Below are 42,713 nucleotides of genomic sequence, written 5' to 3'. Positions count from 1 at the left end.
GCGCGGCGTTGTTTCTGTTTACTGGTGCCGGTGACCGCGATGACCGCTTTCTCGATACGCCGCGCGAACTGGCCGGGAGTGTCGGTGTGCGCGTGTGGCAGGACCCGTGCCGTGACCTTCTGCAGTTCGGTGTTGGTGAGGTCGGTGGTGTGCTCGGTGAACAGGTCCAGCTTGTGCGCGGTCATTCCGCGGTAGGGGTCTCCGTCGGGGTCGAGACTGGCGACCGCTACGGCGTAGTGGCGGGTGTAGTAGCTGGCGGTGGCGAGCTGGTTTTTCGCGGTACCGGTGCTGATGTGTGTGGCGGTGGCGAGTTCGGCGGCGGCGAGGTCAATGTTCTGCAGCCACGTGTCGGACCCGATGTCGGGGCAGTCGACCCGCGCATGCCGGCGACTGCTGCCGGGCACGGCGGAGGGGTCGATGAGTTGGTAGTCGGCGGTACTGAGCAGGATGCTGCGCAGGGCGAGCTTCTCGCGGTAGAGGAGTGCTTCGGCGTGTTCGATGTCGACCAGTTGGGTGAGGGTCGCCGTGAACGTCTCGGCTTTCGTGACCGGTCCTATCGGCGGGAGCGGTAGGTCCGCCGGAGCTTGTGTCGTGGGCGGGGCCGTCTCGCCGGTTGCGGCGGGTGTCGAGGGCAGGTCGAGGCGTGGTCGTGTCCGTTCCGCCTGAACCTTATTCCTCGTACGCATGTGCTATATCGTATCGCGCCGGGGTGCGTTACCGCAAGGCCTGAGCGGGTCTTCTTTCCTTGTATATCAGCGTATTTTGCCGCGAATGGCCGGGCTATTTGTCACGGATGACGGGGTACGACGCCACCGTAAGCGGGGTCGGTCAGTCCTTCTTGGTGGAGCGTACGACGCCCTCTTGCACTGCCGAGGCGATGAGCCGGCCATCTTGCGACCACAGCTGGCCGGTGCAGAACCCGCGGTTGCCGGAGGCCGACGGCGACGTGGATCGGTAGAGAATCCACTCGTCGGCGCGGAATGCCCGGTGGAACCACATCGCGTGGTCCAGGCTCGCCCCCACCACTTCGCCACGCGCCCACGAGACGCCGTGCGGGCTCATCGCAGAGTCGAGCAGCGTCATGTCGCTGGCATAGGTCAGGGCGCAGATGTGCATCAGCCGGTCGTCGGGCAACTTCCCATCGGCCTTGATCCAGATGGTGTTGTACGGCTCGCCCGGTCCGGTCCGGGCAAACGGGGGCGTCGAGACGTAGCGCATGTCGATCGGCCGCGGGAGGTCGACCTGCGGTGGCTTGAAGGTGCCGGCGTACGGCGCCATGAGTTCCTTGAACCGCGGCAGCGACTCCGGATCCGGTACGTCGGGCATCGGGTCACCGTGCTCGAACACCGCCTTCTCCTGAAGCTGGAACTGTGCCGACAGCGTGAAGATCACCTTGCCGTGCTGGATCCCCTCGACGTGGCGCGTCGTGAACGATCGCCCGTCCCGAACCCGGTCGACCTGGTAGATGATCGGCACCTCTGGATCCCCGGGGCGCAGGAAGTAGGAGTGCAGCGAGTGCACGTTGCGGTCCTCGGCGACGGTGCGCCCGGCAGCGATGAGTGCCTGGCCGGCAACCTGGCCGCCGAATACCCGTTGCATCGTCAACTGCGGGCTCTTGCCACGAAACAGATCGAGCTCAAGTTGCTCGAGATCAAGCAGTCGGACGAGCCCGTCGACGGCAGACTGGCCTTCCTCACCGGGCTTAGCAGGATGCCGAAGCGCGGGCCCAGTGTCACCAGTCAGGCTCACGGGTTTCCTCCAATGGGTTGTACGAGATGTGAACACCCCATTATCGGGTACGCGGCATCAGCCGCTGGTCGCGCCCTCGCCGAGCCGGTGGACGCGAATGAGGTTCGTCGAGCCCTGCGTTCCCGGTGGGCTGCCCGCGACGATGACGACTAGGTCGCCCGGTTGCCGAGTGCCGAGTTGAATAAGCGCCGCATCGACCTGCGCGATCATGGCGTCCGTCGTCGTCACCTGCGGGACGATGTACGTCGTCACCCCCCACGTCAGCGCCAACTGGTTACGCACCGCGATGTTCGGGGTGAAGGCGACTAGCGGCAGGTCTGTGTGGTGGCGCGCAAGGCGGCGTACGGTGTCTCCGCTCGTGGTGAATGCGACCAACGCCTTGGCGCCGAGCGCCTCGCCCACCTCTTTGGCCGACAGCGCGATGACGCCGGACCGCGTGCGCGGCTCGTGCTCGAGCGGCGGTACCCGGGTGCTGGCACTCTCGACCGCGTCGATGATGCGGGCCATCGTGCGTACCGCTTCCACGGCGTGCTTGCCGACGCTCGTCTCACCGGAGAGCATCACCGCGTCGGCGCCGTCCAAGATCGCGTTCGCGACATCGGAGGCCTCGGCGCGGGTAGGCCTCGAGTGCGTGATCATCGACTCGAGCATCTGCGTCGCCACGATGACCGGGCGGGCCTTCTCGCGGGCGGTCTGGATGGCGCGCTTCTGCACGAGCGGGACTTCTTCGAGCGGCATTTCCACGCCGAGATCGCCGCGCGCGACCATCACGCCGTCGAAGGCCTGAACGATCGCATCCAGCTCCGCGATCGCCTCCGGCTTCTCCAGCTTCGCGATCACCGGCACGCTCACGTTAGCGGCGGACATGATGTCGCGCACCAGATCGACGTCGCTGGCCCGGCGTACGAACGACAACGCCACCATGTCGACGCCAAGCTCCAACGCGAACCGCAGGTCGTCGGCGTCCTTGTCCGACAGCGTCGGGATACTGACGTTGACGTGCGGTAGAGACAGCCCTTTGTGATCGCTGACGACGCCGCCCTCACGCACCACGACCTGGACGTCGTTTCCGGACACCCGGGCCACCTCGACCGCGACGTTGCCATCGTCGATGAGCAACCGGTCACCGGGGCGCACGTCCTGCGCGAGCTGCTCGTACGTCGTGCCGACCCGGTCGTGCGTGCCGACCACGTCGTCAGTGGTGATCACGACCCGCTCCCCGGTCTCCCAGCGCACCGGGCCGTCCGCGAAGGTGCCGAGCCGGATCTTCGGGCCCTGCAGGTCGGCCAGTACGCCGATCGGCCGGCCACACTCACCCGCTGCCCGGCGTACGGCGGCGTAGCTCGCGCGGTGGTCGGCATAGGTGCCGTGGCTGAAGTTGAGACGCGCCACGTCCATCCCGGCGAGTGCCAGGGCTTTGAGGTCACGGTACGACGATGTCGCCGGGCCGAGTGTGCAGACGATCTTCGCGCGGCGAGTCATATCCCCAGCCTAGCCACGCCGCCAGGTCGGAATCGGGTCACCGCCTCAAAAAGTCTTGATCCAGAGGTTGACCGCGTAGTCCACGTCGAGCCCGGCGTGTTCGGCGATGATCTGCGCGGCCAGCGCCGGGGCGAACTCGATGCGTACGACGGACTCGAAGTCGGTACGCCGCGAGAAGCGCCAGCCCATGTCGATCGACTGGCGGGCCCATCCGCGGCTGGAGAAGAAGGTCTCGACCGCGCGCACGTCGTACTGCGGCCAGGCCCGCCGAAACCAGCCGCCGAAGGTGGACCGGCTCGCGTCGTTGTCGATGATGAACGCCGTACCGCCGCGGCGCATCACCCGATCGAGCTCGATCAGGCCGGGCTCACAGCCCGGGCCGAAGAAATATGCCCACCGTGCGTGCGCGACGTCCACCGAGGAGTTCGGCACCGGCAACTGCTGCGCGGTGCCGGCCCGCACATCGACGTTCGCCAGTCCGGCATTACGCACCCGCCGTCGTGCACCGGCGACCAGCGGCGGATGCGGCTCAACGCCGATCACCTGCCGCGCGGACCCGGCAAACGTCGGCAGATAAAAGCCCGTGCCGCAACCGATGTCAAGCACGGCCTGTGCGGTCCAGTCATGCCCGGCGCGCAGTTGCCGCAGCAGCCGGCCATCGGGATCCACGGCGTGGTTTTCGATCTCGTAGACCGCCGGAGAGTCCCAAATATTGGGCGACCTGATGACGGCGCTCATGAGCTCTACTTGTCGGGTGGGTCAGTCGGATCGGGTGGGTCGGGCGGCGGATCGGGCGCCGTATCCGCTGTCGCGTCGGGCCCCTCAGAGGCATCCTGGCCCGCCGCGTCGAGGCTGTCGTTGTCGGTGGCGGGAGTCTGCACGACGGGCGCTCTGCCGTCGACGTACGCCGACGTCTCACGCGGGCCCTTGCGCACGAAAAACACGACCAGCCCGGCGAGGCCGACGATGAGCGCCGTCCACACGTTGAGCCGCTGCCCCAGAATGATCTCGGCCTGGTCGGTGCGCAACTTCTCCACACCTAGCCGGCCGAGGCAGTAGAGCGCGACGTACAGCGCGAACACCCGGCCGCGGCCGAGCTTGTACTTCTTGTCCAGCCACAACAGCACACAGCCGACGGCGACGTCCCAGATCAGCTCGTAGAGAAACGTGGGCTGGTAGTAGCCCTTGACGATCGGGTTTCCGGCGGCATCGCGGATCGCCTCGCCTTTGGTGAGGTCGTAGTCGTAGATCTCGAGCTTCCACGGCAGGTTGGTGGCGCCGCCGTACAGCTCGTTGTTGAAATAGTTGCCGATCCGGCCGATCCCCTGCGCAATCACGATGCCCGGCGCCATCGCGTCGGCGACGACGGCCATCCGAAGCTTCGCCTTGCGGGCGCCGATGTAGGCACCGACCGCGCCGAGCGCGATCGCGCCCCAGATCCCGAGTCCGCCGTTCCACACCTTGAAGATGTCGATCAGGTGGCCGTTCTTGCCGAAGTAAGGCTCGGGTGTCGTGAAGATGTGGTAGAGCCGGCCGCCGATCAAACCGAAAGGCACGGCCCACACCGCGAGGTCGAGAATCTCCCCGGGCGCACCGCCGCGGGCCACCAGCCGCCTGCCGCTGAGCCAGATCGCGAAGATTACGCCGGTGAGGATGCAGATGGCGTACATCTGAATCTTGATCGGCCCGAGGTGGATCGCGCCGACCGTCGGACTCGGGATGGACGCAAGTGACGTCGCCAGCATGGTGTGCATCAGCGGCCGGTCGCCTTGCTGAGGTCGGCCGCGAACGCCCCGGCCGCGTGCGCCGGGTGGGCCGGATCGGACGCGACGGCACTGACCAGAGCCGATCCGACGATCACGGCATCGGCGTACGCGCCCACCTCACGAACGTGCTCCGGCGTACGTACGCCGAGTCCCACGCCGACAGGTAGGTCCGTGAACTCCTTGGTACGCCGGACAAGTTCCGCCGCCCCGGCACCAACGGTGTCACGAGCACCAGTGACGCCCATCGTGGACGCGGCGTACACAAACCCGCGACAGTTCTCGACGGTCATCTTGAGCCGGTCCGGCCGCGACGACGGCGCGACGAGGAAGATCCGGTCGAGCCCGTGCGCATCACTCGCGGCTATCCATTCGGCAGCCTCATCCGGAATCAGGTCCGGTGTGATGATCCCCTGTCCCCCGGCCGACGCGAGGTCGCGCGCGAACCGGTCGACGCCGTACCGCACAATCGGCGCCCAGTAGGACATGATGACCGCGACACCACCGGCGTCGGAGACTTCAGAGACAATCCGCAGCACGTCGACGATCTTGGTGCCGTCGGCCAGCGCCTGATCGGCCGCAGCCTGGACAGTCGGCCCGTCTATCACCGGGTCGGAGTACGGCAGCCCGATCTCAACGATGTCGCAGCCGTTGTCGATGAGCGCATTGAAGCAGTCCGCGGAGTTGGCTCTCGACGGGTACCCGGCCGGCAGGTAACCAACCAGTGCGGCACGGTTGTCGCTGCGGGCGGCCTCGAAGACCGCGTCAACCTTGCTCACGTAGTCCTGCTGACGCCGATGACATCGAACCATTTGCCCGCCGTCGCGACGTCTTTGTCCCCACGACCGGAGAGGTTGACGAGGATGACCGCGTCCGGACCGAGCTGAGAGGCCACCAGCGGGATGCCGGCGAGCGCGTGGGAGGACTCGATCGCCGGGATAATCCCTTCGGTACGGCACAGTAGAGCGAATGCGTCCATCGCCTCGGCGTCACTGATCGGCAGGTAGCGGGCCCGGCCGGTCTCCTTCAGGAAGGCGTGCTCGGGGCCGACTCCCGGGTAGTCAAGACCGGCCGAGATCGAATGCGACTCAAGCGTCTGGCCGTCCTCGTCCTGCAGCACGTAGGTCCGCGCGCCGTGCAGTACGCCGACGTCACCACGAGTCAGTGTGGCGGCGTGCCGCTCGGTGTTGACGCCGTCGCCGGCGGCCTCCAAGCCGTAGAGCTCGACCCCGGCATCGGCGATGAACGCCTTGAAGATCCCGATCGCGTTAGAACCGCCGCCGACACAGGCCAGTACGGCGTCGGGCAGTTTGCCGAGCAGGTCGAGACACTGTGCGCGCGCCTCGTCACCAATGACGGCCGCGAAGTCGCGGACCATGGCCGGGAATGGGTGCGGTCCGCCGACCGAGCCGATGACGTAATGGGTGGTCTCGACGCTGGCCACCCAGTCGCGGAATGCCTCGTTCATCGCATCTTTGAGGGTGCGCGAGCCGGATCGGACGGCGACTACTTCGGCCCCGAGCAGCCGCATCCGCGCGACGTTGAGTGATTGCCGCTCGGTGTCGACTTCGCCCATGTAGACGGTGCAGTCGAGGCCCATGAGCGCCGCGGCGGTCGCGGTCGCGACGCCATGTTGACCGGCTCCGGTCTCGGCGATGACTCGCGTCTTGCCCATCCGCTTGGTCAGAAGCGCCTGGCCGAGGACGTTGTTGATCTTGTGTGCGCCGGTGTGGTTGAGATCTTCGCGTTTGAGCAGGACGCGTACGCCGAGCTCGGCAGAAAGCCGCTTAGCTTCGTACAGCAGGCTCGGGCGGCCGGCGTACGTGCGCAGCAGCGAGCGGAACTCATCGACGAACTCGGGATCGGCAATCGCCTTGCGGTAGTTGTCGTCGAGCTCCTCGGTCGCCGCGATCAAGGCCTCAGGGATGAACCGCCCACCGAACTGTCCGTAATAACCGGCGGCGTTGGGCTCACCGGGCAGCGGAGCCGACCATTCGGGGCTGTGCTGGTCGCTCACCGGCACGTCCCTGGTGTCGCGGGGTGCTGTCCTGCAGTTACCAATGCCGACACGGCGGCCTTGGGGTCTCCGGAGGTGACCAGGCCCTGTCCGACCAGTACCGCGTCGGCGCCGGCGCCGGCGTACGAGATCAGGTCGTGCGGGCCGCGTACGCCCGACTCGGCGACCTTGACGACGTTGCTGGGCAGCCCGGGCGCGATACGTTCGAACATCGACCGGTCGACCTCGAGCGTCTTGAGGTTGCGCGCGTTGATACCGATCAACGACGCACCGGCCTGCAGAGCGCGGTCGGCCTCGGATTCGTCGTGCACTTCGACCAGTGCGGTCATGCCAAGCGACTCGACGCGCTCCAGCAAGCCGACGAGCACCTGCTGCTCGAGCGCCGCAACGATGAGAAGCACCAGGTCGGCGCCGTACGCCCGGGCCTCGTGCACTTGGTACGACGAGACAACAAAGTCCTTACGCAGCACGGGAATCGACACCGCTTTGCGCACCGCGGTGAGATCGGCAAGCGACCCGCCGAAGCGACGTTCTTCAGTGAGCACGCTGATCGCGCGCGCCCCGCCGGCCTCATAGTCGGCGGCCAGTAAGGCCGGATCGCCGATCTCGGCGAGCGCACCCGCCGACGGGCTTGCACGCTTCACTTCTGCGATGACCGCGACACCATCACGACGAAAGGCAGCCATGGCATCCAGTGCGGGTGCAATGTCCTGCGCGCGCGCCTTCAACTCGGCGAGAGGAGCCACCTGCTGACGGTTGGCGACGTCTTCGCGAACCCCCGAGATGATCTCGTCAAGCACGTTCACTCGTGGTCCCTTCAGAGGCGAGTGTCCGGCGCTGATTAACAACGCGCGCGGTCACCGGATTTCGGTATAAACAACAGTAGCCACGCCGAATTCGACTCGCGCAACCACCCTGATGTGCAACCACGGCGTGCGCCCGGTTGCCTGGCATGATCGGATAGGTACATGAGCCAAGATTGGTCGGTGCTGGCCAGCACGAGCGCGGACGTCTCAGTCAAGCTGGTCGGACGGGACGAGTTGTACGCCGACGTGGAGCTGTTCAACGGCAGCACGTGTGTGGGCACCGCAACGGTCACCAAGGTTCGCGACGGCGTCGCCGCGATCTCCTGGGTCGCCGACCCGTCGGTGTCCATCGGCGGGTACGCCGGGGCGCTGCGCGCGTTGATCAGGCGGGCCCTCGACAACCAGGGGTTCAGCCGGGTCGAGACCTCCGTGCCGGCCGACGACCCACGCGCGGTCAGTATCGCCATGCGCACCGGCATCCGGCGCGAGGGAATCGCCCGGCAGTCGATCCGGCGCGATACCGAACTTGTCGATGCGGCGATTTTCGCCGCTGTGGCAGGCGATCCGGCCACCGATACCCCGGCTGGCTACACGCATATGCTCGACTCGGTCTTGCCCAAGAAACGGCTGATCTCGCACGTGGTGATGAGTGACCGGGACGGCCGGATCCTGCTGTGCAAGACGACGTTCAAACGAGACTGGGAACTACCCGGCGGGATCGTGGAGCCGGGTGAAAACCCGGTCGATGCCGCGCAACGGGAAGTCCTCGAGGAGATCGGGGTCGACATCGAGATCGGCCGGCTCCTGGTGCTCGACTGGCTGCCGCCGTACCTCGGATGGGGCGATGCAATCGAGCTGCTGTACGACGGCGGCGAGTACGACGCGGCGTACCTCGACACGCTCGTCTATGACTTGCGCGAGATCACCGGCGCGCGCTGGTGCACGCCCGACGAGGCCGCCGAGCTGGTTTCGCCGCTCAACGCCCGCCGCCTCGGGCTGGTGGCACCGCGTAAACCCGATGCCACCCTTCACCTGCGCGACGGCGTCCCGACGTAACTGCTCGCCCTTCAAGCCAGCAACCACGACAAGCAGCGGTCGAGTCCGAGTGGTCCCCTGATCGTACAGCTGTGCCATTTAACAGGAAGAATTCGCCAGCGGCGCTGCGAAACGTCACATGTGTGGAGTTGCGAAATCCGAGGTGGTGACCTGCGCTAGGTCGGGTCGATGCCTTGGTCGAGCGAGTTCCACGCGTCGCGATGGTTCACCGGCTCCGAACCTTGCGGCGCCTCGCGATCGGCCGGCTTGCCCGCTGCGGACGGAGCTTCGTACTTGCTGCCCATCTTCGACCACGACGGACCTCGAACCGCTATCGCGACTCCGACGACGATGGCGATCAGCGCACCGACCAGGGCCAGCCATGGTGGGTACGCCGCCGGGGTTCCGTGTCCGCTCTCAACGCTGGTTCCGGTGCTGCGGACGTCGGCGAGGACCGATGCCGGCGTACCGGTCAGGAACGGTACGACGAGTACCACGGCCACGATGCCGCAGACGGTGACGAGCGCGCCGACGAGTCGGCGTCCCATCCGCCGGGTCGCCGCCACCGCGACCACCGCCGCGAGCAACACGATTGCGACCGCCGTCAAGCCGGGCAGTACGCCACTTCCGGTCGCCGACTTCAGGCCACTCGGTAGCGGCGCCGGCTGAGGTACGGCGACGAGCACCCACTCCTGGCTGGTGGCGAAGAAGATCAGGCCGGCGGCAACTATCAGTCCCGCCAGGCAGATCGAGTAGAGACGCTTCACCGTGCGACGGATTCCGACACCGCTGGTCGAAGCCGCTCAGCGGTAGCAATAGCGGTCAGCGCGGCACGGGCCTTGTTTTCGCTTTCCTGCTGCTCAAGGTGAGGTATGGAGTCGGCGACTATTCCGCCCGCCGCCTGCACGTGTGCGACGCCGTCCTTCACCAGAGCGGTACGAATGCAGATGGCCATGTCGATGTCGCCGGCCGCGGACAGATAACCGACCGAGCCGCCGTAGATCCCCCGGCGTACTGGCTCGAGCTCGTCGATGAGCTGCATCGCACGGACCTTTGGCGCGCCGGTCAGCGTGCCCGCCGGAAAACACGACAGCAGCACGTCGAACGCGTCCTTGTCCGCTGCCACTTCGCCGACGACGGTGGAGACGATATGCCATACGTGGCTGTATTTCTCGACCGCGCCGAGCTCGGTGACATGCACGCTGCCCGGGTGACAGACCCGACCGAGGTCGTTGCGTGCAAGGTCGACCAGCATCACGTGTTCGGCGCGTTCCTTGGGGTCGTTGACGAGCTCGTCGGCGAGCTCTTGGTCGCGTTCGGGGGTCTCGCCGCGACGACGAGTGCCGGCGATCGGGTGCAGGACGGCCTCGTCGCCGGTCACCGTGACCAACGCCTCGGGACTGCAGCCGACGATGTCGAAACCGTCCACGCGCAGGAAGTACATGTACGGCGACGGGTTGAGCAGTCTCAGGATCCGGTAGATGTCGATGGCATCGGCGTTGGTCTGCACCTGGAACCGCTGACTCACCTGCACCTGGAATACGTCGCCCTCGACGATCGCGTCCAAGGCCTTGCGCACGGCGGGCTGAAAGTCGCCGCTCGGCGTGCGCGACTGCGGGGTCGGCGTCGGACCGTCCGAGACGATCTCCACCGGAGCCGGCGAAGGTTTGGCCAGGTCGATTGTCATGGCGTCGATTCGTGCGAGCGCGTCGTCGTACGCCGCATCGATCTCGGCCGCGCTCATGTCTGTATCGACGAACTCGGTCGCGACCAGCGTGACGGTGCCATCGTGATGGTCGACGACGGCTACGTCGCTGACCAGCAGCATGGACAGCACCGGGATCCCCAGGTCGTCGACGGCCCGGTGACCGATCGGCTCGATCATCGCGGCCACGTCGTACCCGAGGTAGCCGACCAGCCCGCCAGCGACCGCCGGCAGCGCGTCGTCCTTAGGACTGCGCAGCGCGTGCCATGACTGGCGAAGCACGTCGAGCACCGGACCCTCAGTGGGCAGGCCTCGCGGGACATCGCCGGTCCACACGGCCTGCCCGCCACGCTCGCTCAGCGTCGCCGGGGCACGCACTCCGACGAAGGAGTAGCGCGACCAGGAGTGTCCGCGTTCGGCCGACTCCAGCAGAAACGTGCCGGTGCCGCCGGCAAGCTTGCGATAGACGCCGACGGGAGTCTCGCCATCGGCAAGCAGCGTCTTGCTGACTGGTACGACCCGATGTGTGCGCACCTTGGCCGCGAACTCCTCGCGACTGGGCGTGATCGTGCCAAGTGTGCTCATTTAGCGCCCTCGGCAGCGTTGTCGAGTGCGGTGGTCGTTACGGCAAGCGCGCGCCCGTCAAAGCAGGTTGCCGTGCCGGTGTGGCATGCGGCGCCGACCTGGTCGACCTGGACGAGTACGACGTCACCGTCGCAGTCCAGTGACACGGACTTGACGTGCTGGATGTGCCCGGAGGTATCGCCCTTCACCCAGTATTCCTGCCGACTGCGCGACCAGTACGTCGCGCGGCCCGTTGTCAGCGTGCGATGCAGTGCCTCGTCGTCCATCCAGCCGACCATGAGCACCGCCTTGGTGTCGTGCTGCTGCACGACGGCGGCGACCAGCCCGGCATCGTCGCGCTTGAGCGCGGCGCGGATCTGGGGGTCGAGATTGGACTGTTCTACGGAAACTCGGGCTGACATACCCTCTATCATCCCCTGCCGGTCAGTAGCCGGCAGACGAGACCGCCTTCTTGTGCTGCAGCCACTGAGTGACCGCGCCGCCGGATGACAGGCTGAACACCAGAGCCGGGCCAATCAGCCCAATAATCGTGACGACGATGACCGTTCCGATGCCGTTGCCGTTGCTCGAGATCAGTGACCAGATCAGGAAGACGACAACCGCGAGCGCGGTCACGGCGGCGCCAAGTTTGATGGTCATGCCGTTGCTGCCACTGAGTAACTGGATCCCGCCGACAAACATGATGATCGCGCCCGCCAGTAGCAAGATCGAGGAGATCCATGCGAAGGCGACGTCGCCGCCGCTCAGCCCCGAGTCGCTGACGGCGGCCGAGCCGATCAGGAAGATCGCGCCCCACAGTCCGTAGATAACGCCGAGCACGATCGCGACGATCGCAGCGCCGGTGGCGACCCCTGGGCGCTGCGGGCCCGATGGGCCGCCGTAACCGGGCTGGTAGCCGACCGGATACACCGGCTGGCCCGGGTAGCCCTGCTGGCCATAACCCTGCTGACCGTATGCCGGCTGCTGACCCTGCGACTGTCCGTAGCCCGGCTGACCATACGCCTGCGGCTGCCCGTAGTCCTGCTGGCCATACGCCGGCTGCTGTCCTTGCGGCTGTCCATAGTCGGGTTGGCCATACGCCGGCTGCTGACCGTAGGCCTGGGTCTGGTCTTGCCCGTAACCCTGCGGCGTACCTTGCTCCCCCGTCGCCGGCGGCGGGGTGTAGCCAGCCGGGTTCTCGCCAGCGGGGTTGTTGCCCGTCGGGTTATTGCCCGCGGGGTTGCTGCCGAACTGCTCTGAGCCGGTGTTCGGGCCACTGCCAGGAGTCGTCATGAGAGTTCTTTCGTGTGAGAACGAGATGAGTAACTGATTCAGAAGTGTACTGGTGATGCCGGGATTTACACATAACCGGCGGCTTTGAATGCCTTCTTAGCCAACATCCACTTCGAGACCGACGAGCTAAGACTCAGACCGAGCACGACCGCGGGCATGATGGAGCCCACGACCGCGGAGACCGTGATGACCGTCCCTGCGCCGGTCTGGACCGACAGGGCCCAGATGGCGAGAACCCAGATCGCGATGATCGCGGCCACGGCGCCGAGCCGCAAAACGATGCCGTTGTTACCGGACAGCATCTGAATCGCACCGACAAACAGCGAGACCGATGCGATTACGCCAAGGATGCCGCAGATCCACGCGATCGCTAGAAATCCTTTCGTGTTGTCCGCGCCCGAGTCCGACGCTGCGGCGGCCCCGATGAGCAGCGCCGCGGCGTACCCAAACGATCCGACGCCGAGCACGATTCCGCAGACGCCCGCCCCGGTCGCGACACCGGGACGCTGTGGCGGCCGTGGACCCACCGGCCCGTATCCGCCCGGGTACTGGTAGCCGTACGCCGGTGCCGGGGCGCCCTGGTAGGGCGCGGCGGGATAGCCGCCCTGCTGATAACCGCCTTGTTGGTAACCACCCTGTTGGTAACCACCCTGTGGCTGCGCGGGATATTGACCGCTGGTCGGCGGTCCCTGGTACTGACCGCTATTCGGGTCTTGGGGCGAGGTCATAGAGGCTCCTACCGGTTTGAATATCGACTACAGACTTACCGACGTACGACGATGCCTTGTCGTGCCATCGAATCCTTGACTTCTGAGATTGTCATCTGGCCGAAATGAAACACGCTCGCGGCCAACACCGCGTCCGCACCCGCCTTCACCGCGGGCGCGAAGTGCTCGACTCTGCCCGCGCCGCCGCTGGCGATCACCGGAATCTGGACGCTGGCCCGCATCGCACTGATCAGTTCAAGGTCAAAGCCGGCCTCGGTACCATCCCGGTCCATCGAGTTGAGCAGGATCTCCCCCGCCCCGCGTTCGGCGACCTCGTGGCCCCACGCGAGGGCGTCGAGACCGGCCGAGCGACGCCCGCCGTGGGTCGTCACACCAAACCCGGACGGCTGGCCCGGTTCGCGGCGTACGTCCAGCGAGCAGACAAGCACCTGCGCGCCGAAGGTCTGCGCGATCTCGCCGATCAGCTCCGGTCGGCTGATGGCCGCGGTATTGACACCGACCTTGTCCGCACCCGCCCGCAACAGCCGATCGACGTCCTGCGCGGTACGTACGCCGCCACCCACCGTCAGCGGGATGAACACCGACTCGGCGGTGCGGCGTACGACGTCGTACGTCGTGTCCCGCGAGTCCGACGAAGCGGTGATGTCGAGAAACGTCAGTTCGTCGGCACCCTGCGCGTCGTACGCCGCGGCGAGCTCCACCGGATCGCCCGCGTCGCGCAGGTTTTCGAAGTTGACGCCCTTCACTACGCGCCCACGGTCGACGTCGAGACACGGGATCACCCGCGTTGCCAGGGTCATCTCGGCCGCCTCAGCGACCGACGCCGGCGACCGCGGCGAGCGCCTCGGGCAGGGTGAAGTTTCCTTCGTAGAGTGCCGTGCCGACGATCGCGCCCTCGACTCCTTCACCGGTGAGACCCGCGATCTGCACAAGGTCGTCGATGGTGGTGACACCACCGCTGGCGACGACCGGGGCGTCGGTCTTGGCGCAGACCCGACGAAGCAGATCGACGTTGGGCCCGCGCAGCATGCCGTCTTTGAGTACGTCTGTGACGACGTACCGGCCGCAGCCGTCCGCCTCAAGCCGTTCGAATACCTCCCACAGATCCCCTCCGTCGCGGGTCCAGCCGCGTGCGGCCAGCGTGTCGCCGCGCACGTCAAGACCAATCGCGACCTTGTCGCCGTGCTCGCCGATGATCTTCGAGCACCACTGCGGATTTTCCAGCGCGGCCGTGCCGATATTGACTCGCGTGCAACCGGTCGCAAGCGCCGCCTCAAGCGACTCGTCATCGCGGATGCCACCTGACAGCTCGACCTTGATGTCCAGCGCGCCGACGACGCGGGCAATGAGCTCGCGGTTGTGGCCACGGCCGAACGCCGCATCGAGATCGACCAGGTGCAGCCATTCGGCGCCGTCACGCTGCCAGCCCTCGGCGGCCGCTAACGGTTCGCCGTACGTCTTACCGGAACCGGCTTCGCCACGGACCAGCTGAACGGCGCGGCCATCGACGATGTCCACCGCGGGAAGCAGTTCCAGGCGCGGCGGTATCGCTTGTGCAGCAGGAATATTTGAGTCAGTCATCTACAACGTGTCCATCCAGTTAGCAAGGAGTGCGGCACCGGCATCCGCGGACTTCTCCGGGTGAAATTGGGTGACACTCAGCGCGCCGTGCTCGGCGGCGGCGACGAAAGGCTCGCCGTACGTCGTCGTGGACACGATCGTGTCGGGTCCGGCGCTGAGCGCCGCAAACGAGTGCACGAAGTAGAAGCGCGACTGTGGGTCAATCCCCTTGAACAGCGAGGATCGGGGGGACGCTTCGACGGTGTTCCAGCCCATGTGCGGCAGGATGTCCGCGGTGAGTTGGACGATCTGTCCGCTCAGTACCCCGACGCCGTCCCGGCGTACACCGTGCTCGTCGCCGCTCTCGAACATCACCTGTGCGCCGACGCATATGCCCAGCACTGGCGCGGCTACGCCCAGCCGATCACGGACGATCTGGTCGCCACCGGCGTCGATGAGGCCGTCCATGCATGCCGCGAACGCGCCAACGCCCGGTACGACGAGACCGTCGGCTCGCATCGCCGCGGAGCGATCTCGAGTGAGCTCGACGCGCGCGCCGACCCGTTCGAGCGCGCGCTGCGCGGAGCGGACGTTGCCGAACCCGTAGTCAAAGAGCACGACCGACTTTTGTGCGGTCATCTATCCGGCCTGCCACAGGATCCCGCCGGCGAGAGCCAGCAGCGCGGCCAGGCCGAGCACAACAGCGACGACGCGGTGCTCACGCATCTGCCATGCACCGCCGGCGAGAATCCCCGCAAGACCCATCAGGCCAATCACGACGATCCAGGTCATCGTGCTTTGATTACCCGCCGCAAGTACGGCGCTCACAGCACTCCCTTAGTGCTGGGGACTCCGCTGGCGCGCGGGTCTATATCGACTGCCGCGCGCAGCGCCCGGGCCAGCGCTTTGTACTGCGCTTCCACGATATGGTGCGGATCGCGCCCCGAGATGACCGTCACGTGCAGGCAGATCCGGGCGTGGAATGCGAGCGTCTCGAACACGTGCCGCGTCAACGATCCGGCGTACAACGCTCCGGTGCCACCGATCGCGGCGTATTCCTGGCCCTCGGGTTCGCCGGTGTGCACGCAGTAGGGCCGGCCCGATACGTCGACGACGCACTGCACAAGCGCCTCGTCCAACGGCACCATCGCATCGCCGAACCGGCGGATGCCGCTCTTGTCGCCGAGCGCCTGACCGAGCGCCTCGCCGAGCACAATAGCGGTGTCCTCGACGGTGTGGTGCCCGTCGATGTGGATGTCGCCGCTGCTCTTGACCTCAAGGTCGATCAGTGAGTGCTTGGAGAACGCGGTCAGCATGTGGTCGTAGAAGCCGACTCCGGTGGCGATATCGCTGACACCCGTACCGTCGAGGTTGAGTTCGACCAGCACACTGCTCTCACTCGTCGTACGGTCAATGCGGGCGGTGCGGCTCATGCGATCTCCTTGTTGACGGGTTGTCTCGCAGTTGGCGGATTGTCGCGCAAATGGTCACGCAGTGCATCGAGAAACGCGGTCGTCTCCGCCTCGGTGCCGGCGCTGACCCGAAGGTGGTGGGCTATCCCTATGTCTCGCACGAGTATGCCGTGGTCGAGCAGCGCCTGCCAGGTCGCGCCCGCGTCGGCGAGTCCGCCGAACATCACGAAGTTGGAGTCGCTGGGCACCGGCAGCAGGCCGAAATCGGCAAGCGTGCGCACGATCCGGTCGCGCTGCCCCTTGATCGCATCCACCGTCGACAGCAGCAGATCCGCATGTCCGAGGGCCGCTATGGCGGCGGCCTGGGTCAGGGAGGAGAGGTGATACGGCAACCGCACAAGACGCATGGCTTCGGTGATCTCCGGGTCGGCGGCGAGATAGCCGACCCGGGCACCGGCAAAGGCGAACGCCTTGCTCATCGTGCGGCTCACGATTAGTCGCGGGTTGTCCGGCAGCAGCCCTAGTGCGCTCGGCGTACCTTCGCGCGCGAACTCTGCATATGCCTCGTCGACCACCACGATTCCTCGGGTCGCGCCGAGGACTGCCTCGACGACATCGCGCGACATCGACGTACCCGTGGGATTGTTGGGCGAGCAAAGGAACACGACATCAGGGTCGTGCTCGGCGATCTGCGCTAGCGCGTCGGCCGCCTGCAGGTCAAACTGCTCGTCGCGTCGGCCGCGGATCCAACCGGTCCCGGTCGAGATCGAGATCAGCTCGTGCATCGAGTACGACGGCACGAAGCCGAGCGCACGGCGACCCGGGCCGCCGAAGGCCTGCAAGATGTGCTGGATGACCTCGTTGGAGCCGTTCGCCGCCCACAGCTGCGCGACGTCCAGCTGCACGCCGGCCTGCGTCGCGAGGTAGCCGCTCAGCGCGCCACGCAGCCGGGTGAACTCGCGATCGGGGTAGCGATTGAGGTCCTTGACTTCGGCAGCCAGCGCCGCAGTCACCGACTGCGCGACCGCATCCGGTAGCTCGTAGGAGTTTTCGTTGGTATTGAGGCGGACCGGCACGTCGAGCTGCGGGGCGCCGTACGCCGTCAGCTCGCGGAACTCCGGCCGCAGAAGGGAGCGTACGACCTCCCGCGACTGCGCGCTCATCGCTGGCCGGGGCGCGGTTCTTCGAACCGCAGTCGCACGGCCGCGCCGTGTGCCGGAAGGTCCTCCGCGTTGGCGAGTGCTTGCACGTGCCCGGCGACCTCCTGCAGCGCATCACGGTCGTACTCCACGATGTGCACGCCGCGCAGGAACGACTGCACGGACAGGCCCGACGAGTGCCGCGCACACCCGCCCGTGGGCAGCACATGGTTGGACCCGGCGCAGTAGTCGCCCAGCGACACCGGTGACCAGGCACCGACGAAGATGCATCCGGCGTTACGCACCCGCGCCGCGACGCCGGGCGAGTCGGCGGTCTGGATCTCGAGATGTTCGGCGGCGTACGCGTCGACGACCTGCAGACCCTGCTCAATGTCGTCGACCAGGACGACGCCGGACTGCTCGCCGGCCAGGGCCGTGCCGATGCGCTCGATGTGTTTGGTGGCCTCGATCTGGACGCGTAGTTCGGCATCCACGGCGGCGGCCAGCTTGTCGCTGCTTGTGACGAGCACCGACGCGGCGAGCGGGTCGTGCTCTGCCTGGCTGATCAGGTCGGCCGCGACGTGGACCGGATCGGCGGTGTCGTCGGCCAGGATCGCGATCTCGGTCGGCCCGGCCTCGGAGTCAATGCCGACCAGTCCGCGCAGTTGGCGCTTCGCCGCGGTGACATAGATGTTGCCAGGTCCGGTGACCAGGTCGACCGGCTCGTTTTCGGCGGTGCCGTAGGCAAACATGGCGATCGCCTGGGCGCCGCCGACGGCGTACACCTCGTCGACGTCGAGCAATGCGCACGCGGCGAGGATGGTTGGGTGCGGCAGGCCGCCAAATGCTTTTTGTGGTGGCGAGGTAACCGCGATCGAACCGACGCCGGCCGTCTGAGCGGGCACGACGTTCATCACGACGCTCGAGGGGTAGACCGCGAGTCCACCGGGCACATAGAGGCCGACCCGCCCGACCGGCATCCACTTCTCGGTCACGGTGCCGCCGGGTACGACGTTGGTGGTGACATCGGTTCGGCGTTGGTCGGCGTGCACCTTGCGGGCCCGCGCGATCGACTCTTCGAGCGCCGCGCGCACCTGTGGGTCGAGCGCTTGGAGTGCTTCGGTGCAGCGTTCGTGCGGCACCCGGATCGAGTCGAGCTCGACCCCGTCAAGGCGTGCGGTGATCTCCTTGACCGCCTGGACGCCGCGCACCCGGATATCTTCGAGGATGGGGCGCACCGATTCGAGCGCCCGGTCGACGTCGATGTCCGCCCGCGGCACTACTTGGCGTAGCTGGACGGTCGACAAGTGCTGGCCGCGAAGGTCGATCGTGCGCAGCACATCCTGCTGGGTCGAGTTTGTAGTCACCCAGTCAGGGTACGTCGCGGGACAGCGCGAAATAGGTCACACCTAGGCTGTAGCAATGGACCGGACGCTCCCCCTCTTTCCCCTGGAAGCGATCCTCTATCCCGGCACGCTTATGCCGCTGCGAATCTTCCAGCCGCGATACGTCCAGCTCCTTGAGGATTTGCAGCGAGTGCCTGGCAGCGAGTTCGGCGTCATCGGACTGCGCAGCGGCTCGAGCGCCGACCTAACCGTCCGCCCCGACACCTACGACGTGGGCTGCACCGCGACGGTGCGGATGATGCGGCGCGAGGAGGCAGGCGCGAGCGACACGTTCGCCGTCACGGTGCTGGGCCGTGAACGGTTCCGGCTGCTGGGGCTGGTGGACCAAGGTACGCCGTACGTCTGCGGCAAGGTGGAGCCGTTCGAAGACGAGCCGGCCGACCCCGCGACGCTGGACGACGTGGAGTCACTGGCCTCGGAAAATCTGGTGCTGTTTGCGAAGTATGTGCGCGGGGTGGCCGATATCCGCGGCCGGACCACGATTCCGGTGACCGAGGCCAACCTGCCCTCGGACGCGCCGTCCTTGTCATGGCTGATGGCCTCTGCCATCAAGCTGTCGCGGGCCGAGCAGCAAAAGGTCCTGGAAATCCCGAGCGACGCGTTGCGGCTGGCGCGACAACGCCGCCTGCTCACCCGCGAGCTGGCGCTGATCAGTCGCCTTGGGGCACTTCCGGTCGGTCCGGGCGATCTCCCGTCGCGGTCCGGTCAGAACTAACCGCGATCGGTGACAAAATACCGCTCATCCGTCGCGACCGCAGCCCACACCTGTGCTGTTTGGCAGCGATATCTCGTCACCGGCGCTGCCGAACCATACATTTGTAAGGTACGAAGTCATGGGCGGTGCGGTAGCGGTGCATTGCTAGCCGGCGTCGCGCCGCCGACGGCGTTTTCTTGGGCGGCGTTGAACTGAGCGATCTCGGCGCGGCGCCACAGCCCGTCGTAGCCGGAGAACATCGCCAGCACGACGTACAGCAGCGCTGCGATCACTGCGGGAAGCAGGATCATCGCCACCGAATGCAGTCGCTGGTCGATCGAGAAGACCGCGCCGAGCGTCTTGAGGTCGGTCGCGCTCGGTTTACTGGTCACCATGATCCCGACCAGCCACGCGACAAACCCGGCGAGCACTGAGCCGCCCACCGTCGTCATCAGCGCCACCAGTCCGCGCCGCGGTCCCCAACCCCATAGCCAGACGGTCAGCACAAGCGTGAGGGTCAGCAGCATCAGAAACAGTACGACGTCCCCGCCGACCTGCCACTCGGCGTTGAGATCGACGTACGCGTAACCGCCTTTAACAGTCTGAAAACGCTCGCGCGGCGCCCATAGCGCCCACGCGACGCCGGCGACGATACCGCCGAGCACGTAGAGACCGATCGCCAGCGCGAGCCGACGACCGTTTCGGCTGAGGTCGGCGCGCAGGTCAGCCACGATCTGGCCGAAGAACGACGGCTTCGCGGGACCGAGTGCGCTCTGCGGAACGGATGCACTCGGCGAGACGGGTATTTCTGGCGGCGTGGGCACAGTCATGGTCTTATCACCCTGCCACGGACCACCACAGCGGTCGGCGCCCGCCATGCTCCCGGCTCTTTGATCGGGTCGTCGGACAGCACGACGCACCGCGCGACCTGCCCTTCGCGGATAAACCCGAGCGAGCGGTCCATCCCGGCGCTTTGCGCGGCGCGGTCGGTGGCCGCACGCAACGCTCCCCACCTGCCGAGTCCGGCTTGCGCCAGCCGATCGAGCTCGCGCGGGTCGACACCAGAAACCGTCCCGGAGTTGCCAAGATCGGTGCCATATACCAGTGGTACGCCCGCCTCGACCATGGCCGCCGCGTTGTGCAGCGCCGGCCGGCCAATGCCGCCGGAGAAGAATGTCTGAAGGGTGGAGCTCACTCGGATGTCCGCGTCGGCGAGGTGGGTAATCGTGCGGGAGGGCAGTTCCTCGGTCGGCGTGTGCGCGAGCTCGTCGACCCGAGCCGACAGTGCGCGTTGCACCATCTCCACCGTCAGCGCGTGCGCGATCACCGACAGGCCATGGCCGTGCGCGGCCTCCACGATCGCCCCTGCGACCGACGGCGAGAGTGTCGGCCAGCCGTCACCTGGTTCGAGCGCGACCTTGATCAAGGACGCCCCGGCCAAGTGCATCACGCCGACGGCATCGACCGCGTGCGCGGCCGAGGTCACTTCGTACGCCGAACCGTCTGCACCCCATGACTGGCCGGGGTAACCGCCCGGCGCGGTCAGGATCGCGCCCGCGGTAATCAGCTGCGCACCGGTGCGCCGCGCCGCACCCTGCCATCGTTTGACCTTGGCTAACGGCGCGCCGAGGTCCCGCATGGCGATGACGCCGCCGGAGACCTGGGTCGCCAACGCGGTGAACTCGAGGTGCACATGGGTATCGATGATCCCGGGCCCGATCCAGTGGGTCGGTGAGCCGATGATCGGCAGCCGATCCGGGATGGTCAACTCGCCGATCGGGCCGATCCGCTCGACCTGGCCGGCGGAGTCGATCACGACCGCGCCGTCGTACGGCGTGGCGGCCCCACCGGTCCACACCTGGCCGCGCAGCACCAGTCCGCTGGCGCCACGGGCCGAGATCGGCGTGCCGAGAAACGGGCTGCGATAGGCCTCCCGGCCACGGTGCAGGAGCCGGCCGCTCACGCTCCGCCAGCCGTGCTTCATCTCTACTGCACCGTCATCTAATGGACCGCCCGCTACTGGACGAAGCCGTCGGTGCCCAGCAGGACCTTGAGGTCACCGACCAGCGCCGGCGAACGCGTGACCCGTAGCCCGTCATCGAGCTTGACTTGCGTCGTGCGCGGGCCATTGATCACCCGAAGATGCACATCGACCATGCCCGGATGCTGACGCAGGATGTCGCGCAACCGTGCCACGGTCGGCTTGGTGCACCGCAGCGCCTGTATCTGCAGCGTGACCGGGCTCGAGTCCTGCGTCGTCAAGTCCGGGATCGACAGGTCACTCACGCGTACGCGGTACTGGTCTTCACTGCTGTCCAGCCGGCCGCTGACGACGACGATCTGGTCGTCCTGGATCAGGTGACCGACCTGCTCAAAGGTGCGCGCGAAGATCAGCACCTCGACACTGCCCTCGAGATCCTCGAGCTGGGCTTTGGCCCAGAACTGGCCTTTTTGACTCATCCGGCGTTCGACCCCGGTCAGAATCCCGGCGATGGTGACGACCGCGTTTTGCTCGTACGCGCCCTCTTCTTTGATGCTCGCGATGCTGGCGTCGGCGGCCGAGGCCAGCACATGCTCGAGCCCCTGCAACGGATGATCGGAGACGTAGAGGCCGAGCATGTCGCGTTCGAATGCCAGCTTCTCGCGTTTGGCCCACTCCCCGCCAGGAATGGCGATCTCGAAGTTGGTATTGCCCAGCGGCGACTCGTCGGAGTCCTCGCCGCCCATCGCGCCGAACAGGTCGAATTGGCCGACCGCTTCCTGCTTCTTCACGTCGGCGACCGCGTCGATCGCCTCCGCGTGAATCGCGAGGAGGCCGCGGCGCGGATGGCCCAGCGAGTCGAACGCTCCGGACTTGATCAACGACTCGACGGTGTTCTTCTTGCACGCGGACTGGTCGACCTTGCGCAGGAAGTCGTGGAACGAGGTAAACGCGCCCTTCTGCTCGCGCGCCGCGGCGACCATTGTCACGACGTTGTTGCCGACACCGCGTACCGCCGCCATACCGAATCGGATGTCGGTGCCGACTGTGGTGAAGCGGGCGTTGGACTCGTTGACGTCCGGTGGGAGCACCTGGATGCCCATTCGGCGGCACTCGGCGAGGTAGATCGCCATCTTGTCCTTGGAGTCGCTGACGCTGGTCAGCAACGCGGCCATGTATTCGGCCGGGTAGTGCGCCTTGAGGTACGCCGTCCAGTAGGACACCACGCCGTACGCCGCTGAGTGAGCCTTGTTAAACGCATAGTCGGAGAACGGCAGCAGCGTGTCCCACAGTGCCTTGATAGCGGCCGCGGTATAGCCGCGGTCTGCCATGCCGGAAGAGAATTTCTCGTACTGGGCGTCCAGCTCGGACTTTTTCTTCTTACCCATCGCGCGGCGCAGAATGTCCGCCTGACCAAGGCTGTAGCCGGCGACGCTCTGCGCGATCGCCATGACCTGCTCTTGGTAGATGATCAGGCCGTACGTGTCGCCGAGCAGGTCTTGGAGCGCGTCGGCCAGCTCCGGGTGCAGCGGCTCGACCGGCTCGCGGCCGGTCTTGCGGCGCGCATACTTGTTGTGCGAGTCCGCGCCCATCGGACCCGGTCGATACAACGCGATGACCGCCGAGATGTCCTCGAAGTTGTCCGGGCGCATCGAACGCAGCAGCGCCCGCAGCGGGCCACCATCGAGCTGGAACACTCCGAGCGTGTCGCCGCGCGCGAGCAGCTCGTAGGCGCCCTTGTCGTCGAGCGGCAGCTCCTCGACCTTGACCTCTTCGCCGCGGTTGGACCTGATGTTGTCCAGTGCGTCGTCGACGATCGTGAGGTTGCGCAGCCCCAAGAAGTCCATCTTGATCAGGCCGAGATTTTCACACGTCGGATAGTCGAACTGCGTGATGATCGCGCCGTCCTGCTCGCGGCGCATCAACGGGATGATGTTGATCAACGGGTCCGAGGACATGATCACCCCGGCCGCGTGTACGCCGGTCCCCCGGCGCAGCCCCTCCAAGTCCTTGGCCGTGTCGATCACTTCGCGGTATTCGGCGTTTTCCTCGTACAACCCGCGGAACTCGCCCGCCTCGCCGTACCTGTCATGCTCCGGATCGAAGATCCCGGACAACGGCACACCCTTGCCCATGACATCCGGCGGCATCGCCTTGGTCAGAATATCGCCGACTGCATAGGGCTTATCGAGCACACGGGCGGAGTCTTTAACCGCGTTTTTAGCCTTGATGGTCTGGAAGGTGACGATTTGCGCGACCCGGTCATCGCCGTACTTACGGGTCACATAGTTGATGACCTCACCACGACGACGCTCGTCGAAGTCGATATCGAAGTCCGGCATCGAGACACGGTCCGGGTTCAAGAACCGCTCAAAAATCAGGCCATGCTGCAACGGATCAAGGTCGGTGATCCGCATCGCGTACGCCGCTATCGACCCCGCACCCGAACCACGACCCGGTCCCACCCGGATCCCGTTGTCCTTCGCCCAGTTGATGAAGTCCGCAACGACCAGGAAATACCCCGGGAAACCCATCTGCGCGATCACGCCGACCTCGTAGTCGGCCTGCTTGCGCACCGCATCCGGGATCCCCGCGGGGTACCGGTAGTGCAGCCCCTTCTCGACTTCCTTAACGAACCAGGACTCCTCGTTTTCACCCTCAGGGCACGGGTAACGCGGCATATAGTTCGCCGACTCGTTGAACGCGATCTCGCTACGCTCGGCGATTAACAACGTGTTGTCACACGCCTCGGGCATCTCCGAGAACAGCATCCGCATCTCTTCGGCGGACTTCAAATAGAACGAGTCGCCGGTGAACTGGAACCGGTTAGGGTTGCTGAGCCGGTCACCAGTCTGGATACACAACAGGGCACCGTGCGCCTTCGCGTCACCCTTGTGCGTGTAGTGCAGGTCGTTCGTCGCCAACAACGGGATCTTCAGATCCCCCGCGATATCCAGCAGGGACGTGCGATACCCCTTCTCCACCGCGAGGTTGTGATCCATCAACTCCACGAAGAAGTTCTCCGCACCGAAGATGTCCTGGAAGTCCGCGGCCGCCGCCTTCGCCTTCTCCGCCTTGCCCGCACGCAGCCACATCGGCACCTCGCCGCTGGGGCAACCGGTCGTCGCGATCAGCCCACCGTGGTACTTCTCGAGCAGGTCCCGGTCAAACCGCGGCTTGCGGTACTGCCCCTCCAGGCTCGCAAGCGACGAGAGCCGGAACAAGTTGTGCATGCCCTCGGTCGAGTACGCGAGCAGCGTCATGTGGTTGTACGCCGACCGGCCCTTGTTACCGCTGCCCTGCTCGTCGGCCTCGTCACTGGTGATCGACCCGAACTCGAACGGCACCCGGTCATGACGCGACCCCGGCGTGTAGTAGCCCTCCATGCCGATGATCGGCTTCACCCCGGCGGCGGTGATCTTGGAGTAGAAGTCATACGCACCGAACACGTTGCCGTGATCGGTCATCGCGATCGCCGGCATCCCCAACTCCGCCGCCCGCGCGCCCAACGCGCCGATCTTCGCCGCGCCATCGAGCATCGAGTATTCGGTGTGCGTGTGCAGATGCACAAACTGCTTACCTGCACTCACGTCTATTCCGATCCTTCCTGCGCCGAACCTGCCGTGGAAATCGGCTACCGCCAACATCACCATCGGGAACGTTCATTTTGACACTTCCCGCCGACAGATTGGCCGCGACCCGCTTGGCAATCTCGCCGGGCGCTGTGAATCTGGTCGATCGCGCCAATGGAACGCGCGACGACGTGCGCGCGTCTCCTCCATTTGTGATCGACAAACCCACCCTCGATGTCATGGCCGCGGCGTACGCCGCCGTGGTCGCCGAGCGCCAGATCGCCTTCGAGCGGCTGGCCGTCGCGGAAATCTGGACTGCCGACCTTGATGATCGGCAGCTACACATCGGCGACCGGACCTTCGAGGTGAGCTTCTTGGGCAGCGCCGCTGACGCCGAGGGCACCTGGCTGTGGGGCTGGGCCAACGCGGCGTTCGGTGTCGACCACGTCGCCACCGCACCCATCTCCGAGCTCGTCACCATCGGCCAGAAGTACGACGTGCCGGAACTGACCACGCCCTCGCTGCCACTGTCCGCGCTCGCCAACCCCGGCATACACGGTCCCGGTCATGGACCTGGGGACACCCTCGCGGTCGTGGCCTGCGGCCTGCTCGACGGGTCGGCCTACTACGCGGGCGAATATGAAGGTGGCACGGCATACATGCTGGTCACCGACGCGTCCGTGCCGCGTCCGCCGGTAGACGTCGCGGGACTACCGCTGCTGATTCAGTCCGCCACCGCGATGTTTCCGCATGATCATCGGCTGACCGTCGAGACCTATCTCGGCGTACACGGTATCGAGGCAACGACGTACGGCGAGTTCCTTACCGCCCATTTCGACTCCGGAGAGACGATCTCCTTCACGTTCGACGAACGCGGCGAGCTCACCGACCTCACGCGTTCATAAGTGCTTTTCGAAATGGATTTCGCTGGTGTTGGATTTGTCGTGCAGCTCGCGTACCTCGGGCAGCCTGCGGTAGCCGAGCTCGGCGTACAGTTTGTGCGCAGAGAGAAACCGCGTGTCACTCCATAGATGGACCATCGTGTTGCCCCGCTCACGAGCGGCATTCTCGATCATCTGGTTGAGGTCCTGGGCAAGCCGCCTACGACGGATCTTCTTCGAGACGTACATGCTCTTCAGCTCGTCGCGACCGGCCGTGCTCGGCTTCAGCGCGCCACAGGCGACGACTTCTCCGAGTGGGCCGCCGAGCGAATAGACCCACAGATGGCCACCGAGCCCGGCGTACGACGTGGCCGGTTTACGCAACCAGGGCTCCTCGCCGTCGACGTCCATGACACAGCCTTCGTATTCGTCGAAGCAGCCGGTGATCAGCTCGATCAGCGCATGCGAGTCGTCGTCGGTAGCGTCGCGCAAGACAGGCAACGGCTTGGACATCTCTATTAGCTCGTTACCCTCGTCATCGGACGATCCTGAGCGAGTAAACCCGTGCTCGTGCAGTAGGTCACGATCGGCCGGGAATGCCCGCAGCACCAAGTGATGCGCGCCCGCCCGCCGCGCGGAAACCTCGGCGTCGCGCAACACCGCCCGGCCCTGATGTTCGGTGATTTCGTTGAAAGCGACCGGCGGCTCGCAGAGTCGAGCGACCTTGTCCGTGACGGTGAGGTGCTGGGTTCTCATCGGTGCCTCCGGTGGCGCGCAGGTGTGGCGAGTAGTCGCCCGAGTGGAATCCCCCTGACATCAATCAGGATATGCAAGATCACTGGCGCAAGTAAGGATCCGGTCAGGATATAGAGCGCGGCTAGCACCGCGCCGAAGACCATGGTCACCGCGATTCCGGTCGGGCCTTGGTACGCGTGGGCAAGGCCGAACCCGACGACGATAACCACCGCGGCGACCGCAATCGGGAATCCTGGCGCGATTGCCGTGACCACGGCGAGGAAGAATGCTCGATAGACGAACTCCTCGGCCAGACCTGCCGACAGCGAGACGAGACCGAACAGGCGGCGTTCGGCCGACGTGCGCGGCAGCATCGCCACGACGGACGGGCCGCCCAGAGAACGGATGACCTGCTCGCGCGGCAGGCGGCGCATGGTCTCGACGGCGCGGGCGGTAGCTGCCAGCACGGCGAGTCCTGCGACCACCGTGATGCCGGTCAGGATCCAGCCCAGAAGCGTCCCTGGCAGCGCCAGGCCGAGCGCCGCCGCCGAAACTTGTGGCGCCATGATCACGGTAGCCGCGCACAGTGCCACCAGCCCCCATTCGAGGATCAGTAGTCGCGTGTAGAGCCAGCGCCGCGCGTAGCGGTCGACTTGTTCGGCGCGCTCAAACGCCCGGTGTAACGCCACCCCTACGAACGGTTCGCCGAAGTAGAGGTAGACCCCGAGGATGACGGCGGCGAGTGTCGCGTGCCCGAACGCGCTAAGCGACGTAGGCAGAATGTCGTGGTCGAGCATCGGCGCCTATTGTCCGTCCGAGCGCAGTATCTCGAGCGCCGCGGCGAGATCGGCGGGATATGGGCTCTCGAAGGTGACCCAGCGGCCGTCGGCGGGATGCGCAAAGGACAGCTGACGGGCATGGAGCCATTGACGGGTCAACCCGAGCCGTTTGGCGAGCACCGGGTCGGCGCCGTACGTGATGTCGCCAACGCAGGGATGCCGGAGGGCCGAAAAATGCACTCGAATCTGGTGCGTTCGACCGGTTTCGAGGTGGATCTGGGCAAGGCTTGCCGCAGGGAACGCTTCGATGACCTCGTAGTGCGTAACGCTGTCACGCCCACCAGCGACGACCGCGAATTTCCAGTCATGCTTAGGATGCCGGTCTATCGGCGCGTCGATCGTGCCGATGGTCGGGTCCGGATGTCCTTGCACGATAGCGTGATAGACCTTCTCGACCGTGCGTTCTTTGAATGCCGCCTTCAGAGCCGTATAGGCACGCTCGGACTTCGCCACGACCATCAGACCGGTGGTGCCGACGTCGAGCCGGTGTACGACGCCGCGCCGCTCCTCGGCCCCGCTTGTTGAGACGCGATGCCCCATCGCGACGACTCCGCCGATGACGGTGTGCCCTTCCCAACCCGGGCTCGGGTGCGCGGCCACGCCGACCGGCTTGTCGACTACGACGATGTCGTCGTCGCTGTAGATCACGCCAAGGCCGGGCACCGGTTGCGCGTCCTCAAGGGTCTGCACCGGCTTCGGATCCGGAAGCGTGACGTCGAGTAACGCCTCGGCATGCAACCGATCGGACTTGCCGACCGCCCTGCCATCGAGTTGGACCGCGCCAGACTCGACAAGTTCGGCCGCGGCAGTGCGCGACATGCCGAGCAGCCGGGCCAGACCGGCGTCGACTCGCATTCCATCGAGACCATCGGGTACCGGCAGCAGTCGCGAGCTCATCTAGCGGTCGGCCTTCCGATTGCGCGTGCCGTCCATCTCGACCCCGGCAAAGGCCAGGATGACGGCGAGCACGCCGCCGACGACGATCGCGGAGTCCGCGAGGTTGAAAATCGGCCACGTACGACCCCACGGGTCGAAAACGCTGATGAAGTCGATGACCGCGCCGCGGAACGGCCCTGGGTGCCGAAACATGCGGTCCACGAGGTTGCCCAGCGCGCCACCGAGCACGAGACCGAGGCTGATCGCCCAGCCGCGTGAATACAGCTTGCGGGCGGTCCGCACGATCACCAGGACCACGATCAGCGCAAGCAACGTGAAGACGATCGTCATCCCGGTGCCGAGCGAGAACGCCGCACCGCTGTTGCGGGCCAGGGTGAAATAGACGGCGCCGCCGAGCAGTCGCAGCGGCGGTTGGTCACTCAGGGTGGCGACGACGAGCACCTTCGTGAGGATGTCCAGCAGCAACGCCACGGCACCGACGACCAGCAAGAGCATCGTCGTACGCCGTCGAGGGGGCTCGATACCCGTTTCAGGTGGAGGTGCGTCGGTCACGTCGGCAATTATCGACGTTCTTCGCGCGCTTTGCAGTCCACACAGAGTGTCGCGGAGGGATAGGCCTGCAACCGGGCCTTCGGGATGGTCTTACCGCAGTTCTCGCACAGCCCATAGCTGCCTTCGTCGACCCGGGCCCGAGCGCGCTGCAACTGAGTGATCAGGTGCATCCGGTTATTGGCAATCGACATTTCCTGTTCCCGCTCGAACGTTTTGTTTCCCGCATCGGCGGGGTCGTCACCAGCGGTGTCGAGTCGGTTGTGCTGCAGGTCGTCAAGGGCAATCATCGCGGTGTCGTACTCGGCCTGCAGCTCCTGAAGCTGGCCATCGATCAACTTGCCGAACTCGCGCAACTCGACCTTGTTGAATGGCGTCTTCGGCTTAGCCGCGGCCTTCGTGGGTGCGGTCTTCTTGGCGGCGCTCTTCGCGGGTACGGTCTTCTTAGGTGCGGTCTTCGGGGTCTGCTTGGTGGCCGCTGTGGCCGCTGTGGCCGCGGGTTTGGTGGCTGCGGTCTTCTTGGCGGTGCCGTTGACCGCGACTTTTACCGGCGCGGCGCTTTTAGCCGCAGTCTTCTTGGTTGGTGCGGTCTTGGTTGGTGCGGTCTTCTTCGCGACCACAGACTTCGCAGGTATCTTCTTGGCCGCACGCGCACCCGACGCGGTCTTCGCTCCCGCGGACTTCTTCGCTGCCACAGTTTGACCCCTATCAGCACGTCGATGTGCGTCCCGCCACGGCCCGGACGCACATAAGTCCCCCGGACATTACGTAAACCTCGCGGCTAGGGCAATCGACCACGCCACATAAACGTCGAGCGTAGCCGATCCGCAACAATCGAAACGTCCACGGTACGCCGCCGGCGTCGCGGGCGATAAGCGCGAGATCAGCCGCCGTTTTCGCCCTGCCAGGTCGCGAGCCGACCGGCCCGGGCAATGGCATGCAGTCGGCGTTCGGTGGCCTCCCGGTCCTCCGTCGCGGACACAATCAACAACGAGTCGCCGACCCGGATCCGAGTGTCGCGCTGAGGAACGAAGCGCTTGTCACCGCGCACGATAAGGCTCACGACGCCGGTCGCCGGCAGCCGAAGTTCGCCGACGTACACACCGTGCATTCTGGAGCCGGCCGGGACGGACACCGTCAGCACCTCGGCGGCGATTTGATCCAGCGCCGAGACCTCGACGTCGACGTCTTCGGTCTCGGCCTTGCCTGCCAGCCGCAACGCCCTGGCCATCTGTGGCAGCGTCGTACCCTGCACGAGGGTGAAGATCACGACTAGCACGAAGACCATGTGCAAGATCTCGCCGGAACGCGGGATCCCGTGCGTGATCGGGATCGTCGCCACGACAATCGGTACCGCGCCGCGCAGCCCGGACCACGAGTAGAACGCCTGGTCACGGAGCGACACCCGGCTCCACAGTGAGCTGAGGAATACCGACACCGGGCGCGCGACGAACAATAAGACACCGCCGACGAGCAGCGCCGGGACGACCACGCCCGGGATTTCGGGCGGCGATACGAGCAGGCCGAGCATCACGAACAGCCCGATCTGGGCGAGCCACGCGATCGCCTCAGCGAAGGCGATCGTGGCACGTTTGTAGGGCAGCTGAGCATTGCCGAATACGACGCCGGCGACATAGACCGCCAGGAAGCCGGAGGTGTGCGCCAACGAGGCCACCGAGAACGTGAAGATCAGCAGGACGATGGCGGTGACGGCGTACAGGCCGGACGACGGCAGCGTGCCGCGACGCAACAGCTGTACGCCGACCCACGCGATGCTGAAGCCGATGATCGCGCCGACCACTAGTTCGTAGATGATCAGCAGCACGATCGCCCACCACGGATCGATCGATCGCGCCGGCACCGAGAGCACTGTGACCAGGATGACCACCGGCGCGTCGTTGAGCCCGGACTCAAGTTCCATGGTCGCGGTAATCCGCTGCGGCAGGCGCAGGCGGCGCAATACCGAAAACACGGCGGCGGCGTCCGTCGAGGAGACGATTGCGCCGATGACCAGTGCGACCTGCCACCCGAATCCGAGCACGACGACCAAGAACGTCGCCATGATCCCGACGCTGACAAAGACGCCTAACGTCGAGAGCAGGACGCTCTGGGTCAGCTGCGGACGCACCTCGTGCCACCTAGTGGTGAGCCCGCCCTCGCCGAGGATGATCGCCAGCGCGACGGTGCCGAGCGAGTTGGCGAGGTGGAAGTCCTCGAACTGCACGCCGAGGCCGGACTCTCCAACCAGTACGCCGATACCTAGATAAAGCAGCAGCGACGGCAGCCCGATCTGCGATGAGAACCGGATCGCGAGGATGGCTACGAGCAGCACCGACGTACTCACCAGCAGCGTCAGCGCAAGGACCATCACAAGCCAAATCCGACATCAACGCACGGCGGTCGTGCGTGCTTAACACAGTATTGACGATCGATCGGGCCGGCTCACCAGAAGGTAGTAGAGAGATGTCTGGGCATCCATTGCTATGGGCACGCCGTGCAACCGCTAGAATAAAGACGGTGTTGATGGGACGAGTAGCCCGATCAGCCGCCCCAACGAGCGAGCCAGCGACGGTGTGAGTCTGGCGGGTCGGCCGAGCGAAGATCACCCGGAACCGTCGGAAGAAACCGCGACGAGCGGGACTAGAACCGGCAAGGCCGCTTAAACGCGGTCGCTAACGAGCGGACCGCCGCGCATGCGTAGGTCAACGAGGGTGGTACCGCGGCCACACGTCGTCCCTCGATCGAAACGATCGATCGCAATAAGGACGCACACGATGAGCAAGCTGCAACCCCTCCCAGGACGAGTCGACCTGCCCGCCTTGGATCATGAGGTCCTTCAGCAGTGGGATTCAGAGGACGTCTTCGCCCGCTCCGTCGCTAAGAACGACGGCGGCAAGCCGTGGGTCTTCTACGAGGGACCGCCGACGGCCAACGGTATGCCCGGCGTCCATCACGTCGAGGCACGCGTCTTCAAGGATCTCTACCCACGGTTCCGCACCATGCGTGGCTACTCCGTTCCGCGCCGCGCCGGTTGGGACTGCCACGGTCTGCCGGTCGAGATCGCGGTCGAAAAGGAGCTCGGCTTCAACGGTAAGCCCGACATCGAGAAGTACGGCATCGGGCCGTTCAACGACAAGTGCCGCGAGTCCGTGCAGCGCAACGTCGGCGAGTTCACCGCGCTCACCAAGCGGATGGGTTACTGGACCGACATCGAACACGCCTACTGGACGATGAACCCGGACTATGTGCAGTCCGTCTGGTGGTCGCTCAAACAGATATTCGATGACGGGCTGCTCGTCAAGGATCACCGGATCACGCCGTACTGCCCGCGCTGCGGGACCGGGCTCTCCGACCACGAGGTGTCGCAGGGCTACGAGACGGTCGTCGACCCGTCGGTGTACGTGCGGCTGCCGCTGCTGACCGCGCCGAGCGAGATAGAGGACGCGGATCTGCTGGTGTGGACCACGACGCCGTGGACACTGGTCTCTAACACGGCCGTTGCGGTACACCCCGACGTGGAGTACGTCGTGGCGCGCGCGGCCGACTGGTCCGCCGACGTCCGGTCGGTCGTGGTCGCGAAGCCACTTCTAGCCGCCGTACTCGGTGAAGGCGCGACCGTATTGTCGTCGCTGCCGGGTCGTGACTTGGAGCGATCGACGTACCAACGCCCGTTCGAGCTCGTGCAGTGGCCGACCCGCGAGGACGGCAGCCGCGAAGACGGGCATTTCGTCGTACTGGCCGACTACGTCACCACCGAGGACGGCACCGGGCTGGTGCACCAGTCCCCCGCGTTCGGCGCCGAGGATTTGCAGGTGTGCCGCGCCTACGGGCTACCGGTGGTCAATCCGGTGCGCGCAGACGGCACCTTCGAGGCGGAGCTGCCGCTGGTCGGCGGTGTCTTTTTCAAGACCGCGGACAAGGCGCTTATGGCGGATCTTCGCGAGCGCGGGATCCTGTTCAAGGCGCTCGAGTACGAGCACCCCTACCCGCATTGCTGGCGTTGTCACACCGCGCTGCTCTACTATGCGCTGCCCTCCTGGTACATCCGCACGACCGAGCGCAAGTCCAACCTGCTGCGCGAGAACGACGCGACCGACTGGCATCCTGAGACGGTCAAGCACGGCCGGTACGGCGACTGGCTCAACAACAACATCGACTGGGCGCTGTCTCGAGATCGCTACTGGGGGACGCCGCTGCCGATCTGGATCAACGACCAGGACGAGAACAACCGGATCTGTGTCGGGTCGCTCAAGGAACTCTCCCAGTACGTCGGCCAGGACGTCACCGACGTCGATCCACACCGCCCCTACATCGACGACATCACCTTCGAGGTCCCCGGTACGCCGGGCGTGTTCCGCCGGGTACCGCAGGTCATCGACGCGTGGTATGACTCCGGCTCGATGCCGTTCGCGCAGCTGGGCTACCCGCATCGTGAGGGGTCGGTCTCGGAGTTCGAGCGCACCTACCCCGCCGACTACATTTGCGAGGCGATCGACCAGACCCGCGGCTGGTTCTACTCGCTGATGGCAGTCGGCACGATGGTCTTCGACAAATCGTCGTACAAGTCGGTGCTGTGCCTCGGGCACATCGTCGACCAGGACGGCCGCAAGATGAGCAAGCACCTGGGCAACATCGTCAAGCCGATCCCGCTGATGGAAAAGCACGGCGCGGATGGCCTGCGCTGGCTGATGCTCTGTGTCGGCAACCCGTCGGCGACCCGCCGCGTCGGTGACGAGCTGATCAGCGAGGTGGTGCGCAAGGTCCTACTGACCTACTGGAACACCGCCTCCTTCCTGAGCCTGTACGCCGACGCCAACGACGTCGACCTCGCCACCCTGGATGCGCCCGCGCCGGCGCAGCGCTCATCGTTGGACCGTTGGCTTCTGAGCGAACTGCACAGCACGATCGTCGAGGTGCAGGAGTCGCTGGAGGTCTTCGACTCGCCGCGCGCGGGACGCCGGATCACGACGTTTATCGACGACCTTTCCAACTGGTATGTCCGCCGTTCACGGCGTCGCTTCTGGGTCGGCGACCCGGCCGCGCTCGCCACCCTCACCGAGGCGATCACGTCGCTCACGCTTGTCATGGCACCGTTCGTACCATTCATCACCGACAAGGTCTGGCACACGATCGTGAAATCCGCTGACCCCAAAGCCGCGGACTCGGTCCACCTCGCGGATTGGCCGGTCGCCGACGAGTCTCTCATCGACCCGCAGCTGTCGGCCGATGTGGCACAGGTACGCCGATTGGTCGACCTGGGGCGCTCGGCCCGAACCGCGTCCAAGGTGCGCACCCGCCAGCCGCTGGCACGCGCGCTCGTCGGCGCGAGCGGCTTCGCGCGGCTCGGCGAGGAGCTGCGTAGCGAAGTCGCGGATGAGCTCAACGTGCTGTCACTCGAGTCGCTCACCGCGAGCGAGGGCGAACTGGTGACCGTCACGGCCAAGGCCAACTTCCGATCGCTCGGTAAAAAGCTCGGCAAACAGGTGCAAGACGCGGCCAAGCAGATCGCCGCGGCCGATCCAGCCGCCCTGGCCGCCGACGTACGCTCCGGCACCGCGACCGTGCAGATCGACGGCGCGCCGTTCACGTTGGACGACGAGGACGTCATCATCACCGAGACGCCGCAGGAAGGATGGGCGGTGCACACCGAGTCCGGTGAAAGTGTCGCCCTCGACCTAGCGTTGACCCCGGAACTCGAGGCCGCCGGCCGGGCGCGCGAAGCGGTGCGGCTGATCCAGGACGCCCGCAAGAACGCCGGACTCGAGGTCACCGACCGGATCACGCTGACCTGGCGCGCGGATGACGCCTCGGTGGCGGCCGCGCTGGTCGAGCACGAGGGTCGGATCGCCGACGAGGTGTTGGCGACCGGCGTTCAGCGCGGCGCGCTCGACCGCGACCCGGACGGCCAGGACGATCACCTCGCGGTGTGGGTCGAACGCCGCTGAGCTCACGCAAAAGGAGCGGTACCCGAGACCGGGTACCGCTCCTTTTGCGTGTGGATCTAGTTAGTTCTTCTCGTCTTCGGACTTGTCCGACGAGGCGGGCTTCTGCGCGTCGCTCGAGCCGACGAAACCGCTGACCTTCGTCGATCCGCCCTGGTCCTGCGCGCTGTGAGCGCCCGCACCGTCGCCAGCGATCCCGCCGGCAGGCTCCAGCGCCGGGAGATCCTCGATCTCCTTGAGCTGGCTGGACAGGTAGCCCTGGATGCGCGTGCGGTAGGCCGTCTCGAAGCTGTGCAACGACTCGATCCGCCGCTCGAGGCTGCTCTTGCGCTCCTCGAGAGCGCGCAGGATATCGGCCTTCTTCTGCTCGGCCGCCTGAGCGAGCTGCTCGGCCTTGGTCTGCGCGTCCTTCTCGGTCGCGGCCGCCTTGGACTGCGACTCCGCGAGCAGCGCTGCCGCCGACGTACGTGCCTCGGTCACGTGCTTCTCGGCTTCTGCCTTCGCATCGCCGATCCGCTTGCTGTGCTCTTCCTCGGCCTTTGTGCGCAGCGACTCCGCGTGCGTCTTCGCGTCGGACAGGTGCTTGTCCGCCTCACTCTTTGCCTCGCTGAGGTGCCGATCCGCGGTCTCAGTAGCCAACGCGAGAATTCGCGATGCCTTCTCGTGATCGCCCACCGGGCTCGATGCTGGCGCCGCCGGCGCAGGCTGCGCCGCCGCTGCCGCTGGGGCTTCTTGCTGCGCAGGTTCCTGCGGGGACGGCGCCTGGGGTGCGCCATTCTGCGTGTCGGCGCCGGGCTCTTCGTCGCGAGCATTCTGCGCGAGTGTCGCGTACTGCCCCGTCGCGGACGACGAGGAGTAGTTTTCACTGTCGTCGACGGCGTTGCTCTTGTGGAGTGCGGCGTACTGGCCGGTGCTGGAGGACGCAGACGAAGCCGCGGACCCGCCCGCGCGGGATTCGAGATCGGCTACCTGGTTGCGCAGGTCGGCGTTCTCCTCAATGAGGCGTGCGAGTTCGGCTTCGACGAGGTCAAGGAACGCATCCACTTCCTCGTCGTCGTAACCGCGCTTGCCAATAGGCGGTTTCTTAAACGCCACATTGTGCACGTCTGCGGGTGTCAACGGCATTACTTATATCCTTTTCGTAACGGGTAACTCGCCTGGCGCGCGCTCGGCACTAGCCGGTCACGCGCAGGAGAATGTAAACCACAATCACAAGAACCATAAACCCTAGGTCCAGGCTCACCCCACCTAAGGGCACGGGCTTGATGAGTTTACGCAACAACTTTAGCGGTGGATCGGTCACCGTATACACAGTTTCGACGCCCATTGCCGCTGCGCCTGACGGGCGCCAGCGCTTGGCGAACATTCGCACGTAGTCCAGGACCAGGCGACCCAATAGGAATACGAGGAACAAATAGAGCAGTGTGTGCACCACTGCCAGTACGACGTCCATCCCTCCATTGTCCATGGTTCGAGCGCGCGGCGGTGGCACCACACGTCGGGGGTGACTTCAAATACATCTCCGTCACATCACGCCGCACAGCAGCAGTTCCCAAGAGAGTCGAGATCGCGCACACTGATCAGATGACCGTCTATACCGAGCACGGCGAAAAGTGGGTGCGTGCTTACGTCGGTGAGACCGCCGTTGTCGACAGTCGCGCGCCGATGATCTTCAAAGAACCAGCGTTCCCGATCCCCTGGTATGCCTTCACGGGCGCCGACATCCGCCGCGATCTCCTACGTCCCGCGGTTGGCGCGCCGCCCACAGAGCCGTCTTTCTTCCTGCCTCGCGGGCCAGTCGCCCAATGGTTTGATCTTGAGATCGAGGGTCGTGTCGTCCCGCACGCGGCATGGATACGCGACGATCCGGCGCTGCGAGACCGCTATATCTTCAGCTGGCAGCCCGGTGTACTCGACCGTTGGATGGAGGAAGACGAAGAGGTCCGCGGTCACCCTCGTGATCCCCGCAAAAGAGTCGAGGCAATCGCGAGCAGCCGGCGGATCGAGATCTCGGCCAACGGGCGCGCTCTCGCCAGAAGCGCCAGGCCGGTCTTGTTGTTCGAGACCGACCTGCCGATACGTTTCTATCTGCCGCGCGAGGATGTCGATTTCGCGGCCTTGACCGCGAGCACGAACAGTAGCCACTGCCCGTACAAAGGCGACGCCGACCAATACTGGGACGCCGGCGAGTTGAGAAATGTCGCGTGGTCATATTCCGCGCCGTACCGAGCGGTAGGGAATATCGCGGGGATGGTGGCGTTTTACAACGAGATCGTGGATGTCACGATCGACGGCGTACCGCAGGCCCGGCCCGATTCGGTGTTCAGCGATCCGGCCAACCGTCCAAATTAGGAGCATCTATGCCCGACACTGCCAAGCGCATCCGGCTCGAGCCCAAGACCGCGCACCTCACGGTGCGTGTCGGCGACGTCGTCCTCGCCGACACGCAAAATCCGGTGCTGTTGCATGAGACCGGATGCCCGGTCCGCTACTACCTTCCCCGCGAGGACGTCAACTTCGACACGCTCACGCCCAACTCCAACCGCACACACTGCCCGTACAAAGGCGACGCGGACCAGTACTGGGACGCGGGCGACCTGCAGAACGTCGCCTGGGCGTATTCCGCGCCGTACGACGAGATCAGCGACATCACCGGCAACGTCGCGTTTTACAACGAGATCGTAGACATCACGATCGACGGCGTACCGCAAGAGCGTCCGTAGGTGCCGGCGGCTAAACCGCGAGTCCTGTACGTCACCGATCTGGGATACGACGCGAGAGGCCGCGTCTACCACGCGGAAGACATCGACCTCTCCGCGCGGCTGCGGCCAGACTTCACGATCGCCCTGTGCCACCCGCACGACGTCGAGACCCTCATGCCGGCCTTCGACGCCGTCGTCGTACGTAATAGCGGACCCGTCATGGGCTTCCAGCGCGAGTACGACGACTTCCGAGCGGCCGCAATCAGGTCCGGTGCGCTCATCTTCAACTCGCTCGACGGGCGCGGCGACATGGCGGGCAAACAGTACCTGCTCGATCTCACCGTCGCCGGCTATCGCGTCATCCCGACGATTGAGCGGGCCGCGGATCTCGACCGACTGCCGGAAGTCGCCGAGTACGTCGTCAAGCCGAAAGACGGCGCGGACTCGCACGGGCTCGAGTTCGTGACGCTGGAAGGACTCCAAGATGTCGCCGACGGCGTACTCATCCAGCCGCGTATCGACTTCGACTACGAAGTGTCGTTCTACTACGTGGACGACCACTTTCAGTACGCGCTCTACGCGCCGGATACCGAACACCGCTGGAAGTTGCAGCGCTACGAGCCCACGTCTGCCGACCTCAAGTTCGCGAGCCGGTTCGTCGAGTGGAACACGCTGACCCACGGCATTACTCGCGTTGATGCGTGTCGTGCACCGGACGGATCGCTCTTACTGGTCGAGCTCGAAGACCTCAATCCGTATTTGTCTCTGGAGGTCTTGGACCCGCAGACCCGGGATGACTTCGTAGCGGCGATGGGTACGTCGCTCCGCTCTCTGCTCGCCAGCGGCCAGTAGGCCAGCGGCATTTGCGGCTCTGGCCGTTTCGGGTGCGGGCTGGCTACAGTGACCGCATGGATCTGGTCGAATTCACGCCTACTGCCGATCAATACGCATATACCTTCGGCGGCGTCCGGCCCATCATGAGAGTCAAGCCCGGCACCGCGCTACGGCTGTGGTCGGACGACGCGTTCGGCGGCAAGCTGCGCTCGGTGGATGACGTCTCAAGTGACAAAGTCGACCTGCGTTACGTCAATCCGCAGACCGGTCCGTTCTGGGTGGAGGGCGCCGAGCCGGGTGACACTCTCGCGCTGCATGTGGTCGCGCTCGAACCGGCCCGCGACTGGGGCGCGTCGGCAGCAATGCCGTTCTTCGGCGGGCTGACCAGCACCGACCGGTTCGCGACGCTGCAGGATCATCTGCCTGACACCACGTGGATTTACGAGGTCGACCGGTCTCGCGGCACGGTCGGGTTCGCCGCACGACACAGCGATCACCAGATCGAGCTCCCCCTTGCGCCGATGCTCGGCACAGTCGGAGTCGCACCTGCGGGCGGCGAGGCGCGCAGCTCGCTCGTGCCCGACCGGTTCGGCGGCAACATGGATACGCCGGAGCTGCGGGCCGGGGTCACCATCTTCCTCGGCGTCAACGTGGAGGGCGCCCTGTTTTCGATCGGCGATGGACACTACCGGCAGGGCGAGGGCGAGTCATGCGGTACGGCGGTGGAAGGCGCGATGACGACGACGCTGATCGTCGAGCTGATCAAAGGCGGCGGACCCGGCTGGCCACGGATCGAGTCAGATACGCACGTCATGACCATCGGCTCGAGCCGGCCGATGGAGGACTCCTGGCGGATCGCCAACGTCGACCTCGTGCACTGGGTCTCAGAGCTGACCGGATTACACACCATGGACTCGTACCAACTGTGCTCGCAGATCACCGAGGCGCCGATCGCAAACGTGGTTGACGCCAACTACAGCGTCGCGGCCAAGGTAGCCAAGGATCTGCTCCCCCGCGCGACTGCACCGTACGGCGGCCTGCACGAGGACCTGCGCACGAGAGGCGCCACGTTAGGCATTTAAGCCGAGAAAGCAGCTCTGCAACGCTCTACAACGAAAGACGGGGAATCTCATGGATCTGCAGCTCACTGGCGCGAAGGTATTGGTCAGTGGAGGCACGCGAGGAATCGGGCGGGCGATCGTCGAGGCATTCCTCGACGAGGGCGCGGTCGTCGGATTCTGCGCTCGCACCGCCGCGGAGGTAGCGGCGACCGAGACCGACTTGGAGTCCCGCGGCAACGTGACCGGAACGGTTGTCGACGTCGGCGACGAGGCCGCGTTGACGGACTGGGTGAATGCGTCTGCGGAGAAGTTCGGCGGGCTCGACGCGGTTGTTGCGAGCGTCAGCGCGCTCGCGATTCCCGACATTCCGGAGAACTGGGTTACGAGCATCAACGTCGACCTCATGCACACCGTCCGGATGGCGACGGCCGCGTTGCCGCACCTCGAACAGAGCGACAATCCTTCTATTACGGCGATTTCGAGCGTGTCTGGGCGCGAGTCCGATTTTGCGTCTGGCCCCTACGGTACGGCGAAGACCGCGATCGTCGGATACATCCACGGGCTGGCGTTGCAGCTGGCGGAGAAGGGAATTCGCGCCAACACCGTCTCCCCCGGCAACACGTATTTCGAGGGCGGCGTGTGGTCCAACATCGAAACCGGCGACCCCGGTCTGTTCTCGACGGCGATGGAACTCAACCCGACAGGCAAGATGGGCACGCCTGCGCAGGTCGCCGCGCCTGTCGTATTTCTCGCCAGCCGCGTGTCCAGCAGGATCAGCGGCACCAACCTCGTCGTTGACGGTGCGCTTACTCGCGGAATTCAGCTGTAGATCGGAACTACTGCGTCGCGCTGGCGAGCGTCGCAATACCAAACGCGGCTAGTACGCCGGCGCTGGTCCGTTCCAGAGCTTTGGTCACCTTTGGCCGGCGTAGCCATGCCACGGCCCGGTTGGCCACGAGTGACAGTGCCACGAGATACAGCGCCGCGCACAACGCGCTAATCGCGCCAAGCAACATAGTGGACATGAAGTGTGCGTGTCCGGCCGGCAGAAACTGCGGCACGACTGCGATGAAAAAGAGTCCGACCTTCGGGTTGAGCGACGTAGACATGAAACCCGCACCGAGCGCCGGGAAAAGCGAACGACGCTCCACCGCCATGACGTCCTTGGCGAGGCCACCCGCTCTGCGCAAGCGGATCAATGCCACGACTCCGAGATACAACAAGTAGATCCCACCGGCGATCTTGACGATCCGGTACGCCGTAGCGGACTGTTCCATCAGGGCGGCGAGACCGAGTCCGATCGCTGCCGCCCACAGCAGGTAACCCATGCTGGAGCCGATGCCGGCCGCGATACCGGCTCGCACATCACGCAACGCATACCGCAAGATCAGAAACGTGTCCGGTCCTGGAGTGATGTTGAGCAGCAGACACAGCAGGACGAAGCTCAGTAAGGCGTTCCAAGTCACTCACTAAGTCTGCGGGTCGGGCGTGCTCCTTGGCAATCGGTGAGACGGTGATCCTGCCAACCCGTCGCGCATCGGTACCCCTCGCTGCATCGACACCACACGGGGAATCTGGAATCCACGAGATCTCAACGCGACCTTGTCGATCCTCAGTTCGCCAGATGGACCGTCTGATGCCAGATGCATGGCGCAACAATCGTGCTCCCTGCCAATCCTCGCGAACGACCCGATCGTGAACGTCTGCAAGCACGGTTCGACCTCTTCCGCACTATTTAACTCATTAACGGACGCGCCCACCGTCGGCGAGTCCGTGCCTCACGCTGGTCTGCTCCCGGGTTGGGTGACGGCGCGCCGGCATCACGGCGGTATCCTCCTGGGTTTCGGCGTGGTCGAGACGAGCCGCAAAGCACTGCTGTGTAGGAGAACAATGGGCATTCGCGGTCGGCGGAAAGTGTCGGTGCGTCGGGCTAGCGTCGAGGCCAGAAGACCCATCCACCGTGGTGTCGAGAACCGGTGCCGCGGCAATCCGAACAGGAGCCACCCATGCCTACCGGACCCGAGTACGCCGCACCCGAACGGTCCACCGAGCCCAGCCAGCCCGACGCGGTCGTCGAAGCTGACCCGAATGACCGGCTGCGTGATGCCGTCGATGCCGTCACCGGCCACACCGAACCCGACCATGACCACGACCACGGGGACGACCGCGACCACGGGGACGAGGGTGACCAGGATGAGCGGAGGTCGCTACCGACGTTCCTGACTCCTATCGAGGACCCTGAAGCGACCTACGACTACGCCCTCGCCGCGAAAATCACCGCCGGCGCGCACATCATGGCGACCACGACCGCGCAATGGATCCGGTTGATCGCCGAGTTCGACGAACGCGGCGGCGCGTTATCGTATTTCGGTATCAACAGCACCGCGCATTTCTTATCCGTGTACTGCAGCACCGGGACCAGTACCGCCCGAGAACACGTCCGCGTCGCGCGGTCCCTGGCGCTGATGCCACTCCTCGGCGCGGCATTCGACGCCGGCCGCCTGTCCTACTCCAAAGTGCGTGAATGCGCCCGGATCGCCGGGCAAGTCGACGAACGGGTCCTGTTGGAATACGCCGAAGCGCTGTCCGCGGCCCAACTGGAGGCGAGTATCCGCACGTTTCGCCGGACCCGCCGCGACCGCCTACAGGCAGAACAACTCCGCACCGCGTCCTGGTCGACCAGTCACGACGGCACGATCACGCTACGCGCGGTACTGCCGGCCGAGGACGGCGCGCGCGTGGTCGCGGCACTGGAGAAAGCCCTGGACTACCTGAACAGTCCCACCCACGCCGCGGACGTGCGCGGCGAACAGGCCAGGCAGAACCCTCCCACGGGAGCACCCGACGGTGCCGCGGACGATCGGTGCGCTCCGGCCGGAACACCGAGCACAACCGACCCCGAGTCGCAGACACGGTCCGAGTCGGAATCGGACTCGGATACGCGGTCGGAGCCGTTGGCGTTCACTCGCGCGGATGCGTTATTAGAAGTCGCCGCGTCCTACCTCGATCACGCGCCGCGTGATCATTCCGGCGCCGACCGCGACCTGGTCGTGGTCCACGTCGGCGCATCGGTGCTCGCGACACCATTACCGACCAGCCCCGACTCCCACGCTCCCACCGGAGCGCAACCCGACCAGAGTGTTCCCGCCGGAGCGGAACCCGACGATAGTGTTCCCGCCGGAGCGGAACCCGACGATAGTGTTCCCGCCGGAGCGTTATCGGACTCCAACGCTCCCGCCGGAGCGCTACCGGGTAGTGCGTTGCAAGTCACTGATCCGCAGGTATGCGCCATCGGCGGGGTCGGGTCGGTCAGTCCCGCGACCGCGCAACGACTCGCGTGTGACGCGATGATCCAGACCATCACCTA

General features: G+C 65.6%; 41 protein-coding genes and 1 pseudogene. 10 read left to right on the top strand and 32 right to left on the bottom strand.

The features are described from left to right. The 8 genes from CLV47_RS20575 to trpC form a co-directional block, all read right to left on the bottom strand. The coding region (locus CLV47_RS20575; RefSeq protein WP_146135474.1) for a hypothetical protein at positions 1 to 686 on the bottom strand (686 nt) is incomplete at its 3' end. Positions 687 to 828: 142 nt separating this feature from the next. Next, positions 829 to 1,749, bottom strand: coding sequence for an acyl-CoA thioesterase II (gene tesB / locus CLV47_RS20570; protein WP_238145540.1), 921 nt, complete (start codon positions 1,747 to 1,749; stop codon positions 829 to 831). Between the two features lie 57 nt (positions 1,750 to 1,806). Continuing rightward, on the bottom strand, positions 1,807 to 3,231 hold the full coding sequence (gene pyk, locus CLV47_RS20565; protein ID WP_106351000.1) for a pyruvate kinase: 1,425 nt from the start codon (positions 3,229 to 3,231) through the stop codon (positions 1,807 to 1,809). 45 nt (positions 3,232 to 3,276) lie between these two features. Further along, positions 3,277 to 3,969: a class I SAM-dependent methyltransferase gene (locus tag CLV47_RS20560; RefSeq protein WP_106350999.1), complete on the bottom strand. Its 693-nt coding sequence runs from the start codon at positions 3,967 to 3,969 to the stop codon at positions 3,277 to 3,279. 5 nt (positions 3,970 to 3,974) lie between these two features. Next, positions 3,975 to 4,985, bottom strand: a complete 1,011-nt coding sequence (lgt, locus tag CLV47_RS20555; protein ID WP_106350998.1) for a prolipoprotein diacylglyceryl transferase — start codon at positions 4,983 to 4,985, stop codon at positions 3,975 to 3,977. Continuing rightward, positions 4,985 to 5,773 carry a tryptophan synthase subunit alpha gene (gene trpA, locus CLV47_RS20550; protein WP_202862718.1) on the bottom strand — a complete coding sequence of 263 codons (789 nt, stop codon included), beginning with the start codon at positions 5,771 to 5,773 and terminating at the stop codon, positions 4,985 to 4,987. The genes lgt and trpA overlap by 1 nt, the downstream gene beginning before the upstream one ends. Then, entirely contained in the window at positions 5,770 to 7,011 is a 1,242-nt protein-coding gene (gene trpB, locus CLV47_RS20545) for a tryptophan synthase subunit beta (protein WP_106351008.1), read from the bottom strand. The genes trpA and trpB overlap by 4 nt, the downstream gene beginning before the upstream one ends. After that, complete coding sequence (gene trpC, locus CLV47_RS20540) at positions 7,008 to 7,817, bottom strand: indole-3-glycerol phosphate synthase TrpC (RefSeq protein ID WP_202862717.1); 810 nt, start codon at positions 7,815 to 7,817, stop codon at positions 7,008 to 7,010. The genes trpB and trpC overlap by 4 nt, the downstream gene beginning before the upstream one ends. Before the next feature lie 162 nt (positions 7,818 to 7,979). Between trpC and CLV47_RS20535 the strand changes: the two genes are divergently transcribed. Next, complete coding sequence (locus CLV47_RS20535; protein ID WP_202862716.1) at positions 7,980 to 8,873, top strand: NUDIX hydrolase; 894 nt, start codon at positions 7,980 to 7,982, stop codon at positions 8,871 to 8,873. A 155-nt stretch (positions 8,874 to 9,028) separates the two neighbouring features. Here the strand turns inward: CLV47_RS20535 and CLV47_RS20530 are convergent, their stop codons facing one another. The 12 genes from CLV47_RS20530 to hisD all read right to left on the bottom strand — a co-directional run bounded on the left by CLV47_RS20530 (position 9,029) and on the right by hisD (position 18,620). Beyond that, on the bottom strand, positions 9,029 to 9,619 hold the full coding sequence (locus tag CLV47_RS20530; protein WP_170111189.1) for a Trp biosynthesis-associated membrane protein: 591 nt from the start codon (positions 9,617 to 9,619) through the stop codon (positions 9,029 to 9,031). Beyond that, positions 9,616 to 11,142 carry an anthranilate synthase component I gene (locus tag CLV47_RS20525; protein WP_106350995.1) on the bottom strand — a complete coding sequence of 509 codons (1,527 nt, stop codon included), beginning with the start codon at positions 11,140 to 11,142 and terminating at the stop codon, positions 9,616 to 9,618. The genes CLV47_RS20530 and CLV47_RS20525 overlap by 4 nt, the downstream gene beginning before the upstream one ends. Next, positions 11,139 to 11,543, bottom strand: coding sequence for a phosphoribosyl-AMP cyclohydrolase (gene hisI / locus CLV47_RS20520; protein ID WP_106350994.1), 405 nt, complete (start codon positions 11,541 to 11,543; stop codon positions 11,139 to 11,141). Before hisI ends, CLV47_RS20525 begins: the two co-directional genes overlap by 4 nt. Positions 11,544 to 11,565: 22 nt before the next feature. After that, complete coding sequence (locus CLV47_RS22255) at positions 11,566 to 12,414, bottom strand: hypothetical protein (protein WP_106350993.1); 849 nt, start codon at positions 12,412 to 12,414, stop codon at positions 11,566 to 11,568. A gap of 65 nt (positions 12,415 to 12,479) precedes the next feature. Continuing rightward, positions 12,480 to 13,142 (bottom strand): hypothetical protein, encoded by a 663-nt coding sequence (locus CLV47_RS20510; protein ID WP_106350992.1) that lies wholly within the window; start codon positions 13,140 to 13,142, stop codon positions 12,480 to 12,482. Between the two features lie 35 nt (positions 13,143 to 13,177). Next, on the bottom strand, positions 13,178 to 13,942 hold the full coding sequence (gene hisF / locus CLV47_RS20505; RefSeq protein ID WP_106350991.1) for an imidazole glycerol phosphate synthase subunit HisF: 765 nt from the start codon (positions 13,940 to 13,942) through the stop codon (positions 13,178 to 13,180). Between the two features lie 10 nt (positions 13,943 to 13,952). Then, positions 13,953 to 14,723 (bottom strand): bifunctional 1-(5-phosphoribosyl)-5-((5-phosphoribosylamino)methylideneamino)imidazole-4-carboxamide isomerase/phosphoribosylanthranilate isomerase PriA, encoded by a 771-nt coding sequence (gene priA, locus CLV47_RS20500; RefSeq protein WP_202862715.1) that lies wholly within the window; start codon positions 14,721 to 14,723, stop codon positions 13,953 to 13,955. Next, positions 14,724 to 15,341 carry an imidazole glycerol phosphate synthase subunit HisH gene (gene hisH / locus CLV47_RS20495; RefSeq protein ID WP_106350990.1) on the bottom strand — a complete coding sequence of 206 codons (618 nt, stop codon included), beginning with the start codon at positions 15,339 to 15,341 and terminating at the stop codon, positions 14,724 to 14,726. It abuts the gene before it with no gap. Beyond that, complete coding sequence (locus CLV47_RS20490; protein WP_106350989.1) at positions 15,342 to 15,530, bottom strand: hypothetical protein; 189 nt, start codon at positions 15,528 to 15,530, stop codon at positions 15,342 to 15,344. After that, entirely contained in the window at positions 15,527 to 16,135 is a 609-nt protein-coding gene (gene hisB / locus CLV47_RS20485; RefSeq protein WP_106350988.1) for an imidazoleglycerol-phosphate dehydratase HisB, read from the bottom strand. Before hisB ends, CLV47_RS20490 begins: the two co-directional genes overlap by 4 nt. Continuing rightward, the gene (locus CLV47_RS20480; protein ID WP_106350987.1) at positions 16,132 to 17,277 is read right to left on the bottom strand and encodes a histidinol-phosphate transaminase; all 1,146 of its coding nucleotides are present in this window, start codon (positions 17,275 to 17,277) and stop codon (positions 16,132 to 16,134) included. The genes hisB and CLV47_RS20480 overlap by 4 nt, the downstream gene beginning before the upstream one ends. Next, positions 17,274 to 18,620, bottom strand: coding sequence for a histidinol dehydrogenase (hisD, locus tag CLV47_RS20475; RefSeq protein ID WP_238145539.1), 1,347 nt, complete (start codon positions 18,618 to 18,620; stop codon positions 17,274 to 17,276). Before hisD ends, CLV47_RS20480 begins: the two co-directional genes overlap by 4 nt. A gap of 55 nt (positions 18,621 to 18,675) precedes the next feature. Between hisD and CLV47_RS20470 the strand changes: the two genes are divergently transcribed. Next, positions 18,676 to 19,374, top strand: coding sequence for an LON peptidase substrate-binding domain-containing protein (locus tag CLV47_RS20470; RefSeq protein WP_106350985.1), 699 nt, complete (start codon positions 18,676 to 18,678; stop codon positions 19,372 to 19,374). Positions 19,375 to 19,490: 116 nt separating this feature from the next. Here the strand turns inward: CLV47_RS20470 and CLV47_RS20465 are convergent, their stop codons facing one another. From CLV47_RS20465 to dnaE, 3 genes are read right to left on the bottom strand one after another with little or no spacing between them, the layout of a single operon-like run. After that, on the bottom strand, positions 19,491 to 20,183 hold the full coding sequence (locus CLV47_RS20465; protein WP_106350984.1) for a hypothetical protein: 693 nt from the start codon (positions 20,181 to 20,183) through the stop codon (positions 19,491 to 19,493). Further along, positions 20,180 to 21,316, bottom strand: coding sequence for an amidohydrolase family protein (locus CLV47_RS20460; RefSeq protein WP_170111188.1), 1,137 nt, complete (start codon positions 21,314 to 21,316; stop codon positions 20,180 to 20,182). The genes CLV47_RS20465 and CLV47_RS20460 overlap by 4 nt, the downstream gene beginning before the upstream one ends. Before the next feature lie 53 nt (positions 21,317 to 21,369). Continuing rightward, positions 21,370 to 24,924 (bottom strand): DNA polymerase III subunit alpha, encoded by a 3,555-nt coding sequence (gene dnaE, locus CLV47_RS20455; RefSeq protein WP_238145538.1) that lies wholly within the window; start codon positions 24,922 to 24,924, stop codon positions 21,370 to 21,372. Positions 24,925 to 25,118: 194 nt separating this feature from the next. Here dnaE and CLV47_RS20450 point away from each other — a divergent pair, with 194 nt between their 5' ends. After that, positions 25,119 to 25,811 carry a DUF6882 domain-containing protein gene (locus tag CLV47_RS20450; protein WP_146135473.1) on the top strand — a complete coding sequence of 231 codons (693 nt, stop codon included), beginning with the start codon at positions 25,119 to 25,121 and terminating at the stop codon, positions 25,809 to 25,811. Here the strand turns inward: CLV47_RS20450 and CLV47_RS20445 are convergent. The 6 genes from CLV47_RS20445 to CLV47_RS20415 all read right to left on the bottom strand — a co-directional run bounded on the left by CLV47_RS20445 (position 25,806) and on the right by CLV47_RS20415 (position 31,175). Continuing rightward, on the bottom strand, positions 25,806 to 26,543 hold the full coding sequence (locus tag CLV47_RS20445) for a GNAT family N-acetyltransferase (RefSeq protein WP_106350981.1): 738 nt from the start codon (positions 26,541 to 26,543) through the stop codon (positions 25,806 to 25,808). The genes CLV47_RS20450 and CLV47_RS20445 overlap by 6 nt on opposite strands. Further along, a complete protein-coding gene (locus CLV47_RS20440) occupies positions 26,540 to 27,319 on the bottom strand; it encodes a CPBP family intramembrane glutamic endopeptidase (protein WP_106350980.1) in 780 nt (259 codons plus the stop codon). The genes CLV47_RS20445 and CLV47_RS20440 overlap by 4 nt, the downstream gene beginning before the upstream one ends. Positions 27,320 to 27,325: 6 nt before the next feature. Beyond that, positions 27,326 to 28,258 (bottom strand): RluA family pseudouridine synthase, encoded by a 933-nt coding sequence (locus CLV47_RS20435; RefSeq protein WP_106350979.1) that lies wholly within the window; start codon positions 28,256 to 28,258, stop codon positions 27,326 to 27,328. Beyond that, positions 28,259 to 28,810, bottom strand: a complete 552-nt coding sequence (gene lspA / locus CLV47_RS20430; RefSeq protein WP_238145537.1) for a signal peptidase II — start codon at positions 28,808 to 28,810, stop codon at positions 28,259 to 28,261. Between the two features lie 8 nt (positions 28,811 to 28,818). After that, a complete protein-coding gene (locus CLV47_RS22185; RefSeq protein ID WP_170111187.1) occupies positions 28,819 to 29,502 on the bottom strand; it encodes a TraR/DksA C4-type zinc finger protein in 684 nt (227 codons plus the stop codon). 188 nt (positions 29,503 to 29,690) lie between these two features. After that, a complete protein-coding gene (locus tag CLV47_RS20415) occupies positions 29,691 to 31,175 on the bottom strand; it encodes a potassium/proton antiporter (RefSeq protein WP_106350976.1) in 1,485 nt (494 codons plus the stop codon). Positions 31,176 to 31,581: 406 nt separating this feature from the next. Between CLV47_RS20415 and ileS the strand changes: the two genes are divergently transcribed. Next, on the top strand, positions 31,582 to 34,752 hold the full coding sequence (gene ileS, locus CLV47_RS20410) for an isoleucine--tRNA ligase (RefSeq protein ID WP_106350975.1): 3,171 nt from the start codon (positions 31,582 to 31,584) through the stop codon (positions 34,750 to 34,752). A 60-nt stretch (positions 34,753 to 34,812) separates the two neighbouring features. On the opposite strand, the gene CLV47_RS22370 is transcribed toward ileS, so the two are convergent. Both CLV47_RS22370 and CLV47_RS20400 read right to left on the bottom strand, forming a co-directional pair. Further along, on the bottom strand, positions 34,813 to 35,874 hold the full coding sequence (locus CLV47_RS22370; protein ID WP_106350974.1) for a DivIVA domain-containing protein: 1,062 nt from the start codon (positions 35,872 to 35,874) through the stop codon (positions 34,813 to 34,815). 49 nt (positions 35,875 to 35,923) lie between these two features. Further along, complete coding sequence (locus CLV47_RS20400) at positions 35,924 to 36,202, bottom strand: YggT family protein (protein WP_106351002.1); 279 nt, start codon at positions 36,200 to 36,202, stop codon at positions 35,924 to 35,926. Between the two features lie 131 nt (positions 36,203 to 36,333). Between CLV47_RS20400 and CLV47_RS20395 the strand changes: the two genes are divergently transcribed. The 5 genes from CLV47_RS20395 to CLV47_RS20375 are packed head-to-tail and all read left to right on the top strand — an operon-like array spanning position 36,334 to position 40,175. Further along, positions 36,334 to 37,101 (top strand): DUF427 domain-containing protein, encoded by a 768-nt coding sequence (locus CLV47_RS20395; RefSeq protein ID WP_106351001.1) that lies wholly within the window; start codon positions 36,334 to 36,336, stop codon positions 37,099 to 37,101. An 8-nt stretch (positions 37,102 to 37,109) separates the two neighbouring features. Next, complete coding sequence (locus tag CLV47_RS20390) at positions 37,110 to 37,472, top strand: DUF427 domain-containing protein (RefSeq protein WP_106350973.1); 363 nt, start codon at positions 37,110 to 37,112, stop codon at positions 37,470 to 37,472. Next, positions 37,473 to 38,303 (top strand): ATP-grasp domain-containing protein, encoded by an 831-nt coding sequence (locus CLV47_RS20385; RefSeq protein WP_106350972.1) that lies wholly within the window; start codon positions 37,473 to 37,475, stop codon positions 38,301 to 38,303. It begins immediately after the preceding gene. Between the two features lie 56 nt (positions 38,304 to 38,359). Next, positions 38,360 to 39,367, top strand: a complete 1,008-nt coding sequence (locus CLV47_RS20380) for an acetamidase/formamidase family protein (RefSeq protein ID WP_106350971.1) — start codon at positions 38,360 to 38,362, stop codon at positions 39,365 to 39,367. Between the two features lie 49 nt (positions 39,368 to 39,416). Continuing rightward, positions 39,417 to 40,175 carry an SDR family NAD(P)-dependent oxidoreductase gene (locus CLV47_RS20375; protein WP_106350970.1) on the top strand — a complete coding sequence of 253 codons (759 nt, stop codon included), beginning with the start codon at positions 39,417 to 39,419 and terminating at the stop codon, positions 40,173 to 40,175. 7 nt (positions 40,176 to 40,182) lie between these two features. Here the strand turns inward: CLV47_RS20375 and CLV47_RS20370 are convergent, their stop codons facing one another. Beyond that, positions 40,183 to 40,812 (bottom strand): LysE family translocator, encoded by a 630-nt coding sequence (locus CLV47_RS20370; protein WP_106350969.1) that lies wholly within the window; start codon positions 40,810 to 40,812, stop codon positions 40,183 to 40,185. Positions 40,813 to 41,352: 540 nt separating this feature from the next. Here CLV47_RS20370 and CLV47_RS20365 point away from each other — a divergent pair. Continuing rightward, a pseudogene (locus CLV47_RS20365) lies at positions 41,353 to 42,713 on the top strand (DUF222 domain-containing protein); the annotation flags it as partial.

Source organism: Antricoccus suffuscus (genome assembly GCF_003003235.1).
Lineage (GTDB): Bacteria > Actinomycetota > Actinomycetes > Mycobacteriales > Antricoccaceae > Antricoccus > Antricoccus suffuscus.
Note: the sequence above shows the minus strand (reverse complement) of the source record. Positions and strands in the feature narration are given on the sequence as shown.

Bases quoted from the DNA above. Each gene is read 5' to 3' on its own strand.
- pyk (WP_106351000.1), bottom strand. From the start codon at position 3,231: ATGACTCGCCGCGCGAAGATCGTCTGCACACTCGGCCCGGCGACATCG.
- CLV47_RS20560 (WP_106350999.1), bottom strand. From the start codon at position 3,969: ATGAGCGCCGTCATCAGGTCGCCCAATATTTGGGACTCTCCGGCGGTC.
- lgt (WP_106350998.1), bottom strand. From the start codon at position 4,985: ATGCACACCATGCTGGCGACGTCACTTGCGTCCATCCCGAGTCCGACG.
- CLV47_RS20535 (WP_202862716.1), top strand. From the start codon at position 7,980: ATGAGCCAAGATTGGTCGGTGCTGGCCAGCACGAGCGCGGACGTCTCA.
- CLV47_RS20525 (WP_106350995.1), bottom strand. From the start codon at position 11,142: ATGAGCACACTTGGCACGATCACGCCCAGTCGCGAGGAGTTCGCGGCC.
- hisI (WP_106350994.1), bottom strand. From the start codon at position 11,543: ATGTCAGCCCGAGTTTCCGTAGAACAGTCCAATCTCGACCCCCAGATC.
- CLV47_RS22255 (WP_106350993.1), bottom strand. From the start codon at position 12,414: ATGACGACTCCTGGCAGTGGCCCGAACACCGGCTCAGAGCAGTTCGGC.
- CLV47_RS20510 (WP_106350992.1), bottom strand. From the start codon at position 13,142: ATGACCTCGCCCCAAGACCCGAATAGCGGTCAGTACCAGGGACCGCCG.
- hisF (WP_106350991.1), bottom strand. From the start codon at position 13,942: ATGACCCTGGCAACGCGGGTGATCCCGTGTCTCGACGTCGACCGTGGG.
- priA (WP_202862715.1), bottom strand. From the start codon at position 14,723: ATGACTGACTCAAATATTCCTGCTGCACAAGCGATACCGCCGCGCCTG.
- hisH (WP_106350990.1), bottom strand. From the start codon at position 15,341: ATGACCGCACAAAAGTCGGTCGTGCTCTTTGACTACGGGTTCGGCAAC.
- hisB (WP_106350988.1), bottom strand. From the start codon at position 16,135: ATGAGCCGCACCGCCCGCATTGACCGTACGACGAGTGAGAGCAGTGTG.
- CLV47_RS20480 (WP_106350987.1), bottom strand. From the start codon at position 17,277: ATGAGCGCGCAGTCGCGGGAGGTCGTACGCTCCCTTCTGCGGCCGGAG.
- CLV47_RS20470 (WP_106350985.1), top strand. From the start codon at position 18,676: ATGGACCGGACGCTCCCCCTCTTTCCCCTGGAAGCGATCCTCTATCCC.
- CLV47_RS20465 (WP_106350984.1), bottom strand. From the start codon at position 20,183: ATGACTGTGCCCACGCCGCCAGAAATACCCGTCTCGCCGAGTGCATCC.
- CLV47_RS20445 (WP_106350981.1), bottom strand. From the start codon at position 26,543: ATGAGAACCCAGCACCTCACCGTCACGGACAAGGTCGCTCGACTCTGC.
- CLV47_RS20440 (WP_106350980.1), bottom strand. From the start codon at position 27,319: ATGCTCGACCACGACATTCTGCCTACGTCGCTTAGCGCGTTCGGGCAC.
- CLV47_RS20435 (WP_106350979.1), bottom strand. From the start codon at position 28,258: ATGAGCTCGCGACTGCTGCCGGTACCCGATGGTCTCGATGGAATGCGA.
- CLV47_RS20415 (WP_106350976.1), bottom strand. From the start codon at position 31,175: ATGGTCCTTGCGCTGACGCTGCTGGTGAGTACGTCGGTGCTGCTCGTA.
- ileS (WP_106350975.1), top strand. From the start codon at position 31,582: ATGAGCAAGCTGCAACCCCTCCCAGGACGAGTCGACCTGCCCGCCTTG.
- CLV47_RS22370 (WP_106350974.1), bottom strand. From the start codon at position 35,874: ATGCCGTTGACACCCGCAGACGTGCACAATGTGGCGTTTAAGAAACCG.
- CLV47_RS20400 (WP_106351002.1), bottom strand. From the start codon at position 36,202: ATGGACGTCGTACTGGCAGTGGTGCACACACTGCTCTATTTGTTCCTC.
- CLV47_RS20395 (WP_106351001.1), top strand. From the start codon at position 36,334: ATGACCGTCTATACCGAGCACGGCGAAAAGTGGGTGCGTGCTTACGTC.
- CLV47_RS20390 (WP_106350973.1), top strand. From the start codon at position 37,110: ATGCCCGACACTGCCAAGCGCATCCGGCTCGAGCCCAAGACCGCGCAC.
- CLV47_RS20380 (WP_106350971.1), top strand. From the start codon at position 38,360: ATGGATCTGGTCGAATTCACGCCTACTGCCGATCAATACGCATATACC.
- CLV47_RS20375 (WP_106350970.1), top strand. From the start codon at position 39,417: ATGGATCTGCAGCTCACTGGCGCGAAGGTATTGGTCAGTGGAGGCACG.